The organism is Parendozoicomonas sp. 2304DJ65-17 (assembly GCF_058148445.1).
On the sequence record NZ_JBYVJV010000006.1, the window covers coordinates 286,675 to 340,115 of the forward strand.

Sequence of the window (53,441 nt, forward strand, 5' to 3'; positions counted from 1 at the left end):
AGATTCTTGGGTTACCCCAGTTTTCTCCCCGGCTCATAGTGCCGGTGCGGTCTTCCTTATAAATGCCCTTTTCCAGACACCACTGGTAAAACTCTGGAGTAGGTTTGCAGTTGTAGAGTTCTTTCAGGGTCTGGTCATCGTGGCCGCTGGTATCAAAGTAAGCCAGCATCCGGTCAGCACCGAGGTACACGTCCATGTAATAGTTAGCACCTGCAGCAGTGAGCAGGGAAGTCGCCATCTGCTGGCCTTCCATGGTGATATCCGCATGCAGGGTATAGCAGGGCGCCATGCCCATAGGCAGGCCAATCAGCTTGCCCATAAAGTGATCCTGCAAGCTGGAGTAAATGCACTCATGGTTGGTTGCGTGGGTTTCAGGCCCGATAAAGCCAGTCACGTTGTTGACCATGCAAGGTTCATATCGACGACAGAGGCCGTAAGTTAGTGCCTCGGTTGTCGCCATATCAATGCCGTTGTGTTTGCCGTAGCTGAACTCTGAACCCTGGCCGGTTTCAAAGTACATGGTGTGTTTGGCACCTTCTTTCACCAGAGGACCGCTTTCCATCATGATTCGGCAGGCGTCATCCAGAACATCGACGGTGACATCAAACTCATCAACCAGCGTCGCGTCAGTGCCAGCGAGGGACTGGAAAATAACTTCAACAGGGGCACCGGTTTTCAAGCATTCCAGCTGGGTTTTGATATGGGACAACACACAGATTTGTGTGGGAGCTCCGGTCTCTCTGCGAATCTTGTCAAACTGGTGCAGGCATTTGCTGATGTTATCGATGGTGTCTTCAGCAGGGTTCAGGCCAAGCAGAAGGTCGCCATTACCCATAGAAAGACCCATATAAACCTGGGCAGTAATCGCAGTCAGGTCATCAGTTGGGTGGTTTGGTTGAACCCGGCTGCTCAGGGTGTTGGGCATGCCCAGAGTTGTTCTGACTTTTGTAGGCCTGCGAATTTTACGGGTGGCGAATATCAGATCATGGACGTCCATGATTTTGGTGACTGCCGCCACCATAACACCCGTCATACCAAAACCAATTCTGCAGGCCTGCTCTGGTGTCGCATCCAGAAGGTGATCTTTCAGTTCACCCACTGTCATGGCAGCAATGTCGTTAAATACAGACATATCAATGTCGTAGTTAACGCGCATAACAGAATCGATTTCTCCGTTATCATCGACAAGTGGGTTGTCGTAGATATGTTGCAGCGTCATGTCTGAAAGAATGGCGCGAGCTGCTTCCCGCTCAACTTCATTTTTGGCATGCAAGCCTGCGTTACGATCACCGGATTTTTCCAGGTCTGCAGCACCAAGCAGAGCTTTCAGACCGGTAAATCTGTAATCCCGATCCAGCATGGTGATGGTATAGGTTTCATCAGCCTTTGGCGTTGGAACAGGTATCTGGTTGAGCGGTGTCAGTTTCAGGGCCACGGAGAAATCTCCTTATCAAGATATTTTTGGTTCGTGTTATTGCATGCCGTAAAAAGAGACGGGAATAATTTGAAAGCTGGGTTTGCCGACATTCACAAACGCAGCGGTACGATCTGGAACCTCATCAATAACGGTGAGTGAAAGTGGTAAGGTGCGCCATCGGCTAACGTAGTTGCCAACGGCTTTTCCGTAATCACCGGGTGCCAGCAGAACCAGTGGCAGGTTTTGTGGAAATTCGGTGTCAGACAACACCTCCGACATTCTTGCGCCAAAGGCTTTGATTTCAGTAAGAGAAGGAAGGGTTTCAGCGCCACAGGTGATTTGCAGGCAAGCTCCTCTGGCGCTTTTGTGAGTCATGGCCAGAGCTGCATGAATCTCTTCTTTATCGGAAGCCAGAGTCAAGCGGGCGACGATGGGTAGATCCTGAAGAGGAAAGCTTTGAATGTCTGATATGTAGTGGGTAGTGCCAGATATCTCTGTGCTATGCAGGGTTAAACCGTAAACTGTCGCTCTGCCTCTGTTCTCAGGTGTATGAGTTAACAGGTTTTTTGAGAGCAGCGGGTGCTCTGCAATTCTGCGAGCCAGATCAACACCTAAATCTCCAAAGTGAGTTGTGCCTGGCCATGGTTCACCGTTGGCATATTTATAGAGAAGTTCTCCAACACCACCGGAGTAGGTGATAGCTGCTTGGGCTCCACTGGGCAGAAGAAACGGTACCTGTTCGTGGAGTGTGCCAACAGGTGTTTCAAAAAGACGGCGATCGCCTGTTACCGTGGCAACAAGTCCTGCAATATAAAAGTCGACAATTTGATTAATAACAGATTCAGAAACATCGTCTCCCGGAGTTAATGGAATCCGTAAGGCTTCAAGAATCTCTTGCCCGAAACTGGATACACCTGTAAGAATTCGTGTTCCGGGTTTGAAGCGAAAATGGCGGGCACCAATATAACTGCAACCAGTAGAGGTAACCTGCCCATTAATACCTGATGCCGGATTCGTAGTACCGCCACCAATATCAAGATTGATCATGGGGGTTGAACTATGAAATCGGGAAAGAACAGAAGTCCCTCCCATAAAGGCTAGCCAAGATTCCAGCGAAGGGTCATCTGCAGTTGCAACAATAATATCGCCAAACAAAGAGCGAACATTTCTGGCAATAACATCAGCATTATTATTACGGGCAGCCAGCCCGGTAATCATTACCCCACCAGAAAACAGTTGTTCCGGTTTTAAGCCGCTTTCATTAAGCCACGTTTGCAGAAGTTGATTGATATCACTTTCTTGAATCAGGTCATTACTATAGGGAGTGAAAACAGGTTCAGAGCGGTAGATAACTTCAGGGCTGCTAAACCCCATGCGCCCAGTGGCGCAGCTCAAGCCGATGTGTGCTTTGGCAACCATTGCGCTGGACGTAGTTGTGCCGAAGTCCAGACCGATCATAAGAATCTCTTCTTGATTCTTTCGGCTGAGGTCAGGTTTCAAGCAAGCGTCCATAGGTAGCAAACATCTCCTGATTGAAGAAGCAAGGTGATAAACATCTGTAGACGCAGGCCATGTTATAGAGGTGCAGACAAGGCTTGTTGATGCGCATCAAGTGGGCAGGGTTCGCAGGATGTTGACTCTTGATTTGAATCAGCTGGCAGTTTGTTGTTTTTATCTATGCCTAAAAAAGATCAGCAAATCAGGAAACATGAGATAAGTCAGTTTTTGAAAGTGATTTTATTTGTAATCGATCCTTATTGATTTCAGTCAACGGTTCTCCTGTAAGCCTCTCTGATGCACATCAAAAATGCCCCCATACCTTTCCTTTAGTCTTTGTCACCAGTTTCATCATTAATTCTGCACTGCCATTGCCTAATTGCTGTGCAGATGTCTTCTAACAAGGCAAAGGCTGTCTCATGCTTCTGAAAACCAAGCTGTTTGGAAAGGTATATTCCTTTTCCAGCATCAAGGAAGTGCTCGCCAAGGCCAACGAAAAGCGTTCTGGCGACGTACTGGCGGGTGTAGCCGCTGAATCCATTACCGAAATGGTTGCCGCTAAGGATGTTCTTTCCCGGCTGCTGGTTTCCGATCTGCGTAACAACCCCGTAGTGTCCTACGAGGAAGATGAAGTTACCCGGATCATCCAGGACGACATCAACGAGCGCATCTACGACGAGATCAAGAACTGGACCATCGCCGAACTGCGCGAATGGCTGTTGGATTACAACACCACTGGTGACATGATCCTGCGCAAGAGCCGCGGTCTGACCTCCGAAGTTATCGCTGCGGTTGCCAAACTGATGACCAACGCTGACCTGATCTACGCTGCAAGCAAGATCGAGGTTTTGGCGACCTGTAACACCACTATCGGCCGTAAGGGCACTCTGTCTGCCCGTCTGCAGCCTAACCACACCACTGATGATGTTGACGGTATCCGTATCGCAACTCTGGAAGGCCTGTCCTACGGTATCGGTGACGCGGTTGTTGGTCTGAACCCTGTAGACGACACCACAGACAGCATCTACCGCTGCCTGCACCAGTTTGAAGAAATTAAGCAGCGCTGGGAAATTCCTACTCAGAACTGCGTACTGGCACACGTACTGTCCCAGATGGAAGCTGTTGAGCGTGGCGCTCCAGCTGACATGATTTTCCAGTCTATCGCTGGCTCCCAGAAAGGTAACGAAGCCTTTGGTTTCGAAGCCAAGCACCTGGCTGAAGCTCAGGACATGATGCTGAAGCAGGGCACCTGTACTGGTCCGAACGTAATGTACTTCGAGACTGGCCAGGGTTCCGAACTTTCCTCCGAAGCGCACCACGGCGCTGACCAGGTGACCATGGAAGCTCGTTGCTACGGTTTCGCCCGTCGCTACAACCCATTCCTGGTAAACACCGTTGTTGGTTTCATCGGACCTGAGTACCTGTACGACGGTAAGCAGGTAATCCGTGCAGGTCTGGAAGATCACTTCATGGGTAAGCTGCACGGCCTGCCAATGGGTGTTGACGCTTGCTACACCAACCACATGAAGACTGACCAGAACGACAACGAGTCTCTGATGACTCTGCTGACCGCTGCTGGCTGCACCTACTTCATGGGTATCCCATCTGGTGACGACATCATGCTGATGTACCAGACCTCTGGTTACCACGACGTTGCCACTATGCGTGACATCTTCGACAAGCGTCCTATTCGCGAGTTCGAACAATGGTGTGAGCGTATGGGCATCATGGAAAACGGTCGTCTGACTCCAAAAGCCGGCGACGGCTCCATTTTCCTGAAGTAAGGAGCAGGTTCGAATGATTTCTGAAAATGAACTGAAAAACCTGATTGGCAAAGTCCTTCAGGAAATCAATCTGGACGAAGACAAGCAGGGCGCAGCTGTTGCTGAAGCCGTTGCTGCTCAGGTTGCTACCCAGACTGCTGATGTTGCAGACGCTGATCTGCCAGATATCACTGCAGTAGAAATGTCTGAGTACTTTGCGGTTGAAAACGCAGAGAACAAGGCTGAGTACCTGAAGCTCAAGGCTAAGACTCCAGCTCGTCTGGGTATTGGCCGCGCAGGTTCTCGTTACACCACAGAAAGCATGCTGCGCTTCCGCGCTGACCACGCTGTGGCTATCGACGCGGTATTCAACGAAGTTCCTCAGGAATTTGTTGACGAGTTCGGTCTGGTATCCGTTCAGACTCGTGTTGAAGACAAAGACATGTACGTAACCCGCCCAGACCTGGGTCGTCTGCTGAACGACGAAAGTGCTGAGCTGGTTAAGTCCAAGTGCAAGAAGAACCCAGACGTTCAGATCGTTATCGCTGACGGCCTGTCTTCTTCCGCTATCACCGCCAACCTGCGCAACATCCTGCCTGCTCTGAAGCAGGGTCTGGAAGGTTACGGTTACAGCATCGGTGACACCATCTTCGTTAAGTTCGGCCGCGTAGGTTCTATGGACCACATCACCGAGCTGACTGGTGCCAAGACAACCGTACTGCTGGTTGGTGAGCGTCCAGGGCTGGCGACTGGTGAGTCCATGGGTTGCTACATGACCTACGAAGGTAAGGTTGCGATGGCAGAAGCTGGTCGTACCGTTATCTCCAACATTCACCGCCGCGGTACTCCCGCTGCTGAGGCTGGCGCACACATCTCCAACATCGTTAAGAAGATGTTCGAGAACAAGTGTTCCGGTGTTGATCTGAAACTGTAATCTGAGAGAGAACAATCATGAAAGGTGATCGCCTCGGCGCCGGTGTACTGGCCGTTAAAATGATTCCCAACGTCGATGCCAAAATGGCTGAGAAGCTGGGTATGCCAAAGGGTTGGAAGAGCCTCGGTATCCTGACCGCAGACTGTGACGACGTTACTTACTGCGCACTGGACGAAGCTACCAAGAACGCGGAAGTTTCCGTAACTCTGGGTAAGAGCTTCTACGGTGGTGCTGCTAACGCCAACACTCAGCTGGCCGGTGAAGTTATCGGTATGCTGGCTGGCCCAAGCCCTGCAGAAGTTCGCAGCGGCCTGAACGTTGCTATCGACTGCATCGAAAACGAATTCGCTTTCTACAGCGCCAACGAAGATGACAGCATCGCGTACTACGCACAGTGCATCTCCCGTACTGGCAGCTTCCTGGCCGATATGGCTGGCATCAAAGAAGGCGAGCCTCTGGCTTACCTGATCGCGCCTCCTCTGGAAGCAATGTACGGTCTGGACGCTGCTCTGAAAGCTGCCGACGTAACTCTGTGCGAACTGTTTGAGCCTCCTTCTGAAACCAACTTCGGCGGTGCTCTGCTGACTGGTTCCCAGTCTGCCTGTAAGGCAGCCTGTGACGCATTCGCAGACGCTGTGAAGTTTGTTGCTGAAAACCCCAAGCACTTCTGATTTCGCATTAGGTAGGTGGCAACCATGACTACGTCATCAAAACGGCAGCAGGCTGCCGGTTTCATTGAAACCATTGGCTATCTTGCTGCCGTGGAAGCCGCCGATGTGTGCGTAAAGTCAGCAAACGTTGAGCTGACTGGTATGGAAAAGGTTGGTGGTGGTCTCGTGACCGTGATTGTTCGCGGTGATGTAGGCGCCACCAAGGCTGCCATCGAAGCAGGAACGGTTGCTGCTGACCGGGTAGGCACAGTTGTGTCTACCCACGTCATCGCCCGCCCTGCAGGCGATGTTGCCGACCTGCTTGACCCCACTCCTGTTTCTGCCGCTGTAGAAGAAACCACAGAAGACACTGTACCTGTACAGGAAGAAATTCCTGCACAAGACAGCACTCCTGTTGTTCAGGAAACGCCGGACGTGTCTGAGATCAATACAGACAAGGCACAGGACGAAAAAACGGTTGAGCAAGTGACAGATGTCAAGGACACAAAAGCTCCTGCATCTGAAACTGAAACCTCTGCCATTCAGGAAGCGACTGTACCTGAAGCTGAACAAGCTTCCGAGCAGCCGCTGACCGCAGAACAGTTGCGTACATACCGGACTGTCGAACTCAGAAATATGGCCCGACAGCTTCCAGGACTTGAAATGAGTAAGAACCAGATCAAGTTCGCGAAAAAGGAAGAGCTGGTGAAAGCCATTGTTGCCTATCACAAGGCAGCACGCTAAGGGCAAATTGAAGTAAGTTGGAGCTTTGACATTGGAACTTTTAGATAAAGATCTGCTGTCTGTACAGAACGTACGCACGCTGCTGCGTAAGGCGAAAGCTGCACAGCAGATCCTGGCTGATTACAGCCAGGAACGAGTAGATGCCCTGGTTAAGGCCATGGCCGATGTTGCCAAGCAACACGCTCGTGAACTCGCAGAAATGGCTGTTGAAGAAACCGGCTTCGGCAAGGTTGAAGACAAGGTTACCAAGAACCTGTTAGCCAGCGATATTCTGTGGGATTACATCAAAGACATGAAAACTGTCGGTGTAATTTCCGAAGACAACGAAAACAAGATGATGGAAGTGGCTGTACCTTTCGGTGTAGTTGCTGGTCTGGTGCCTTCTACCAACCCAACGTCCACTGCCATTTACAAGGCCATGATTTCCATCAAGGCCGGTAATGCCATTGTTGTCAGCCCTCACCCCGCTGCACTGAAAGCTATCACCCGCACAGTTGATCTGTTGCGCGGCGCTCTGGCCAGTCAGGGTGCACCAGAAGATCTGGTGAACGTAATGGCTGTTCCAACTCTGGAAGGCACTTCCGAACTGATGAAGAACCGTGACACAGGCATCATCCTGGCCACCGGTGGTTCTGCCATGGTTCGTGCGGCATACAGCTCCGGCACACCAGCTCTGGGTGTTGGTCCTGGTAACGTTCCTGCATTCATCGAACGTTCTGCTGATGTCAAAAAAGCCGTTCACTACGTTATCACTGGTAAGACCTTTGATAACGGCACCATCTGCGCTTCCGAGCAGCACGTTGTGACTGAACACGCAATTGCTGACGAAGTACGTTCAGAAATGATCGCTCAGGGCTGCTACTTCCTGAACGAAGCTGAAATCCCCAAAGTTGAAAAAGTTCTGGTGAATCAGCGCGGTGGTTTGAACGCGAAGATTGTTGGTAAGGCTGCCACTGTCATTGCGGATATGGCTGGAATAGAAGTTCCTGCATCTACCCGCGTTCTGGTTGCTGAACAGGCTCGCAGCAATGTTGGCAAGAAGTTCCCATTCTCTTGGGAAAAGCTGTCTCCGCTGCTGGGCTTCTATCGTGTGAGCGATGCCCACGACGCATGCGAACTGTGTCTGGAGCTGCTCAACTACGAAGGCGCAGGTCACACTCTGGCTATTCACACCAAGAACGATGCTCTGGTTCGTGAATTCGCCCTGAAGAAGCCTGTTTCCCGTCTGGTTATCAACACCCCATCTACTCACGGTGGTGTTGGTGCAACAACTGGTCTGGCGCCTGCGTTCACTCTGGGTTGTGGCAGTGTTGGTGGTTCTTCTACCTCCGACAACGTGACCCCGCTGAACCTGTTTACCAAGCGTTATGTCGCTTACGGGCTGGTTGAGCCCGAAGAACTGTCTGGTTCTGAAACTCAGCCAGCTGCTTCCACTGAAATTGATATCGAAGCGATTACCCGCCTCGTTATCGAACAGCTGAAAGCTCTGTAACTGTTATTTGTTTTTGACCTCGAAAGGGGCTGGTAACACCGGCTCCTCGACTAACGAATGTGATGGAACATTCAGGAGTACATAAAATGGCTATCTCCAACGCTCTGGGCATGATCGAAACCAAAGGTCTGGTTGGCGCTGTCGAAGCTGCTGACGCCATGGTTAAAGCTGCCAACGTAACTCTGGTTGGTAAAGAGCAGGTCGGTGGCGGCCTGGTAACTGTACTGGTTCGTGGTGACGTTGGCGCTGTTAAAGCTGCTACCGACGCTGGCGCTGCTGCTGCTGAGCGTGTTGGCGACCTGATCTCCGTACACGTTATCCCACGTCCTCACGGTGAAGTTGAAACCATCCTGCCAGCTGCCAAGGCTGAGTAATTCGGATGTGATAGCCGGGAACTGTTTTTGCAGTTCCCGGTTGTTGTCGTTTAAGCCGATTCCGGCTGTTTAATTGTTGATTCAGGAACAGGCATGGCGGTTGTTACCGAAGCACGTATTCGCAGTGAATATCGCAAGGCACCTTTCAACAGCTATTGCGTAGAGCAGCGGGACATTATCACTCCTTCTGCCCGGCAGTTTCTTCAGGATAAAAGTATTGAATTGATCGTGGGTGGAACTCCCGGTCCAAAGCAATCTGAACCTCAATCCTCTGCCGAAGAAAATACCACTGCGGCTTTTGCTGTTAAAACTGCTGATGTAAAACCTGCCGCTCCGCGTTTTGTCTGTGAACAGACAGGCGGTTCTTTCGAGAACAAGCCGGTTCATATGACAGTGATTGATAAGAGTCTTACCGGCTCTGCTCAACAGAAAACCATCGTTTCCAAAACAGATTCCCGCGTAGCCTTTGCAGGCCAGATGGATCTTGTGCAAGCCGACCTTCTGGTTGCCCAGGTTGAATGTCAGGATGCGGGAAAGACAGCGTTATACGACACGCTGCAACAAATTCTTGATGGTGTTCGCACATTGCTGCGAGCCCATGTCTTCGGTTCACCGGTTGATATCCAGAGCATTGTGGGTATGAGCAAAGATGAACTGCGCAAACACATTGATTCTGTTTCCGGGAAAGAACTCGCAGATGCTTCCATGGGCCGCATTGTTGTGAGCCTGAACCGGCTCCGTGCCCGCATTCGTGAAACAGAACTGGCTGCAATTCGCTGCTACCGGCAGGAAATGAAGACAAACCGGGACGATGTTGTTGAAGCACTGAACCAGCTTTCCGACAGAGTTTATGCCCTGATGCTGGATGAACAGAATCAGACCGAAGTGGCTCCGAAAACATACAAGTACTGAAAAAGATTTAACTTATGAATATTTCCGAGCAGCAGATTAAGCAGATTATCAACAAGGTGGTTGCTGAAATGAATGGAGCCCATCTGGTTCCTATTGAAGCATCCGCCCGTCATGTACATCTGTCTCAGGCGGATGTGGATCTTCTGTTCGGTGAAGGCTACCAGCTGACTCCAAAGCGTGAACTGTCTCAGCCTGGGCAATACCTGTGTGAAGAGCGTGTGTCCATTATTGGGCCAAAAGGTTCTTTCCAGAATGTTGCGGTGCTTGGCCCTGCTCGCCCTGACTCTCAGGTTGAAATCTCCCGTACAGATGCGCGCACTATTGGTGTTAAAGCACCTATCCGTGAATCCGGTGACATTACCAACACTCCAGGCCTGGTTCTGGTTGGCCCTAAAGGTGTTTCCCGTATTCAGCAGGGTGTAATTGTTGCCCGTAACCATATTCATATGACCACTGCTGATGCTGCCCGCATGGGTGTTGAAGACAAGCAGCAGGTGAGTATCAAGGTAGGCGGCGATCGTCCGGTAACTTTCCACAATGTTGTGGTTCGGGTTAAGGACTCTTTCGCGCTTGCCATGCACATTGATTACGACGAAGCCAACGCTGTAGAACTGGCGCCTGGCACCAACGGCGAACTGGTTCACTAATCGAATAGGTTCGCAGGAAGTAAGTCATGTCAGATCATCACACTGACTCTATTGAAGAGAGTAGCTCTTTAGAAGAGAGCAACTACCAGGCTGAACGGGCAGACGCCATGATTCAGGCTGTGGAAGACAGCCTGACCAAAACCGGTGAGTTCAGCAGTGCTGATGATCTGGTTGTCGGCGTTGACCTTGGTACCGCTTATATCGTGCTTGTGGTTCTGGATAAGGATCGCAAACCAGTTGCTACCGAAATGCAGTTTGCCCAGGTACTCAAGGACGGCGTGGTTGTCGATTATATCGGCGCGCTGCGTATTGTTCGTGAGCTGAAGGAAAAGCTTGAAACCCGTCTGGATGTTGCGCTCACCAAAGCGGCTATCGCTATGCCTTCCAACACTCCGGAATCCGAGTGCAAATCTCATCGTTACATTGTTGAGAGCACAGGTATGGATGTTGTGAACATGCTGGATGAGCCAACCGCTGCCAACTGTGTTCTGAATATTCGCAACGGCGCCGTTGTTGATATCGGTGGTGGCACAACCGGTCTTTCCATCTTTAAAGATGGCGATGTTGTTTACACCATGGACGAAGCGACTGGCGGAACTCACCTGTCTCTGGTTCTGGCTGGTAACTACGGCAAGACCTTTGAAGAAGCGGAAGAGTTCAAGAAAAACCCAAAGAATCATCGCGAAGTGGTGTCTATCGTGCGCCCGGTGATTGAGAAAATGGGCAGCATTGTTCACAACCACATTCAGGGTTACGACGTAAACGACATCTTCCTTGTAGGTGGTACCACTTGTTTGCCGGACTTCGAAGACGTTGTTGAAAAGCAAACTGGCGTGCGCACCCGCAAACCAAAGAATCCATTCCTCGTGACTCCTCTGGGCATTGCTATCAGTGCTATTGAGGCGATTGAAAAGGAAAATACGGCATGAATACGGAAGCTTTGATTGAGCTGATTTCAAAGCGTGTGATGGAGCAGCTGTTGAATGCTGAAGCCCCGCAGCCTAAACCTGTTAACCGTCAAAGTGTGCTGGTTGTTGGCGACAACTTCGACAACACTGTTTTGGATGAGTGCTTTGATGTTTCTTTCCTGAAAGATATTGATCAGGCAAGCGCTGCTGATTTTGATCACGTAGTTGTTTCCAGCCTGCCAAACAAACTGCTGGGTGAAATGGCCATTGGCCTTGAACGCGGCAACGACGGCTGTGTGATTGTTGAATCACTGATGCTGGGCAAAACCGTTTACATTCTTGAAGAGGGTATTGCTTACCGTCGCTTCAAGGAAACAGCCAAGCCTGCGTTCTACCAGCTGTTCCAGGAAAAGGAACAGACGCTGATCAGCTATGGCATGGAAGTTGTTGCTGCTGACTCTCTGGAACAAGCCCTCCAAGGCAACACCGAGGGCGTAGTTGCAGAGCCGGTTGTTGAAGCCACTGTGGCTGCTGAGAAAGTAGAAGCAGCACCTCAAAAGCAGGAATGCACACGGTCTTTAATTATTGAAAAGCGCGTGGTTAGCGAACGCGATCTGCGTAAAGGCAGTGAGCAGGGCTACACCCGTTTTGCCGTTACAGAGAAAGCATTGCTGACTCCCTTGGCAAATGACTTTATCCGTGAAAAAGAACTTCACGTTGATCGAGTCTGATAATTGGAATTTTTGAACGGCCTTCGGGCCGTTCTTTCGTTATTGGGCAATGTAAAAACGCTCAGGAACGAAGTTTAATGCTGTGAGGATATGATCGGACATGTCTCAGAAGAAAAAATTGATTACCAAAAACAACCTTGAGGACTTCTGCGTTAATGGAGTTCTGCAGGTTGCGCCCGGACAAATCCTGACTCCAGGTGCCCAGGACCTGGCCAAGCACAAAGGCATTCTGGTGAATTACGGTGAAACTTCTGCAGAAGTTGCAGCAACTGTTGAAGCTCCTGCTCAAACTGTTGCTCCAGCGGAAGTGGCTCCTGCTGCTATCCCAGCTGCAGTTTCTACTGCGCTGAGCGATATTGAACAGAAGCTTGCAGAAGAAAGTCACATGACCTTCCCAGAAGAGCTGGCGGTCAAGCCTGAAAAGAGCATCATGATGCCAACCATCAACCTGTTGGGTAGTGGTTGTCTTGAACGTGCTGCCAAGCGTGTTGGTGCTATGGGGCATCGCAAAGGTCTGGTGGTTTCCGATGCCATGCTCAACAAAGTGGGCATTGTTGGAACTGTTACCAAAACCCTGGAAAAGTACGGCATTGCTACCGTTGTGTACGACGGTGTTCAGCCAAACCCAACAACTGCTAACGTGAATGAAGGTCTGTTGAAACTGCGTCAGCAGAACTGTGACTTTGTGATCTCTCTTGGTGGCGGTTCTCCTCACGACTGTGCAAAAGCAATTGCTCTGCTCTCCACTAATGGTGGCTCTATTGCCGACTATGAAGGTGTGGAAAAGTCCACAAAACCAGCTCTGCCTTTGGTAGCCATCAACACTACAGCTGGTACCGCTTCTGAAATGACCCGTTTCTGCATTATCACTAATGAAGAAACCAAGGTGAAAATGGCGATTGTTGATCCCCACGTTACGCCATCCATTTCCGTAAACGATCCTCAACTGATGCTGGGCATGCCCGCAAGCCTGACAGCGGCTACCGGTATGGATGCTCTGACTCACGCCATTGAGGCTTATGTCTCCACCAACACCAACCCAATGACTGATGCGGTAGCAACCAAAGCTATCGAAATGATCATGCAGTATCTGCCACGCGCCGTTGAAGATGGCAGTGATCTGGAAGCCCGTGACCAGATGGCCTGTGCCCAGTTTATGGCAGGTGTCGCCTTTAACAATGCTGGCCTTGGTTATGTTCACGCAATGGCTCACCAGCTGGGCGGTATGTATGGCCTGCCTCACGGTGTATGTAATGCTGTGCTGTTGCCACACGTTATGGCGTTCAATATGAAGTGCCGTTCCAAGCGCCTGTCTGACATTGCTTACTACATGGGTTGCCATGTGCGCGGAATGGAACATAACTCTGCCGGTGTGGAAGGCATCAAGCGTATCTGCAAACTGCTGACTGAAGTGGGTATGCCAACCAGTTTGAAAGAGTTGGGTGTACGTGAAGAAGATATTCCTGCCATGGCCGCCAACGCTATGAAGGATGCCTGTGCTCTGACCAACCCTTGTCGTGGAACCAAGGCCGACATCGAGCGTATTTTCCATAACGCTATGTAATTTGCCTGCCTGAAAACTTCTGTTCAGGAAGTGTGGAGACCCACAATAGGCTGGGTCTCCACAGCTGATACCATCTCTTATTCCAAGCCAATACACCCAAGGCGTACAGCTATGTCGACATTCATCCCGAACGTAATGCCAGATGCCACATTCCCCCAGAGTGATGAACCGTTCATTACCTCATGGAGTGGTGGTAAGGATGCCTGTTTTGCTTACTGGATGGCGAAGGAACAGGGTGGTAAAACTTCTGCGATTTACACCATGCTGGATGAGACCGGTGAACACACCAGTTCTCACGGTTTGCACAGAGATATTATTCAGGCTCAGGCAGACGCTTTGGGTGTGCCTGTTATGTTTCGTGCCGTTCCCCGCGGCAGCTATGAAACCCACATGAAAGATGTTGTGCGGGAATCTCAGGAACGGTTCTCGGCGACAAGTGTTGTATTTGGCGACATTGATCTGGATATTCACAAAGTGTGGCTGGATCGGGTAACTGGTGAAGCACAAATCACACCTCGTTTCCCACTCTGGCAATACCCACGCCGACAGCTTCTGGATGATGTTCTGGCAGCAGGGTTTAAAACCATGATTGTCAGTGTGAAATATGAGCAGATGGATGAAAAATATCTCGGTCGTATTATGACTCCAGAACTGGCCGATGAGATTGAAGCCCTTGGTATCTGCCCAACAGCCGAAGATGGTGAATTCCATAGCCTGGTTGTTGATGGGCCTTGCTTCTCGGCACCTATCGCTGTGAAGACCGGAGCTATTCGTCAGGATAATCGCGGCCACTCCATCATCGATATTTCTCTGGATAAATAACCTTATGCTCACCCACGGAGGGAAGCTGCGGGAAGCCTCTCATAAATACAATATCCCACTTGAGCAATGGTTGGATTTATCCACCGGAGTGAATCCCCGGTGTTATCCGGTGCCGGATATTCCGGTGACTGCCTGGAATCGCCTGCCTGAAGATGACGATGGTTTGGTAGAAGCAGCGTGTGAATACTTTCAGTGTTCTTCGTTGCTTCCTGTTGCCGGTTCTCAGGCGGCTATTCAATCTTTGCCCCTGGTTCGCAGGCAGCTTTTCCCTGAAAGTAGAACAGTTGCTATTCCTTCCGTCGGTTACCGTGAGCACCGCCATGCCTGGGAAAAGCATGGTTATGAAGTCCTTCTCTACAATGGCGAGCCTACTGCAGACCAATTGGATAAAGCTGATGTAGTGCTGGTGATCAATCCAAATAATCCGACCGGACATCGGGTTGATGTCTCAGCACTAATGGATTGGCACACCGTTTTAGCTGAACGTAATGCCTGGCTAGTTGTGGACGAAGCGTTTATGGATTGCACGCCAGAATTCAGCATCAGCCACAGAACGCCACTGGAGAATCTTGTGGTGTTGCGCTCAATCGGAAAGTTCTTCGGCCTTGCCGGTATTCGTATGGGATTTGTGCTGGCTCAGCCAAAAGTTCTTTCCTGTATGCAGGAACATCTCGGTCCCTGGACTGTGCCGGGACCAAGCCGGGAAATCGGCAAAGCGGCTTTGAAAGATCTTGCATGGCAAAAGAGTAACCGGCAGTTTCTTGAACAGGCCAGCGAAAGGCTGCACAACTTGTTAAGCCAGAAATTCGAAAAGCTTGATAGCACTTTGCTGTTCACCAGCGTTAAGGTAAGTAATGCTGAAAAGCTGCATCAGGATTTATGCGGCTCTGGAATCTTCACCCGTTTACTGGATGAGCGGGATGGCCTGCGCTTTGGCTTGCCAGAAAAAGAGCGTGATTGGGCACAGCTTGAACAGGCTCTGGACAATCTGAGCTAAATTTTCATAACCGGTTACTGAGACAGTGCGTCAATGAAAAAGCATAAGAATGAAGCCCAGTTACTCAAACTAGCCCTGAGTGTCGGCACACAATTCGCCGTCAACCGGGGCTACAAAGACTTTGGTAAAGGCATTTCACCGAAAGATAAGGTTGAGTGTATTTACCGCCTTCTGGTGAAAGATAAGCTGATTACGCCTCTGCCAGAAGATAAGGAAAATGGCCCGGGAATGAAGCACCGGCTGATTCTCTGGATTGTTAAACAGCTCCCCAAGGATCACGAGCTTCTTCAATAATTGCCTGAAATAGCCTCGGAACCAGCCAGATATTGTGCTGTCTAAACTTGCTGGAACTGCCGTACTGAGCTAAATCTTTAGTGTTCCGGGGGCGATTAGGATTCGACGACGATCACGAACCCCAAGGTGCATGCCGAGAGATGACAGTAGCTCTCGTAAAACAATAACTGTTATTTATTAGTTGCCAAAACAACTAACCACGGAACTTTCGCCACTCTGGACATGAATCATGTCCAGCCTGCGAACGGCAGCTTTGCTGCCGCAGCTGCCTAAACAGCAACTGGTTCCCGGTCTCTTCGCCCCGTCTATCGGGTGATAATAAGACCGTCATTGCAGATAGACTCGCCGTGATCTGCGCCTGGCTTTGATCGGTTAAAACCTTACAGGCTCGTGTTGCCTTACCCCGACCGCTGGGTCATGGCAGGACTAAAATAAAGGCGGATCTAAGCATGTAGAGCCAAGGGCGGAGTATCGGCGGACGGGGGTTCAAATCCCCCCGCCTCCACCATCCTGCTAACATCAAAAGACTACCCTTTGTTTTTCGCAATGTGCCACATAACGGTGGTACAAATGCGAGCTTCCTACTTTTTGACTTCGCTGCTCAAGCTACTGCAGAACTACTCACAAATATCAGTCGCCTACCCAAGTAAAATTAGTAACTTCTAACAACTCAAGCGATAGAGCTTTGCAAAGACAATATAGCTGACTCAGGTTTCATCAGAGCTTGTTTGACAACCTGAACAGATATGTAATTCAGGAGGAGAGGAAAGCAATATGGACTATCAAACGTGGTTAGCTGAAAGTTGACCTGCCATATATTTATGGTCAAGGTGCTTTGGATTAATAATGGCCTGCAAAGCAAGCAATAAGATTTTGAGAATCAAAAGCCATACAAATGAAGGGGGATTCCCCCCTTCATTTACGTACGTCTCAGAATCATCACAACTAATAATACAACAACAGTCGCCATTGGTGACTTGTCTACAGCCTGAATAATCTGAACAACACCTTCCGCTGTCAAAGGGTATCTCCGTAGTGACAGCAATTGAGGGTCAGGCTAAAAAATGATTTCAGCATCGTTTGGTGCTACAGTTGCGCAACGTAAACAAGCAACTCCTCAATCACTGGGTGAGTTTGCTAGGGGTTGGGTTTCTCCACAAAACCTGACCCCTATCCTTCCTTCCAAACACAAACTTGGAAGCAGTCGCCGTATATCAGTAGCGGCTAATTCTTATGCTAACAGACAAAAGTCACCATAGGGCAGTCGCAATTGCCACCAGAACAAAGATACCAGTCCTAGCTATCACCTAGTAGGTGAAACGGCTAAAGATAAACGCATAATTAATTACGACGCCCCGCCTCCACAGTTTCTTTTCTTGAAATCCGATCTTTGAGTTACGACAGTAGTTTTGCGAGTCGTTGAATTCTTTCCATAAACCAATCATGGCTGGCGTCATTATCCCGGCTTTTATGCCACAGCAGGCGTATCTCAACCTTCGGATATTCAAACGGTACAGACAGGCATTGGATTGTGTCTTTGTACCGAGGCTGTTGTGCGAGGCGGCTGGGAACAATTGCGATTAGGTCTGTACTGGCAACAATATCCGGAATCGCTACAAAGCTTGAAACATGCATAGCCAAATTGCGATTTGGTAAATCCTTTCCCATCAGCTGCTCAATGGGCGTTCCTCGTCGATTACTCAAGTTGACGGTAATGTTTGAACGGGGAACCAGTGTCACCTGTGGCAAGGTTTCAAACTGCTCCAGTGTGATATTGCCTTTCAGTACCTTGTGGTTGCGTGCACAAACAACATTCAAATCTTCCTGACCCAGAACAAAAGAGCGGAACTGATCATGTGCGTAGGGCACATAGTCGATGGCATAGTCGAGCGCTCCATCCTTTAATTGTGCAGGAATATCATCCAGATGGTCCGGGTGCAGCTTCACCGTCATCTTCGGTGATTCGTTGCGAATCCAGGCCATCAGCAGTGGAGCAATCAGATATTCGGTAGCAGCATTCATGGTGATGTTCAGTGTCTGATCGCTGGTACCGGGATCAAAACTCTGTTCCATGCAGCCGTGTTGGATCATCTGCAGTGCCGGTTGAATGGCACTGTGAAGTTCTATCGCGCGTAGCGTGGGTTTCAGACCTCGGGATGTGCGAACAAAAAGGTCATCATTAAAAGACTGTCGCAGTCGTTTAAGTGCGTTACTAACAGCAGGCTGACTCATAGCCAGCTGGTCGGAAGCCCGCGAAAGGTGTTGCTCTCGCATCAGAGCATCGAACACCGGTAGTAAGTTCAAGTCCAGAGAACGCAGGTTAAGTTTCACTATCTATTATTTGTCTTAGTGATAATGATCTTTTGTATTATCAATTAGACCTTAAAACAAGTGGCGGATAAGCTGGTTTTACTTTCGAACCAAAATAAAAATAAAAGGTGAGGGTATGGCAGTGATGAATGAAGCTGCGATGGAGGCTTTCCGGGCCAAGTATCGCGCTGAGATCAAACCGGGTTATAGCGGCTGGCTGCACATGTTGTCTGTTGCCGGCGTCGGACTTGCAGTTATTTTGTACTCGCTGGGGCTGGTGGTTGATGCCTCATTTATGGAATGGCTGGCTTTTCCTCTCACTATGCTGGTAGTGAACTTTGCGGAATATTATGCACACCGCTGGTTAGGGCATCGCAAAACAAAACTTGGTGGGTTGTTTTATAAACGTCATACCGGTGATCATCATACCTTCTTTCTTGAGCGGGCAATGAACTATCAGAGCCTTCGGGACTGGCGGGTGGTTCTGTTTCCGGTTTATCTGATCTTTGCTTTTATCTTCGGATTAATCCTTCCTGGCGGTTATCTTCTGCAAATGCTGGTGAGCGACAATGTTGCTTACATCTATGCCGCAGCGGGCATCACTGGTTATCTGTTTTATGAAGTGATGCATTTCAGCTACCACATTCCAAGAGGTGACAAGGCTGAGAAAATCTTCCTTGCTATTCCCGGTTGGAAGCAGATGCGCCATACCCATGTTCTGCATCATAAGCGTGAGCTGATGGCGGCTGCAAACTTCAATATTACTCTGCCAGTGTTTGATATCTTGCTGGGTACTTTGTACTGGGAGCCGATAGACGAGTTTGAGGCTGAGCAAGCGAAAGCCAGTAACTAAGCCTTTCTTCTGTATAACCCTGGTGTTTTTCCTGTCCATCGGGTGAATGCATGAATAAAGCTGGATGCCTCTGCATAACCGAGGCGTTCAGCTACAGCATCAACTGGCAGCCCTGCTGTTCCTAAAAGCTCAATGGCTAAATCCTGTCTGGTTTTATCCAACACCTCTCTGTAACTGGTGCCTTCTTTATCCAGTCTTCTACCGAACGTTCGCTGACTGATATGAAAATGTTCAGAAGCTTCACGCAATGAAGGCGGGCTTGAAATGGTTTGCAGAAATAACTTTTGCAGCTGTGAACTGAAACGCTCTGCCTGAGTTTGTTCTTCTAGAAGGTTCTGGCATTGCTGAAGACAAAAAGTGGACGTTGCTGCGTTAGCTTTTGGAAGAGGTTTCTCAAGCTGGCCTTTATTCAGAGTTATAGAGTTTTGGCTGGCACCTAGCTGAATCAATCCACCCAAATGTTCCAGAAATGGATGATTGGGAAGAGAGTCCAGAGTGAGAGTAATCTGTTTGGGAACGAAAACCTGTTCGTTAAACATCTCTCTGGCGAGTACGTAGAAAATCGCCAAGTGTCGCTCAAGTACAAACTGCTGAAGGTGTTCGGGGATGTGGCTCGCATCCATTGTAATTGTTCCTTCTCGCTCACTTTCAGCGAAGGAGAATTTCACCAGAACAAAAGAGAGGGCGGTGAACCCCAGAGCCGTTTTAATCGCGGAACGAACGCTTGGGCTGCTGATAATTGCAAAAGCCCAGATGCCAAAGGTTGTGAGCTGGTAGCGTAAGCCTGTCTGTATTCCCAAACCTTCTACATGCAGAAGGTGTTCAACAAGGTTACTGATTACCTGAAGTTCCTGAGAGCCGGTAACCATAGCTGTTGATGAGTGAAGCTGTGACTCCGTGATGCCAGAGCCTGCCAGAGAGTCAGAAATGCTAACTCCATATTCCAACCCCAGTTCTACCATTATTTTTACGCTGGAAATCGCGCGTTTATTATCAAGGGTACTCATGACATCAGTATCCGGCTGGTGGCAATAAATATCAATTTTTTGGCTGTGCCCCCCATTCCATAAACAACTCACACCTCTAGACTGTTCTTATCTTGGGGAGGGAGTGATATGAGAAAAGCTCTGATTACAGTACAGGAGCACCAGTTTTCCAAAGAGCAGATAAAGCAGCTCGAAAAGGTAGTACAGGAAAACTTTGCTAGATATGTCGGCGATGAAAAACTGTTAACCCTGTGGTGCGTGGTGCCAAAGGGGCAGTCTTATACAGACTATCAACCTTCACGTTCCTCACTTGTGACTGTTGAGTGTGAGTCCGGCTTTCCTCAGGAAAAGCGCATTCAGATGCTGAAAGTCTGTGAGCAAAGCTGGCTCAAGATAACAGGCCAGCACACTGATGAGCTTATGCTGGCGCTGGTGGAAGAGCCTTTGTTCAAAGAGCTTCTGCAAAGTAACCAGCAACGATTCTCCCCGTTAGGGCGCATAGCAATGGCATTGAATGTGCTCAAAGCCTTTGTGCAGTCGAAGCGGCATAAAACACCACTTCTTTTTAACCCGAATTTGTGAGGAAAGAGTTATGCCTGTTTACACTGTTGCCAGCAGGAAGCCTGTTTCTACCCCTGTTCGTAAAGCGATTGCAGATGCGATAACCAATATTCACTGCTCGGTAACCGGAGCGCCCTCCGAGTTTGTGAATATTGTTTTTATGGAAGGTCACCGCATCAAAGATAAAAAAGATATGGGCGTGATTGGCAATGTTCGCAGTGGCGGGAATCGGAATAAAGAACTCACAGACAGCTTGAGAAATGAGATTCATGCCGGTGTCGCCAACGCTGCCGGATTAAAACCTGCTCAATTATCTACAACTCTGGTGGGCTTTCCGGCCAGCTGGGCGATGGAAGGTGGTGAGATCCTACCCGAGCCAGGGGAAGAAGATGCCTGGCTGGCAAGAACTCACGCTGATGCATAAGAAGTAACAGGTGTTGAGATTATGCTCTGAGCTCCGCTGCTTCTGTGTGATGGTATCCCGGGCAGCGGCCACAAATTGGCAACTCTGAATTAACCAGACGACCATGCTCAAAAGCCACAACGCGAGTAGACAGGCGGGCATGAAAGTCGTCATCGTGGGCAATGCAGATCATGGCTTGCGACAACTCGGAGAGAATGCTGATCAGGCGCTCTCGAGTATGGTTATCCAAAGCATTGGTCGGTTCATCAAGCAGCAGAATTTCAGGTTCCATTGCCAGTACGGACGCCAGAGCAACCAAACGTTTCTGGCCACCAGACAACTGCCAGGTAATTCGATTTTCCAGATCTTCCAAACGCAGTTGCTTTAAGATTCGGCGGGCAAGCGTTTTAGCTTCTTCCTGCGACATGCCTTTGTTTAACGGACCAAAGCAAACCTCTTCAAGAACTGTTGGGCAGAACAGCTGATCATCGGCATCCTGAAACAGCAAACCAATCTTTCCACGCTGTTCACGAAAGTCTTGTTCGCTACTCATGGTTTTGCCGAACAGCTGCACGCTGCCGCTACAGGGCGTCATCAAACCCATAAGCAGACGGAACAGTGAGGTTTTACCAGTGCCGTTCGGGCCAATCAACGCCAGTCTTTCACCCGGCTCAAGAGTCAGTGAAGCTCCACGTAAGATCGGGGCGTGACCACCATAGGAAAAATGCAGATCATCAGCCTGAATGAGTGCTGTGTTACTCATAAAAGTTGCTCATAGAAATTGTACTCCAAGAAACAGACTGCACAGCCCACACACTGTAGTTAGAAAACCATAATCCACAGCAGACATACGATGGTTGGTAAGAACATGCCAGCGACCATCAAAACCACGGCAACGCATGGCCTGAAGCATACGTTCAGCCTGATCAATACTGCGTACCAGTAAAGTGGCATAAACCCAGGCCAGAGTCTTCCAGCTTCGCAGGTTGCAACCTGCATGAAAGGCGCGAGCTTTAAGGGCACTCTGCAGGGTTTTGTATTGTTTTTGCAGAATATCTAAATAGCGAACCGTAAACAGAAGTAGAGCCACCATCTTTTGTGGACAGCGAAGCTGGTGCAGCGCATGGCCAAGCCTTGCTGGTTCCAGGCCGCAAATCAATGCCTGCATAATGAACAGGGCGGCATTCGCTCGCAAAGCAAGCTGAGCAGCACGTTCAAGCCCCGGAACCGAAGCATCAAAACCAAGCATGGAAAAAGCGACTTCTCCGGGTATTTGAAACGGCACCAGAACCAACATGAAAATAATAAAGCTATCGATTGCCAGAATGCGTTTCAGTGCTGTTGCCAGAGACTGGCGAGTCATAAACACGACCGCCAGAGCTGCAATAAGAACCATATAACTGAGCAGCATTGTGCTGTTCACAACCATAGCTGTGCCAGCAAATAGAAATGCGGCAATGAGACACGAGCGAGGATCAAGGCGCTCGATCATCAGCTGTTCACGATTGCTGGCGCATGTCGTATATCCAGCATCCGACATAATATGACTCATAACCCCGATCTCCCCTGCTTAACCCAATTTTTGTATTTCTTCATTACACGTTGCGCTTTCTGGACAGATATAGGGCGACCATACCAGCTATACCGAAGATGTAACCAACCCCTCCAAGAATGTCTTGGTAATACCGCTTTTCCTGAAGTTGGTCGATCTGTTCACGTAGGGGACGAATGTGGCGAACAATGGATTTATCCACAGCTGCCGTCAGTGCTTTCTCATCAACGGTCACTCTAGAAGCAGCATTCGAAGGTATTACTGCTGTTGCAGAGCTATCCGCAGCTGTCTCTTCAGCACCCATTTCTTCGGCGGAAATTGTGTATTCGGCAACATGTCCCTGAGAGGCATCGGCTTTGATGATGTATTCCGCTGGAGTGAGTTCTTCAAAGATAAACTCACCATTGTCGTTAGTTCTGGTAGTGGCTACCACCTCACCATTTCGGGTGAGTAAAACTTCAGCATCTGAGGCTTTTCCTGCCCCGGCAAAATAGGCCTCACCTTCAATGCTGGTTCCTTCAGCAAAGGCAAACAGTTTGAACTTATGTGCCCATGCAGGGCTGGTAGAAAGTATCAGGATAAGGAGCGTGGTCAGTCGTTTCATCATGATTAAACCTGCATGCCCTGAGGGGTTAGGCCAAGCACTGTGGGGCGAACCTTGTAGAGCATGGATACGGCAAATGCGGAAAGAATGCCTTCAATAGCCATAACTGGCAGGTGAGCCATAAACACGGCTTTGGCACCGGCCACAAACTCTTCACCACTGAACGCGAGGGAAGCGGCCACCATAAAAGATGTGAGGCCAAGGGAAAGTGCGCCAGCAATAAAACCTACGACAGGAGCCTGCTTCTGGTTACAGCGATTCAATAGTGGCCGTAAAACCATGCCGGTAATAACAGCGGGCAGGGCAATGTTCATGGTGTTCACACCAAGCACAAACAGCCCGCCAAAACCGAAGAACAGAGCCTGCAGAATCAGCCCGGTAAGCATGGCGGGAAAAGCCAGCCAACCTAAAACCAAACCCAGCAGGCCATTAAAAATCATATGCACACTGGATGGGCCAATGGGCACATGAATCAGTGAGGCAATAAAGAACATCGCAGCAAGAACAGCTGTTTGCGGCAGCCTTTCTTCCGTCAGTTGCCTTAATCCCATCGCACAGCCAGCGACTGTGACAACAGCTCCGGTAGCAAGCACCGGAGCGGAAAGTACACCATCAACAATATGCATAATGACAACCTGTTACTTCATATCTCTGGCATGCAGCCAGAGAACGGCGTCCTCAGAAACACTCTTCTCTTCGCCATCGGGGCCTTTCAGAGTGTGATCGGCTTCCATCAGTGCCGCGAATCCCCACCATCCCGCTTTTGGCATCGCAAAAGTGAACTCGCCATTCTGGTTGGTGATAAGAACCTGGTTGATGTAAGCGTCTGCAGGAATGTTTACGCCATCGGTGTTGCGGTATTCGACTTCAATCTCAACACCAGCTTGTGGCTTACCACCTTTGGTAACAACACCGGTAAAGCTGGAGCCAGTCCAGAGAGCATAAGGGCGGGTCAGTGGAACAATTTCACTGGGCAGGCCAACAGGTTCACTCCAGCCTTCACCAGCACCGAAAGCGTCTACAACAACTTTGGCGTTCTGCTTGATGTAAGCGTCTTCTGTCGTATCAAAGTAAGGGGCTGGCTGGATGTAGAACTGGTAAGTACCAGGACGACGAACCTTGTACTCCATGGTGTAGGCTTTTTTGCCATTACTGGTTGCAGGAACAAGTGAAGCGAGCAGATCAGACTTTTCACCATTCACCAGAACACCAACTTCGGCTGGAACCCCCATATCCATAGTGGGGCCACCTTCCATTGGGTGGGTGAAAATAATGTCGAAGTTCAGTGTGCGGCCGGTTTCTTTCGTCACAATTGGAGTTTGGGGTAGTAGCTCCTGAAAATGTGCAAAACTTGCCTGAGACAATACAGAAAGAGAAAGGCCGACGATGGTTGCGGTCTTGCGAATAGAGAAGGTCATGCGAACCGGAAATCCTTAAATTGATTCCGGCGGGTAAGATTCTATTGCTCAAAACTGAATCAGTTGTAAGCAAAATCTGTAATTAGAAGACACTGTTTAAATTAAACATAGCTTCGGGATTACCCGCCCGTGTTTATGTGGATTTTCAGGCAGGTCTCCTGGCTTCAGGGTCGTAACAAAATCGCCAGCCTTCCCGGAATATCCAGTGGCATTTGGCAATTTGCTCGCCTGATACAGTTGCGGGTACAGCTCCGGTTTTGCACCGGATTCCCTATTAAGTTGGTACACCTGAAATCAAGGCAATCCTACGTTTTTTAGGATTTTATCGCCGTGATTAATATCAATGGTTGATGCGTGCTCATGCGCTTCTTTATTCGAAGTACATGAGCTAAGGATCAGTGAACTTGATTCGCAACAAGCTTTTCAACAACGTCGTTAGCGCTGCATAGTGGCATAGCATTTAGCTGTGCGCGTAACAGGCGAGCGTGTAGTTCGTCATCGGACGTATAAACAGCCGCATTGTTCAAACATTGAGCATCGTTGTTATCACCCAGTGCCCAGAAAGACTGTTCATTGTCGAGAATAGCAATGTCAAAGTCCGGCAGATCAAAACGCAGACGCACGGGAATCCATGTGTAGCTGTTGATCAGCTTGCAACCTTCAGCGATGGCAGGTTTGTCGCTTGAACCACTGAGCACCGCAGCGCCTTGTTCCAAACCGGCAAGATCACTGACAGACAGGCGCTCAACATTGAAGAATCCAATGTTATGCAGAGTATTGAGAGCGGCTTCACTGGTAACTGATAATCTCTGGTTAATGTCACGGAGGTCGCATTTGTTAGCGATCAGCGCTTTCTGCCAGGAGAGAACTGATTGCTCTCCGTTAAATACCAGATGGTTGGATGCTGAAACAACACCCCAATCCTGATCATTAATGCTGTGCAGGAAGCGGGGCGTTGGCAAACGCAGAGCGATGCCACCCAGATTCTCAATGGCTGCGGTCACTGTGTCACCAGCTTCACCACTTTGGGCAACAAGTACACGTTTGCCAGCCAGAGGCAGTGTTTTACGCCAGTGCAAACGATCCCGCAGAGAAATAACTTCGCCAACAATAATCAGCGCCGGAGCTTTAAGGTCTAGAGCTTCAACTTTCTCTGGCAGGGTTGTGAGCGTGCCTTCCAGCTCAAACTGACGGCAGGTTGTAGCAGCGCTAACGTAGATAGCAGGTGTATCCGGAGAACGGCCTTCCTGAATCAGTGTTTCACAGTTCTGACGAATCTTTTTGGCACCCATATACAGTGCCAAAGTGCCATTGCCTTGCCCCATGGAAGACCATGAAGTACGAGCCTGACCACACTGGTGACCACTGGCAAAGGTCACATCAGACGCCATGCCAATGCTGGTTAGCGGGAAACCAGCATAAGCTGCTGCCCCTAACGCGGAAGAAATACCGGGAACAACCTCAAAGGGAATATCTCGTTCCAGCAGGTCATCACATTCCTGTGTGCCACGACCGAAGATGAACGGGTCACCGGCTTTCAGGCGCAGAACACTTTTGCCTTCCATCGCCATTTCGATGACTTCCGGATGCATGCCGTAGCCAATCTTGTTGTGATAGCCACGGTAGCCAATGGAAACCATATCTACATGGGAAGGAACCAGTGCAAGCAGTGCCGGACTGATCAAAGCATCGTAGGCGACAACATCAACCTGACTCATCAGGTTTTTGGCTCTTACTGTGAGCAGGCCTGGGTCGCCCGGCCCTCCACCGACAAGATAAACCTTGCCGGGGTGAACAGTTGCTTTACTCATTCCGGGAACCTCGCGGTGCGGAAGTCGTGGCTGAAGGTTTTGTCGTACAGCTTGGAATCGTTGAAGTCGGTGCAGCCCAACACCTTACCCACAACAATCATGGCAGTTGCGCGGATATCCAGTTCTTTCACTTTCTCGTGAATATCGGAGATCGTGCCGCGAATAATGCGCTGCTCAGGCCAGGACGCTTTTTCTACAACGGCGATTGGGTAGTCGTCTGGATAAACAGTTTTCAGGTCGTTGCACAGCTTCTTCAGCATGCGAATGCTGAGATAGATGCACATGGTCGCTTCATGCTTGGCCAGCTCCAGAATATTTTCTTTCTCGGGAACAGGAGTACGGCCGGGCATGCGAGTGAGAATAATGGTCTGGCACACTTCCGGGATAGTCAGTTCCTGGCCAAGGGCCGCAGCGGAAGCCTGGAAGGAAGAAACGCCGGGAATCACTTTCCAGTCGATACCCAGTTCATCCAGGCGACGAATCTGTTCAGCGATAGCACCGTAAATGCTGGGATCGCCGGTATGAACACGGGCAACATCCTGATCTTTCTCGTGAGCTTCACTCAGCACATCAGTGGTTTGATCAAGATCGAGATCAGCAGAGCTGAGGACCAGTGCGTCTTTATTGGCACGGGCGACAACTTCCTTTGGCACAAGGCTGCCGGTGTAAAGAACAACGGGGCATTGCTCAACCAGTTTGGCACCTTTTACGGTGATGAGATCGGGATCGCCTGGGCCTGCGCCAATAAAATAAACGGTCATGGTCTTTAATCCTGTGTACTTGTATTACTTGGGCTCTTGAAGAGCATCAACGTTCAGTGTGCGGCCGCGCTTCTGGCCTTCGTAAACACTGCCGTCTTTCAGGTCGTATTTTTTTGTGTAGCCGCGAGGCGTAACAATCATGTCTTCGAACAGGTAGCTGGAGCTGTTACCCACCTGAACGGCGGCCAGCATGCCAATGGGATGTTCCAGGAAATGTTCAAGATCGCTGATAACAATCTTCTGATTGTCACGGTAGGCACCCTGAATAATGGCAACAGGAGTGGATGCCGGGCGGTGCTGAAGCAGGATTTCTCTGGCTTCAATAATCTGCGACTGGCGACGCTTGGACTGAGGGTTGTAGAAGGTGATAGCAAAATCAGCTTCAGCCGCCGCGTGAATACGCTTGCGGATAACTTCCCATGGCGTGAGCAGGTCAGACAGGGATATTGTGCAGCTGTCGTGTCCCAGTGGGGTGCCAATCAGGGATGCGCAGGCGTTAGCTGCAGTAATACCGGGAACCAGCTGATAGTGAATGCCATCTTTGCGGGTCCAGTCGCGATCCTGCAGCAGTTCCAGAACCAGGGAACCCATAGCGTACATGCCAGCATCGCCAGAAGAGATCAGTACCACGGAGTGGCCTTCTTCCGCTAGATCAATGGCGCGGTTGGCCCGATCAACTTCCTGAGTCATGGCAGAACCAATCAGTTCTTTGCCTTCGCACAGTTCTTCGATAAGGCTCAGGTAAGTTTTATAACCTACAACAAAAGCTGCATTTTCAATGGCCTCACGGGCCATAGGTGCCATCAGCTCAGGGCTGCCGGGACCAATACCAACGACTGTCAGTCGTCCTTTCTCTGTATTACCCATCATTCTCGGTTTCAGTTAGAATAAAAGACATCAAAACATTTCAATTCCACTGCGAAGCCACTCCCGCCAGAGACTGCTCCGCACCATTCCCAGACAGGAATTCCTGATAAGCACTCTTTGGACTGTTCTGCGTACGTTTGCAGAATGCTTATCACCAACCCCTTTTTCAGGAATCTGTCATGAAACGTTTTCGTCACTACAATAAGGACACGGCTATTGTCCTTTCCTGCTTCGGCTCCGTTGTGGAACAGAATCGCTATAACAAGCTGGCTGACTCTGTTCGTGAAGCCTTTCCGGATTACCCGGTAGAAATTGCGGTTACCTCCCGCATGGTTATCAAACGACTGGCCGCTAAAGAGGAATCCTCCCGCTGGCTGAATCTTCCTCAGGTTCTGGCTAACCTGGACATGGAAGGTTATCGTCGTATTGTCGTTGTCTCCTGCTACCTCTACCCCACCGACGAACACAGTGTTGTGCTCAATACTGTGAAAGGTTTCGAACAGTTCTCACTGTCCCGTTTCGCGGTAACTCCTGCCTTGCTGAATAAAACCGGTACAGCGACCAAACTGCTGCAGGCTATTCACGAACGCCATCCTGTCGTTGATGGCATGGCTAACCTCTATATCAGCCATGGTTCTCCTCAGCTGGATAACGCGGGTTATTCTGCTATCCAGTACAGCCAGAACTTCCTCAACCGCATGGATCACCGTAACTTCAGCTGCTCCCTTGAAGGCGCGTTTCCATTCCACGCTATGCGTGATGGTCTTATTCGGGATATCCGTTCAGTTGTTAACTGCGAACGCCCGAAACTGCGCCTGATTCCTATGCTTCTGGTGAGCGGCAACCACTTCGAAAATGACTTAATGAGCATCAAAGAACAGCTCAGTGATCATTTCGACATTGAAGTCGCCGAACCTGTGAGTGGAGATCGTTTCTGTCTTCTGGATATGCCAGAGCTGGTGGATATCCTGAAAGACCAGATCGAACTCGAGCTCAAAAAGCTGCCTTAAACCTCTATACGACAAGCGGCCAGCGTCATGTTTTTACCCTCTTTCGAGAGGGTAAATTTGGTTTTAGGAATCAGTAGTTTCTTGGCACCGCTGGCGTATAAAGACGCGGCTTCGCCAACAGAGCTGACTCCCACGCAGCGACGAACCACTTCGGAAGGGTTTTCAATTCCTTCCACCTTATCCAGCACTTCTGCGGGATAGGTTTCAAAAGGCACACCAGCCTGATCGGCGTAATCAATAAACGCCTGCTCATCACTTTTGATGGAAATACTGGTCAGCTTGGAAACGCTTAAAGGGCTGACAGCGTTTTCCGTGCAAATCTGAGCAATACCTTTCTGGATCACCTCAAGAGGCGTTCCCCGGTCACACCCCAATCCCAGAACAATAGTTTTGGGGCGCCAAAGCACAGCTCTATTGATCAGGTCAGGACGCTGTTCCAGTAGCTGGCTGCGATCTGAGATCAGCACGTAATGTTCAGCGGCATTATTGGAATCAATATCAGACAGTTGCTTGGTAACTCGAATATTCGCAGGCAAAGGTTTACCCGCTGGCCACCAACCTGTTTCACCACACTCCTGAATCACAACAACTGGATCACCATTCACAACAGCGCTGGCGACCGGGGTAATAGCTTTCTCGCAGGCAGGATCAAGAATCCAGCCAAAAGGCTTACCCATGGTGTCTACAGACAAGGTTTGTGAAGAGTCTGACGCAGTGGTTAAAACCGCCTGTGCATCCAGCAGTTGAGCCAGATGCTGCGCAGTATCGTTCGCGCCGCCCCGGTGACCGGAAAGAATGGGAACACTCCAGTTGGCGTTCTCATCTACACAGATAACAGCAGGGTCCTGCCGTTTATCTTTGATCACAGGAGCAATCATCCGCACAGCAATACCAATGCTGAAAAACATCACATGGTTGCTGTACTGGTTGAACTGCTCCGCTATGACATTACCCAGAGAACTGGTGATTTCCCGCGCGCCTTCCGGCGCTTCAGAAAACAGTTTGGATGAAACAAAAAGCTCAGCATCTTCCAATTGATCTCGAAGAGCCGTGGCTTTCTCAAGTCCCTTGCGGGTAATGGCATAGAGGGCGTATTGCATCAGTCAGCCTTAAACGTTCTGGCTTACGCCGGTGCGCAGCACGCCTTTGCGCTGACGGATAGAAATCTGAACCATGGAGAAGTAACGGTTTTCTTCCGGTACATCTTCGAGGTTTTTGTAAACTTCCTGCTTCTCCAAGCTGGCGTGAGACACGTAAGTGGCTTTATCCAGAATATCCAGGTCCTTAAGCATGGCGATTAGCTCAGGAATCATTCGCCCAGCTTTGATCAGCATAATGGTGTCGAACCCTTTCACCAGAGTCGGCAGCATGTTGATGCCGTAAGTGGCAGGAACCACGCAGAAACGTTCTTCACCTTCAGCCAGTGGTATACCGGTTGCGGCAGGAACGGCAGTTACGGAAGTAATGCCGGGAACAATTTCCAGTTCAACGTCTGGCCAGCGCTCTTCGTGCTCGTCCAGAATGTAGTGCCAGGTGCTGTAAACAGATGGGTCACCTTCGGTGATAAAAGCAACATCTTTACCAGCAGCCAGACATTCACCAATAGCGTCAGAAGCAGCGTTCCAGGCGGGAACAGTAATGGTTGCGTCCTTGGTCATGGGGAACCACAGGAACATACGCTGGCCTTTCATATCATCTTCAGGAACAGCGCCGGTTACGATATCCCAGGCAAAGGAGTCGTGGGCTCCCTGCTTCTTTTCTGGAATGGCAATAACATCAACATCCTTCAGCAGATTGGCTGCACGAAGAGTCATCAGGTCTGGCGCGCCAGTGCCCACACCTACCGCATAGAGTTTTCCGTATTTCTTTGTGCTCATGGGGCAATCGCCTTGGTAATAGTAAATAGATGAATTGGGTTCTCGGCCCGGTAACCGGTGTAGCTGGCAATAGGGCGGTTACGAGAGATATTGATCAGGCTTATGGAAGGTTCGACCGACAGATTCTTAAAGCAGTGGAAAGCCTCGGTAACGGTGTCGAGGGTCACGGCGCTGAGTAGAAGACGACCGCCGGGTTTTAAAACCTCGAAGCAGTGGTTGAGAATCTCAGCCATCTGCCCGCGGGTGCCGCCAATAAAGATTGCGTCTGGTACCGGAAGATCCTGCAAAGCTTCCGGTGCCATGCCGGGCACAACCTGCAGATGATCGACCCGATGTTCCTGAGCATTGGCGCGGCAGAACTCGACACATTCATCAACGCTCTCAACGGCATAAACTTCGCCGCGCCACGCCTGCTTGGCTGCTTCAATTGCGATAGAGCCGGAACCTGTGCCGATATCCCAGACAACGGAATCCGGAGTCAGGTTTAAACCGGCAACAGCCAGTGCCCGCACTTCCTGTTTGGTAATTAAACCTTTGGCTGGCATGCGCTTGCGGTAAGCGTCATCGGAGCAGTGGCGGTCGTAACCATTCCACGGTTTGTGTTGCTCATTCACCAGAATCATTACGTTCAGGGGATCAATGGATTCCGGGTCAGCCTGTGCCAGATCGGAAACATTCCACTGAGTCACAGATTCTTCTGTTCCACCCATGCGGGCACAGATATGAAGTTGCCAATCCAGTTCACCATAAGCTTGCAGGTGTTGAGCGACAGCTACTGGGTGATGAACACGATCCGTCATCAACGCAAACTTCTGGCCTTGCTGAAGTTTACTAACCAGCCCTTTCATCGGACGACCGTGAACCGAAAGAATGGTTGCGTCATCCCAGGGCATATTCAGTGCAGAGAATGCCAGCTGAATACTGGCCGGAGATGGAATAAAGGAAAGATGTTCTTTCTCAACAAGGCGAGAAAGCCTGCGACCAAGCCCGTAAAACAACGGGTCGCCCGATGCTAGAACACAAACATTGTTTTCGTAAGAGGTTTCGATGATGCGGTCGAGATAGTTCTGCAAACCTCTGCCGCCGAAAGGAATACGCTCACCGGTAAACTGAGGAAAGAATGATAACTGTCGTTCACTCCCGGCCAGAACCTGAGCCTGCTGAACAGCGCCAATGGCTTTGCTGTTCAGACTGGAGCAGCCATCATCGCCCATACCGATAACAGTGATGGCAGTCATTAGTTTGCCGCCTGAATCAGCAGGGAATGAATGGAAGAAACGATAAGAGTGCTGCCACCTTTACGACCAAGAGAGGTGATATAAGGCGCAATCTTTGATTCGTGCAGCTCATCTTTAGATTCCACAGCGGACACAAAGCCAACAGGAATACCGATAATCAGCGCTGGCTTGATCTCACCATCTCGAACCATACGCATAGCTTCGAGCAGAGCCGTTGGTGCATTACCAACACCGATAATCGCGCCATCGAGAAGGCCTAGATCCCGTGCCTTGTGCATGGCCTGAATAGAACGGGTGTTACCAATCTCCTTGGCCTGGGCAATAACATCTTCATCAGAAACAAAGCAGTGAGCGGTATTGGCAAAGGCGCTCATGCGAGCTTTGCTGAGGCCGGATACGATCATAGAAACATCGGAAACAATCGGGCAGCCCTTGCGCAGAGCTTCAATGCCAGACTGAATGGCGTCGTCACTGAACTGGAACAGTTTGGCGAACTCAAAGTCACCGGTTGTGTGAATTGCACGACGAACAACATCCCACTCACCAGCATTGTAACTGTGTTCACCGCCAATCTGGCCACACACTTCTCGATCAATAATGTCGAAAGAGCTTTCTTCAATGTGACGCCCCATAGACGTCATCTGTTTCATTATTTCCATTTCAGATTCCCTAAATTTATTGATGCTGGCCCGCGGATTGTTCGCAGGAGCCAAGAAGCTGGCCTTGAAAATCAATCAGGTAACAACTCACTGGGAAACTCTTGCGGCCATAGCTTTCAGCGGCAGCTACAACCCTTTGGCAAAGAGCGTTATAGATCGCAGCGGTGTTGGTTTTGCCGGAATGATCGTTTTGCAGCAGTTCCAGAACATGGCGGGCAGTGTTGGCTTTGCGTATGTCTTCACAGAGTTCAGAAGGTGCGCCATGTTCACTGGCAAGTGTGGAGAGCATATTGAAGTTGACGGCAGGGCCGCTGACATGAGTCATCATGGCTCCGTCTGCCAGTTTGGCAATTTTCCCAATCATGCCGACGATCAGAACTTTTCTAGCCTTGTAGCGGGCAGCTGATCGCAAACCGACACCGACAAAATCTCCGGCCTGAACAAAGCTTTCTCGGGGAAGTTCCGGAAACTGGGTCATGGCAAACTTTTCTGTTCGTCCACCAGTGGTAAGGGCGAAGCCAAAAACATTGTTTACAGTGGCAACCTGAATGGATTGCCGAACGCTGGCAGCGTAAGCCGATGTGGAGAATGGTTTGACTGTGCCCCGAGTGCCGAGAATAGATATCCCGCCAATAAGCCCAAGGCGTTCACTAATCGTTTGTTTCGCTAACTCGCGCCCAGCAGGAACACTGATAATGACTTCTGCTCCCAGGTGTTGAGAGTGATCCAGTTCCTGCTGAACCATTTCGGTAATGTTTTTGCGGGGAACCGGATTAATGGCTGGGCCACCTACTTCAAGCCCAATGCCGGGTTTCGTTACCCGTGCAACACCTTCACCACCTTCAAGCGCAATACCGGGATTATCTTTCAGGCAAACCTGCGCACAGATTTCTGCACCGTGAGTGCAGTCTGGGTCATCTCCGGCATCTTTGGTAATTGCGCAGAGAACGCCTTCCTCTAAAAACTCTGTGCGGGTAATCGGGAATGTGACATCGCTGCCAACAGGCAGAGTTATGGTGATGTCGCTTTGCTCCTGACCAGACAGCAATGTCTTCACTGCAGCGCGGGCTGCGGCTGCGGCACAGGCGCCGGTGGTATAACCACTGCGTAGCTCTTTCTTATCTAGACTGCGACTGATGACAGAGTGTTTGGCCATGATTCAGCGCACCATTTTTTTCACAAAGTAACGTTCATCAAGAACCTCTGTGAGCGGGCGGCGTTCATCTATAGCTTGAAAGGCTTGCAGCCATTGCTCATCCGAAAGTTCATCACCGTGGGCAATCCAGGAACCGTTATTTACCGCGGTTTCACCGGGTTGAAGGTTTTCATAAATCACGGAAACACTGCCGCTGCGGCAGGCTCCGCAGCAGTGGCTACGGGTGATTTTCATTCTGCGTTCGCCTTTGCCTAGACCAAGCTGTTTAGCGATGCCTCTTAATCGGTGAGCAAAGGTTTTGCTTTCCTGTTGTGGAATACAGGGCTCAATACCGCAGAACACCATGTGTGTTCGGTATTCAGCCAGAGGTAAATCTTTTATGCGGGAGAGGGCGAGGGCGACACGGTGGCCTTCAACTTCAATGATGCGTGGTTCAGCCTGAAGTTTTTTGCGGCCACTGTTGAATAGTGCGCAGGTAGATGCCTGAAGCAGAAGGCCTTCCAATTCACCGTGATATTTGTGAACGTATTTGTCCATGGCTGCCTGCCAGCGTTCAGGGCAGGTTTCCAGTTCCAGAGACATACTCTCAGCAATGTCTGAGAGAATTGGTTTTATAAGACTTTCCCGTGCGCAGGATAGAGAGGCTAAAACATTAAAGTCATGCTCGCCGTCTTCCATAAACTGGTTGATTGCAGCGACAAGAATATTTTTAGGACATTCGGACTCTGTGGCTATGCCAAGAAGAAGGGTAGTGCCTGTACCAGAGGAGCAATGGGGCATGTGAGAATCCGGTTTACCTTATTTTCTGTATCCAAAGCGTGCGCAAAAACAGGCGTGGCTCTGTTCAGAAGGGGGTAGAAAAACCGGAAACCAAAAGTATGACTACACGATCAGGTACACCCGCCTGATTCTTAACAGATAACGCGCTGTAGCTAGGGTGTGAACACACCCTCATGTTCTGGCTGGTATCCTGACTTCAGGGTCGTGGCATTTTGGTTAGCCTTCCCAGGAATTTATTCCCAGTGGCAAAATGACCAAACGCTCGCCTGTTACAGTTGCGGGCACAGTTGAGGATTCTCACCTCATTCCCTGTTTTCAGTTCATTCACTGAAAACACCAAAACACTTAAAAGCAATGTTGCTTTTAATAATGCTGTGAAGGGTATAACGGAGCACAAGAGTTCGTTATGAGGGAAAGTCGAAGGTTGTACAAAAAAGCAGGTAAGGTGAGTGGGGGTTTTGTATGGAGTTTAATGTTTTCGTCTGTATCGTGTTTTGATCAGGCCATTTTGAAAAATTTCGGTATTAATATGCTCAAATTCCATGTGTCCGGTAAGAGTGCCGAATAACTGAGTTCCTCCTCCTAATAGAATTGGCATCTGGATAAGTGTCATTTCATCAATCAGGTCTTCATCAAGAAAACTCCGAATAACCCGGCCACCATCAATGTACAGACGGTTTGCTTTCTTCATCTTCATGGCTCTGACGATTTCATGAGGCGTGCCTGCAAATATCTCAACTTTCCCTTTCAATTCTTCAGGAACTTCTTTCAGGGTTTTACTGAGCACAAATGTTGGTTTGGAAAACGGCCACTTGGGTGAGGATTTTCGAATGGCCTCGAAAGTCTTGCGACCTATCACCAGACCATCAATTCTGAGCATGAATTCCACAAACCCATAATCAAAATTATTAGGGTTGGGAGGATCTGTCAGGAAATTCAGTCCGCCATCGCGGTCAGCGATATAGCCATCCAGGCTGATCCCGATAAAGACTTTGGCAGACACGAACACCTCCTTGTGTGCTTTCTGCTGTAATGGATTTCAATCTCCGCTTTTATCAGTAAAGCGGGTAATCCCCTCCTTTGCAGGAAGGGATTATTTCAATATAGAAGGAATTAATAAATTAAGCGGTTATCTGCAGGCGGTGGGCTAGAAACTTATTGAACTCCGTGACCGGCAGAGGTTTGCTGATAAAGTAGCCCTGCACTTCATCACAAGAATGCTCCTGCAGAAAATCGATATGAGACCGGCTCTCTACTCCTTCTGCCACCACCCGTAAATCCAGGCTGTGAGCCATAACGATTATTGCCCGGGTTATGGCTGAGTCATCGTCATTGCTATCAAGGTGGGAAATAAAGGAACGATCGATTTTGAGGGTATCAACAGGTAAACGCTTCAGGTAACTGAGAGATGAATAACCGGTTCCGAAATCATCAATGCTCAGGGTTACGCCCTGATCCCGCACCAGAGTCAGCATTTCTATGGATTGTTCAATATCGTCCATCAGCTGACTTTCTGTGATTTCCAACTCCAGCAGGTAAGCAGGCAGCTCCGTTTTCTCGAGAACTTCCCTGACCTGTTTAGCCAGATTTCCTTTTCGAAGCTGATGCGCTGAAATATTCACCGAGACACGTATTTCCCAGCCGCGGTCCAGCCAGGCACGGGCCTGTCGACAGGACTGTTCCAGTACAAAGTCTCCAATATCATTAATCATGCCGGTTTCTTCAGCCAGAGCGATGAATTTCCCCGGCATCACCAGCCCGTCTTCCGGGTGGTTCCAGCGAACAAGAGCCTCTGCCGTCGTAATAGAGCCTTCTGCCAGTGTCATCTTTGGTTGATAGAAAACTTCCAACTGGTCGCCATCAATGGCCTGCCGCAGGTTACGTTCCAGAATCATCCGCTCGTGGGATGAGGTGCGCATATTCTCATTGAAGAACTGTACGGTATTACCGCCCAGGTACTTGGATTGATTCATTGCCGTATCTGCCTGAGAGATCAGGGTTTGCAGCTCCCGGCCATTTTCGGGGTACCGGGCAATACCAATACTGGCACCGATTAACAGTTCATGGTTGTCGATGGTGTAAGGCGTGCTGAGAGTATTAATAATCTCTTTGGAGAGCTCTTCCAGAGTTTCTTTGTCTGTCCAGTTATCAATAACAATGGCGAACTCATCACTGGCCAGTCGAGATGTTGTATGAACCCGTGCTGTATGGCGAAGCAATCTGCGGGAAACCTGGCGAAGCAGTTCGTCACCAGTGGAATGACCTAAAGAATCATTGATCTGTCGGAACCGATCCAGATCGATCATGATCACAGCCAGTTCCTGATTTTCCTTTTCTGCAATCTTCAGAGCTTCATGGAGACGAGAGTGAAACAGTGCGCGGTTGGCAAGGCCGGTCAGAGAGTCATAGTTGGAAAGGTAACGCAGTCGCTCTTCTGTTTCTTTATGCTGGGTAAGATCCTTGAATAGGCCAACGTAGTGAATCAGGTTGTCCCTGTTATCCTTTACCGCATTAATCTGAATCCAGATAGGGAAGGTTTCACCATCTTTACGGTGTTCGATGATTTCTCCTTGAACGTGGCCTTCAATAGACAGGGTTTCCAACATATTGCGGTAACGATCAGAGCTGCCATATCTGGGATTCAGGTCGAGAGTAGACTTACCAATTAAGTCTTCATCAGAATATCCCGTTAAATCTCTGAACGCCCGGTTCACGGTCATAAACTTGAAGCTGGTATTCAGTACGAAAATCGCATCGCTGGTATTTTCAAACACGGTAAGAGCCAGCCTGGATTCCTGCTCATACTGGCGTTCAAAGCTGATGTCCCGGCGGGTACCCAGCATTCTTGAAGCACGCTTTCTTTCATCCCACTCAACAACCTGACCGCGATCTTCCACCCAGACCCAATGGCCTTCTGAATGACGGATACGGTAGCGGGCAATGTACTGTTCTTTCTTACCCCGAAGATGAGAGATGATGGCTCGGCGAACGGAAAGGCTGTCTTTCGGGTGAATCAGGTGCTCGAGGTGCCCTTTAAAGCCATCCAGTTGATCAATGTCGTAACCAAATAACTCTTTGAACCGACTGTGATAAATCAGTTCGTCTTTCATATTCCAGTCCCAGAACCCAAGACGACTGGCATCAAGAACCTGTGTCAGGCGCTGCTCACTCTCCTGAAGGGCCAGGCTGGCTTCCTCTCTTTGAAGAATCTCATCATTAAGGCGGGAGTTGGTACGAGTCAGTTCACGAGTGCGGTTGGAAACAATATGTTCAAGGTTAGCACGGGTTTCTTCCAGATCCTGGCGGGCTTCATCAGTTTTACGATTTTCTTTGGCCAGTCGTTTACTGAGGGCCTGATTCATAAAGTGTCGGGTAAGGCCATTTATCGAGACTTTATGAACATACAGGGCCGGGTAGGACATAAATGCCAATAGCGCCGGGCCTGCAAGAGCCCAGTTTCGGAAATCGGCCGGAGAATTTAACCACAGCCAGCCTGACACACCCAGAGTCAGTGGGACTGAAAAGAAGAAAAAAGCTGGAAGGTAGCTCGAATAAAGAGCAGCACAAGAGAAAATAATGGCTGCCGCTGCTGTGCATAGAATGATCAAATTTATAATGCTATGCAGAGGAAAAAACGTTACAACAACGGCTGTCAGCAACAGGCTGGCAATAAAGTTGGCAAGATTAAAAAGGAAAAACCAGATTTCCTGTCGCTTTGAAAGGTTCAGCTCACTGGAAAGAAAGGTCTTGGTCATGCGATTGCGTAGCAAGCCGAACCCAACAAAACCAGCTACGAAGATGGCAGCAGGAAGATAGCTCTGGGCAGACCATAGCATTAGAAATGTCAGGGCGGAGCAAAGGCCAACAATAATAAATAATCGCAAAGAGCCTTTGTGCAGGTGTTTCAGTTGTTCGGCACGCACACGGGTCTTCAGCCAACCCTTGTCGGTGTCGACAACGGGAAGGTCGAGAGTGTTACTGAATTGTTGGGCCGTGTGGTTCATAGACTCAGGAAGTTACACCTTTTGGTAATGCTCCGGGCATCCTTACCCTGTTCTTATTTTTTTTGGTGCTTCCGTTCTAATTTTATTAAGCCGAAACAAGCAATTAATGGCAAGTCAAAAATGCGGCCAATACTTACAAAGTATCAGTTTTTGTCAGTTTAACGACATGTGTTGTTTTTTCAATATGGGGAAAGGTGTAGTTGATTGGGTATATGTTGAGCATTGGAGGTCAGCCAACAGAATCTTAACGGATAAACACCGGCGGCCGTTTTCGTTACACTTGGCAGTCTGGAATATTCAAGCCTATCTCACCGGAGCCACTGATTAGAGCTATGGACGTCACCGCAATTCTTGATTCTTTGAACGATGCCCAGCGTGAAGCCGTTACTCTTCCGCTCAGCTCTGGTTTGGTATTGGCCGGTGCCGGCAGTGGTAAAACCCGGGTGCTGGTGCACCGAATTGCCTGGCTGGTACAAACGGAAGGTTTATCTCCGTGGTCAATCATGGCGGTAACTTTTACCAATAAAGCTGCCGCAGAAATGCGTGGCCGTATTGAAGAAATGTTGGATATGCCTGTGCGTGGTATGTGGGTTGGCACTTTCCATGGTCTTGCTCACCGTATTCTGCGTGCTCACTGGCAGGAAGCTGGTTTGCCGGAAAACTTCCAGATTCTCGATAGCGATGACCAGCTGCGAATCGTAAAACGTATTATGAAAGCCATGGGGCTGGATGACAGCAAATGGCCACCCCGCCAGGCTCAGTGGTTTATTAACGGTAAGAAAGACGAAGGCCTGCGCCCTCAGCACTACGATCCCGGCCACGATCTGTATGAGAAAACCATGCATGCCGTGTACACCGCCTATGAAGAGCAGTGCCAGCAGCTGGGTGTGGTGGACTTTGCAGAGCTGCTGATGCGTTCCAATGAACTCTGGCTGACCAATATTCAGCTGCGTGACCATTACCGTGACCGTTTCCGTTACGTGCTGGTGGACGAGTTTCAGGATACCAACTCCGTACAATATGCCTGGCTGCGCAACCTTGTTGGAGAACGCGACAACATGATGGTTGTGGGTGATGATGACCAGTCCATCTACGGCTGGCGCGGCGCGAAGATTGAAAATATCCACAACTTCACCCGTGACTTCAGTAATGCCAAAACCATCAGGCTGGAGCAGAACTACCGTTCAACCGGCACAATTCTGAAAGCCGCAAACACACTGATTGATAACAACCCCGGCCGTTTGGGCAAAGAGTTGTGGACGGACGGTGTTGATGGCGATCCGATCCGGGTGTATTCCGGCTTCAATGAAGTGGATGAAGCCCGCTTTATCAGTGACCGCATTCAAAGTGCAGTTGATGGTGGAATGGCTCGCAGTGATATTGCCATCCTGTATCGCTCCAATGCTCAATCACGGGTTCTGGAAGAATCCATGTTGCGCTGCGGTATTCCTTATCGCATCTATGGCGGGCAGCGATTCTTCGAACGGGCAGAAATCAAAAATGCCATGGCATACCTGCGCCTTTCCAACAACGTGAATGATGATACGTCTCTGGAACGTGTAATTAATGTTCCGCCCCGTGGTATTGGCGATAAAACCGTACAGTCTATTCGTGATGTAGCTCGTGGTGCCGGTATGCCTATGTGGCAGGCTGCCAGGCAGATGATTAACCAGAAACTGCTCACTGCCCGGGCATCTAACTCTGTGAATAACTTTATTGAGTTAATAGAAGGGCTTTCTGCTTCAGGTGATAGCTTGCCACTTCACGAGTTTGCTGATCACTGTATTCAGATCAGCGGCCTGATTGAGCTGTACCAGAAAGAGAAAGGTGAGAAGGGCAGAGCCCGGATTGAGAACCTTGAGGAACTGGTATCTGCCTGCCGGGAGTTTGATCCGGAAGAAGTGTTTGATGATGAGGAACAGGAAACTCTCGCACCGCTGGATGCATTCCTTGCCCATGCGGCATTGGAAGCCGGTGATACACAGGCCGATCAGTTTACTGACAGTGTGCAGATGATGACTCTGCACTCCGCTAAAGGCCTGGAATTCCCATTGGTTTTCCTGGCCGGTATGGAAGAAGGTTTGTTCCCTCACAAAATGTCTATGGAAGACCCTGACGGCTTGGAAGAAGAACGTCGTCTTTGTTACGTGGGCATTACCCGTGCGGAAGAACAGCTCTACATGACCTATGCCGAAAACCGCAGACTTCACGGTCAGGACACCATTAACCGCCCATCACGCTTCCTGCGGGAAATTCCCCGTGAACTGATGGATGAAGTGCGTCTGAATGCCAGTATCAGTCGCCCGGTAACAGCAACATCGCGAGCGATTGCCAGCGCCGATGTTCCCGGTACCGATCTGCGTTTAGGTCAGCGGGTTTTCCATGAAATGTTTGGTGAAGGTGTTGTTCTCAATTTTGAAGGGCAGGGTGCTCAGGCTCGTGTTCAGGTGAACTTTGATTCTGAAGGCAGCAAGTGGCTGATGGTGGCTTACGCCAAATTGGATGTGTGCACCTGATACATTGTTCAGCTTCAAAAAATACCCCGACTTGTACGGGGTATTTTTTGAATGCGACTTTTTGCCACATTTTCACAGAAACAAAAATTAGTAGTATTCGGAGGAGGATTAAATAGCCATAAGGCCTGAGACAAATAAGAAAACTAATGAATAAAAATATTTATCGAGCCATGTGGCGCTGGCATTTCTTTGCTGGTCTTTATGTCATCCCCTTTATGCTGATGTTGTCGATAACCGGTTTGGTTATGCTGGCCTATCCGTGGATAGATGCCTGGCAATACGGTGATGAATTAACAACCGTTGAAGCTCCTGCTGAAAATCAGCCTTTATCGTTGCAACAGCAATTGAACGCTGTGCAGAGTGCATATCCAGATTCGAGAGTTGCGCAATTTGTTCCCCCTATCTCTGATCAAAGTTCCAGTCTGTTTAAGGTCAAAGGTGAGAACGGCACAATACTGACTTTTGTAAATCCCTACACTGCAGAAGTTCTGGGAAGTTTTGAAAACGCAGATCGTCTGTACACTATCAGCGATGATATTCATGGAACATTTCTGTTGGGAGAGACCGGTGATGCTCTGATTGAGCTGGCAGCCGGTCTTGGCTTTTTACTCTTGATATCGGGCCTTTATCTGCACTGGCCAAAAAACAGTGCTGGCCTGAAAAGCATGTTTATTCCTATGTTCTTGAAACCTTCTGAATGGAGTAAGGGGAAAAGAGCCGCCTGGAAAAACATTCATGCTTCGATGGGATTTTATCTAAGCCTGTTTCTGTTGTTCTTTCTGCTGACGGGGATGACATGGACCGGTATCTGGGGCGCAAAAATGGTTCAGCCATGGAACTCCTTTCCGGATGAGCAATCTGCCTCTGCGTGGCAATCCAACCCTGAAAAAATCACTCATGCTGATTTAAATACTGATGGTCTCAAGGAAGTGCCCTGGAATCTTGAGCTAACAGCGGTTCCTACATCCCAGGGCACCAATGCTGATGGACAGATAATGTTGGATCAGGCTTTTGAAAAGGCCGGGGAACTTGGTTTTTACATTAAAGACCAAGGCGCTTTCAGTAACTCGTTCCGTATCGGCTTACCTGATGGCGAGACCGGTGTTTACAGCATTATGTCTGTCACTATGAGTCGTGATGCTACAAATCCTTTTGGTGACAGAACTGTTCATCTGGATCAGTACACCGGTGATGTTCTTGCCGATATTGATTGGGATGACTACAACCTTGTAGCCAAAGCTATGGCAGCCGGCATTGCCTATCACATGGGAGCCGCAGGCTGGTGGAATGTCATTCTGGCGGTACTGGTCTGTGTTGGTTTGATCCTGATTTCTATGACCGGTGGTGTTTTATGGTGGAAGCGACGCACTCCATCCGGGTCCCTTATTAATGCACCCGCTAAGCAGGAACTCGAAGATTTGTCTGGCAGGCAGAAAGGTTTAATTGCCCTGGTTGTGCTGACAGGAGTTTTGTTTCCGGTAACGGGTGCAGTCATGCTGCTCTTTGTTGGAATTGAAAAGCTTGTATCTGGTAGAACTGCAGGTGTTCAACAAACGACATAGCACGTGTTTTGAGGTGCCATGCTCTGCTGGTGTCCGTTGTAGCAGAGCTGGCATCTCCCTTTCTCTCATCAGCGGACTATCGGAATGGACAGAGTGTCTCTCTTCAGGAAAGTATCAATTGGTTTTGCACTGGCTCCGGGTTTTCGTGCAGCGGACGTTGTTGGGTTGCAGGCAGTTTTTGGTTTGCAGCCAAGGCGTCGTTTTTTCTATGCCGCTGAAAATGAAGGGTTGGTTTATGGCAAGTCCGGGTTTCCTATAAAGGCTGATATTACTTTTGAAGTTTGCCCTGATCTTGATGTGCTGGTTATTGGAGAGGTACCGGAAGAATCTTTAAATAATTCCCGATATATCGAATTTGTAAGACGCCAGGCAGAACATGCTGAGTATGTTATTGGTGTGTCGAGTGGCGTTGTTGCACTGGCAAAAGCCGGAGTCTTGAAGGGTGTAAAAGTAACGACCAACAATTCCAATATGGATCAACTGGCCCGGTATGGTGCGATTCCTGTTGAGCAGAACAAAACTGTTGTTGATGGAAAGTTTTATACCTCGGGGCCATCTACCGGTGGTATTGAGTCAGCCTTTATGGTGACGAAGGCTTTGCGTGGAAAGACGCTTGCCAGCATGCTGGAATTAAATCTGGAATATAACCCCAAACGAAGATTCTCTGGTCAGCCTTCTGAACATCAGACACAGTCTCTGGAGAAAGTTGAGCCTTTAAAGGTTGCCGTTCTTACTCCGCCAAATCTCTATCTGCCTGATGTTATGGGCGCTATAGATGTTCTGGGTTCTGTTCCCGAAACTGAGATTTTTTATGTTTGGAAAGAACCCGGCGAAACTCAAAGCATTTTTGGGCCAACCATTGCCGCAGACACAACTTTCGAACAATGCCCTCAGGTTGATGTGCTGGTAATCGGAGCTGTTATGCCATGGGAAAGTAAAGATTCTGAAGTTCTGGATTTTATTCGGAAGCAGGAGCCTCAGGCACGAGGAATTATCAGTGTTTGCGCTGGAACTGTGGTGATTGGTGCTGCCGGATTACTAAAGGGCAAGCGTGCAACAACCAATTTTCATATGACAAGCTTGTTGTCTCCTTTGGGGGCGATAGTGTGCCATGAGGAAGTTGTTGCTGACGGTAAATTCTTTAGTGCCGGGCCTGCTATTGGTTCTTATGAGGCTGGCCTTTTAGCTGTTGAGGCTATTTGCGGAACGCAAATGGCCCGTCATATCGAAGAGGATATTCTGGAATACTCGCCAAATCCGGTTTTGGGAACAGGCTCTCCTACGCTGGCAGGCAAATGGCGCACAAAGATCAGCAGAATTCTCTCTGCTCCATTGTGCTCTGTTTACCAGAGGCATGCGTTGAAAGGGTATCAGCGTTCAGCTGCCACCAGTTCTTAAGCTTTAACTGGATTCTTACTCAGCTTTCTCTGCAATGTCCGCCTGTGCATTCCCAACTGGCGGGCTGTTTCACTGATATTTCCGCTATTTTCCAGCAGAACCCGCTGAATATGTTCATATTCAAGGCGGTCTACAGACAGTGGTCGTTCAGCTACAGGTACAGAATCTGGCTCCGCGGGTTTTTCATTGAGAGCCGTAAGAATCTGGTCAGCATCAGCTGGTTTGCAGAGATAGTTTGTTGCTCCCAGGCGTATGGCCTCAACAGCAGTCGCGATGCTGGCATATCCGGTAAGAATTAGAGTTCGGATGTTTGCATTGCTGGCTAACAGAGATGGGATCAGAACAAGGCCATTGGCTCCTCCCATTTTAAGGTCAACAACGGCTAAGTCGGGCTTATAGCTCTTCAGGGTTTCCTGCCCTTGCTCAGCAGAATGGGCGACGCGCACATCATAATTCCGTCGGCGCATGGCTCTGGCCAGCACCTGACAGAAGGTATCGTCGTCATCAACAAGGAGAACTTTCTGTTGTGGGTCGATGCAGGAAGATAAGTCATCCATTACTGTCAACCTCAGGTAACCTTACTTCAGTGATTGTTCCAATTTCTTTCGCATTATAAAGGCGAACGACACCGTTATGCTTTTCTATAGTGGCAGCACTGAGCTGTAACCCAAGCCCAAGTCCGCCTTTTTTGGTGGACACTGTTGTGTATCCCGGGTGTTCCGAAACATCTGCAGATAAACCTTGTCCTTTGTCTTTGATTTGCAGAATCACCTCTCCAGAATCTTGAGAGAGCTCCACCTTTACAAAATCGGGGCTTGCATCCGCAGCATTATTTAAAAGATTGATAAGGGCCATTTCCAGAGACTGGTCTGTTTCAATATGGCCTTTGAAGTGCTCAGGGTATTCAAAAGATACATCAACCCCTGGTCGTAAGAGTTGCCATTCATCCAGAGTTTGAAGAATAAAGTTTTGTGCTTGCTGAACTGATGGATTTTGGTTCTGGCTGTTAACAACAATTTTCGTAAGGCTCTCTTTGCAGGTGTCTACCTGTGTTCTGAGTAGAGCAATATCCTCCAGAAGCTGCGATGGCTTGTCATACTCCAGCGACATCTCTTTCAGCAAAACACTCATGGTAGAAAGCGGTGTACCCAGCTCATGGGCTGTACCGGCAGCTGTTGTTGCAACCGCGAGGATTCGTTCGTTGCGTAACTGGTATTCACGTCCGGCCGCAACTTTGACTCTGTGGGCGCGAAGGCTGTCTGCCATACGGGCAACCAGACCTGTAATAAGAAAGGCGCTGATCGTAAATGTCATCCACATTCCGGCAAGGTGAAGGGTCGCCATTTTGGACATACCGTGGTGGGAAGCCATCATTCCATTCTCACTGGCCATCAGAGGTTGATACCAACTCTGCAGCAAGGTGTAACCCACAATGCTGAGGGTCGTAATAATCCATCTTTGCTTGAGTGGGAGCAGGGCAGCACTGATAGACACAGTGACAAGGTAAACCGATATCAGGGGATTAGTGTATCCACCACTCCAGTAAAGCAATGCGGTTTGAATCAGCGTATCGGCCAGGAGGTGTAGGAAGAGTTCAGTTGGTGACGCAATAGCCTTTCTCTGGCAGACAAACCACGTATAGGTCATCAAGCCAGCGGACACCCCAAAAACAATGAAAAGGGGAAGCCAGTTCAGAGAAATTTCAAAGAAATAATGAACACCGAATAAGGCCAGCAATTCGGTTGTAAATATAACGAGGCGAATGGCATTCAGGTTGCGCAGGTTTTTGGGCCCAACCTTATTTATTGCACTCACAGCAGGTACCGTCTGTGTATTTCTAGCGAAGTTTACCTGTATTGATATAACCCTTTCACCCTGGTTTTCAGGAAGATGCCATTCTCGAAAACTGAAGGTCTGGTAATAATTGGCAACGATGGTCAGGTTTAAAGTGGTCTGCTGGCACTATTTTTTCCGACCGGATAGTATGTTTTGTTCTCAGAAAATAAGAACAATAAAAATCAATAATAAAAGAGGGGAAAAGAAACAGATGAAACGTCGTCAGTTAATTACAGCTCTAGGCGTTGGTGCTGCAGGTGCTGTTGTTGCCGGTTGCAGTGGTCCCAAAGAAGAGCTGACCTGTGCGCCAGAAACACCAACCAACCCCGTCGCTAAACAAGAAGTTATCAATTGGAAGCTGATTACCTCCTGGCCTAAAAACTTCCCTGGCCTGGGAACAGCTCCAGAGCGCTTTGCAGAAATGGTTAATTCCATGAGCGCTGGTCGTCTGAATATTAAGGTATACGGCGCTGGTGAAATTGTTCCGGCTCTGGAAGTTTTTGATGGTGTTCAGAGTGGTACTGCAGAAATGGGACACAGTGGTGCTTACTACTGGAAAGGCAAGAACCCGGCTACCCAGTTCTTTACTGCTGTTCCTTTCGGCCTGAATGCTCAGGAAATGAGTAGCTGGCTCCACAATGGTGGCGGACAGGAACTCTGGGATGAGCTGTACGCAGACTTCAACCTCAAACCATTTGCTGGTGGCAGTACCGGTGTTCAAATGGCTGGCTGGTTTAATCGCAAGATTGAATCTCTGGATGACCTTAAAGGCCTGAAGATGCGTATTCCAGGTCTGGGTGGTGAAGTCCTCAAGCGTCTGGGTGGTTCTCCGGTTAACGTTCCCGGTGGTGAACTGTTTACTGCACTGCAGACTGGCAGTATCGACGCAACAGAATGGGTTGGTCCATACAACGATATGGCCTTTGGCCTGTATAAAGCTGCCAAGTACTACTACTACCCAGGATGGCATGAGCCAGGTTCAACTCTGGAGTTTACTGTAAATCTGGATGCCTGGAATGCACTGCCGGACGATTTGAAGGCTATTGTTAACGCTGCCACCAAGGCATCTCACCTTTCCATGTTGGATGAGTACACTGCCCGTAACAACATGGCCCTTGAGCAGCTGAAGAACGACCATGGTGTTCAGGTTCTGAAGTTACCAGATGATGTTCTGAAGAACCTGCATACGGTTGCGGAACAGGTTGCCAAAGAGGTTTCTGCCAGCAACCCAATGGCTGCGCGGGTTTATGAGTCCTTCAACAAGTTTGCGGCTCAGGCTACGGAGTATCACAAGATCTCTGAGATGGCGTACTACGACGCACGTCTTCTATAAGTTCTCTGTGACCTGATAAAACAAAGCCTGTCTGAGATGTTCAGACAGGCTTTTTATTTTGAAATTTCAAACGCACTTCCCGTCAGTTAACCAGCCCGTTTCCTGAAATAGTAAAACCACGCTTTTGGAAAGAAGCCTTTAATGGTGGTAGAGAATCACTGTCCCCAGTGAAAAAAACCTGATGTTCAGGAGCTGTAGACTTTTCGGATGCTGGATTTCCCAGAAGACTGAAAACCCGGCGTGCAATCGCTTCTCCTGAATCAACCCATGTTACATCCGGCATGCTTTTGCTGAGTTCTTCTTTCACCAAAGGGAAGTGAGTGCAGCCAAGTACAATATGATCTGGCCTCTGTTTCGCAGATTTGAAAGGTTCGAGAATCTCATCAAACTCGTTCTGCTCAACGGGTTCGCCGTGGAGTTTGTTTTCTGCAAGATGTACAAGACGGGTAGAACCGGCACGAATCACTTCGCAATCACTGGCAAAGGCTTCAATCAGATTATCTGTATAAGAGCGTTTCACTGTGCCGGGTGTTGCCAGCAAACCAATGCATTTGTTTTGGGAGCGAGTCGCTGCGGTCTTAATGGCGGGAACAACGCCAACAATTGGAATCGACAGCTCCTGTCGAATACGGGTAAGAGCCACAGTGCTGGCTGTATTGCAGGCCAGTACCGCTATAGAGGGATTATGTTTCTGGCAGAGAATGCCAAGATAATGGCTGACCCGATGTACGACATCTTCCTCTGAACGTGGCCCATAGGGAAAGCCTGCGTTATCAGCACAGTAAATCACTGGCAGCCAGGGCATCATTCGGTTGATCTCTTCAAACACCGTTAAGCCGCCGGCCCCTGAATCCATAATAACTATTGGACGCACAGAGAAGTCAGTTCCATTTTGTGAAGCGAGCCATTTTAGTATTCATATTAGCTACGCCAATACGTATCTGGTCTACCCTTGCCTCCGCCTTGGTTTTGGCAGTCTAGTTCCTTCTCTTGGCCGGAGGTCAGCTCGCCCATGTTTAACGTCTTATCTTTATCCAAAATGCGTAAGCCGGTTCTTAAATCACTTTTGGCAGTCACCCTATCCGCTGGTGGAGGCTATGTGAGCGCCGGACTTCATGTATACAGCATACCTTTTGATGATCAGGTAACGGTACGGATATTTGATAATGGCAAGCCAGTAACCGGTGGTGAGGTCGCTGTTTACAATTCTGATAACCGCAAGCTGGAAACGCTAAAAATTGAAGATGGTAAGGCCGTTTTCCGGTTTCCTCCTATTGGTTTAAGAGTGAAAATTGTTGCCAGTGCCGATGGTTTAACCGGGGTTGCTTATCAATCCCGAGAGAGCCGAATGAACTGAGTTACGTTGGTGTAGATCAAAAAAGGCGCAGAAATGTGCCTTTTTAAATAACAAGTGTTTGCTTTTTGATCAGTTGTCGGTTAATTCATTACTCCCGACAACTGTGTGGTTTTCTGTCTATGCCTTTGTTTTCATTCGATAGCCGCGTACTGGATGGTTTTGCTCCTGACGCCCGTGCTCTTGTTGAAACCATGCTTTTCTCCCAGGCTGGCATGCTTACAGCCAATCAGGCTGAAGAGTTGGCTTCCTGTTTGTCTATCTCTATTGAGGACCTTCCTGAAAAGCTGCTTCCCGTTGCAGCGGCATGTTCCGTCGCGCCTGTTTCCAAATTCTATGTTGGCGTAGTTATCCGTGGTGGTTCCGGTGCCCTTTATCTTGGCGCCAATATGGAGTTTGAAAACTCTGTTCTGGGAATGTCCCTCCATGGTGAGCAATCTGCCGTGAACAATGCCTGGTTGCACGGTGAAACAAGCATTAAGTCTCTGGTGGTAAATGCCGCTCCGTGTGGTCACTGCCGACAGTTCCTCCATGAGCTCCAGTGTTCCGACACATTGGAAGTGAAGATTATTTCTGCAGACGGAAAGTGCAGTTGTAACACTCTTGATAAATATCTGCCTGAAGCCTTTGGTCCTAATGATCTGGGTATTGAAGGCGGTATTCTTTCCGGTAACGCCATTGATCTGAACTGTGGCGAAAGTGATGAGCTGGCCAAACTGGCATTGGATGCCGCTCGCCATAGTTATGCGCCTTACACTGGTGGTTATGCCGGGGTTGTTCTGGAAGCTACTGATGGCACTAAAGCCTGCGGACGTTATGCTTCCAATGCTGCCCATAACCCAAGCCTGCCACCTTTCACGTCTGCTATGTCTCATCTGCGCTTTATGACTTTAGGGCGTGATGTTGAGCTGAAAAGCATGACACTGGTTGAGAAGGAATCCTGCATCAGCCACGGAACTCATATAGAAGCTTTAAAGCACCTGTATCCAAATATGGAAATACGGGCACTCAAGGCCTCTTGAGAACGGCGCATGGCTCGTGCACAGTAGCGCCAACAGCGGAACTAAGAATAACAGGGGAAAACTGTGGATAACGAAACCGGCAGTCCTGATGTAAGCAAGCAATATGATGTTGTTATTGCTGGTGCAGGAATGGTTGGCGCCGCAATCGGCTGTGCGCTTGGTCAGGCGGGGTTAAGCGTAGCCCTTGTTGACCCTGTTATTCCCAAACCTTTTGAAGCGGGCACTGTGCCTGACATTCGGGTTTCTGCTCTCAGCCCAGCCAGTATTGAGTTTTTGCAAAAGCTGGGAGCATGGAACCATATTAAAAGTATGCGGCTGTGTCCTTACCGTCAGATGGCGGTATGGGAAAAGCTGAAAGAACCTCTGACCAATAAACCGGTCTCTTCCCGTTTTAATCAAACACTGTTTGATTGCAAAGAAGTCGGAACAGAAGAGCTTGGCTTTATTGTTGAAAACCGTATTACCCAGCTCGGCCTCCATAAAGTGATCGATACGCTGGACAGTGTCTGTGTTATATCTCCAGCTAAGCCAGTGTCTATTGATCGAACAGGCCCACTTCCTCAAGTCACACTGGATAATGGTAGTTCTATAAAAGGAAAGCTTGTTATCGGTGCTGACGGAGCGAACTCCTTTGTACGCCAGCAATCTGGTATTGGCCTTTCCAGTGGCGACTATGAACAGAGAGCGCTCGTCGCAACTGTTGAGATTCCCGCTGGCCCACTGGATATAACCTGGCAGGCATTTACTGCAACCGGGCCTCTGGCATTGCTTCCTTTGCCTTCCTCTGGCGGCAAAGGCTATGCGTCTTTGGTTTGGTATAACCATCCGGAGAATGTCTCACGGTTAATGGAATTGTCAGACAGTGAGTTTCTGCAGGAAGTCCGGAATCACTTCCCGGAAGAATTGCCAGAACTTCTGGCTCTGGTAGAACGCAGCTTCTTCCCGCTCACTCGCAGACATGCCTCCTGTTATGCAAAGCCTGGAGTGGTACTGGTTGGAGATGCTGCTCACACCATTAACCCTCTGGCAGGCCAGGGTGTAAATCTTGGTTTTCAGGATGCAGCGTGCCTGGCAGAAGTTCTTTGCAAAGCATTTGAAGAAGACAAAGATCTTGGCTCCTTAGCTGTACTTTCTGAGTATGAGAAAAAGCGTCGTCCGGAAAATTCCCGAATGCAGATGGTGATGGATGTGTTCTATCACCTGTTCAGTAATGACTTTTTGCCACTCAAGTTCGTAAGAAATATCGGACTGGCGATTGGTGGCAAGTTTCCTTACGGGCGGAAAAAGGTCATGCGCTATGCCATGGGGCTGGAAAAGATACTGCCCTGGCCATTGGGGTAGCACTGGCAGTATTGCTGTTATAAATGTTGTTGCTGCAGTTGTTACTGTGGTTGTTGATAAGGGTCATTGTTGATCCTTATCGTATAGTTAGAATCAAATGACACTCTCGGCGGGTGTAGTTCAATGGTAGAACGTCAGCTTCCCAAGCTGAACATGCGGGTTCGATTCCCGTCACCCGCTCCATTTTCCTGATCTTCCCTTTCTCAGTTTTACTGACTCCTTTGTCAGCAATTTCCCTCCTTTATAACTGTCTATTGGCAACTCCCATGCATCAGGTATTGCCACTATGGATTCATTGCGTTTTAAGCCTTCCGAACTTTATAAAGCGACACAAGCTACGGCTGAGTCAGCCCCTGCATTAAGTAACCTTGAAAAGCTGGCGGTAGGAATGAAGAAGAGTGGAGAGTTCTATTGCTGGCATGTATCCCATGAGAGAGATCTGCCTGAACTTTCAGTGAAACTACTCCCCAAGATATTTAATGGGTGTCTGGATCGTAGGGAGGTGCTGGAGAAATGTTTCAGTATTAAAGCAGCAAAGGTCGAGAGAGTTGATGTTGAGACGCCCCTGATGGCTGATCCGGCACGAGGGGCTACGGCAAGTTTTAGCTCAATGGATGTGAATGATCTGCAGGAAGCTGAGGCTGAGTTTTTCAGGGCGTCTGCCGTAGGAGAGGATGTTGCTCCCTCTATAGCTAGACTCGTTCATGTCGCAACCGGGTTGGCTAAGTCGCCAGGAACCAAAAAGAAGGAGCAGTTTTTCCGATTGTTGGATTACAAGCTCCATCTTATTGATCAATGTTTGCAGTGCCCTTATGCAGCAAAAGGGCTGGCGGCAATCGAAGGCGCATTTGAACGAGAGCTACAGGTCTTACAAGAAGGGGCAGGTTTAAAGGACTTCAACTTTGAAGCTGTTGTGGAAGAAGGGAATTATGGCAACTCAGTCGCCTGTTTGGACTTATGCAGAGCACTCGATGATGAGCTTTTGGATGAAGTTCTGCCCCAAAGGTTAAAAATTTATGGAGAGCTTCTTATTAGAAGAAAACACCGTTGGCCTGCAAAAGGGATGGTGGAGTTTCTTCTCAGAGGGAAATATGTCAGTAAGGTAGAAATTGAGGCTGTAACTTCTGGGAAAGCTGAGCTTGGGCGGCTACTCACTGATGGTGCAATAGCTTTTAAGATGAAAGGCGAAGATTATCAACATTTGATAGACGCCCACGGCAAGTTAGGTGATAAGCCAATTCCTCAAGAATCCCATAGAGAGGTCTATCCAAAAAAGCACTTGGAAGATGAAGCTCGCTTGCTCGGAGAAATTCCAGAGTTTGATACAGGGGAACACTTGCTCGAAGAAAAGGTTGTTGTAGTACCTAAAGAAGACGGTGCGGCAGCAGTAGGAGATGAGAGGAAGAAAAAGAAAAAAAAGAAGAAAAAAGGAGGTGGTAATAAGGAAGTCAGTACAACAGATTCAGTTACAGTGCCGGAATTACTTTCTCTTCCACCGGAAAACACGAAAACGACTTCATCCTCTGGTAGCGGTTCTGCAAGTTTGCCAGCTTCCTTAACCATCTCTGACCCATTAAATGCCCGAATCAGACAGCTTGTTGAGGGTGCACAATTAAGTAAAAAACAAAGCAAGATTTTAGAAACCAATCAGCAGGTGATTGAAATTCTAAACGATCTGCACTTTAAGAAAGGTCTTCATCCTCACTTTGGGCAGCAGCTTGAAGTAATGGAACTTCTGCTTGAAAAGGGTAAGTGTGAAATAGCAGACGTAAGCGAGATGATGAAGAAAGGACATTTAAATGAGGGTAACTGCGCACAACTGATTGCTTGCGTGTCTCTGCAAGCTCAGCAGCAGGAGTTGGTTGGAGAAGCTACTGCCTGTACACCAGTTGATGATGGTGGCGTGTTTAATTATTTAGTCGGGGAGATGACAAAACTTTTAGTTAGTCCTCCTAAAGAGGAAGAGAAGAAGGCTCATGTACATCCTCAACATCGTCGTGGTGGTGGACGAGGCCGAGGTAGGGGGCGTGGAAGAGGAGGCAAAGGCGGGCGTAGGTAATAATTAAACGCTGTATAAATGCTTATACAGAATGCCTTGACCAAAATTACTGCGCCCCTATAATGCCGCCTCGTTGTCACCGGCGACTCAGCCGAAACGCTTTCTTCTCTCAATTGAGAATCAAGCATTGACAGCAAAACGGAACGCTGTAGAATGCGCTCCTCGTTGTCACCGGCCAAGGCTAACGACAACACCGTTGAGAGATTCCTAACCGATTGATTCTAAACGAATTATCAAAAACGAATCACTTGACACCGACAGCTTCCACGGTAAAATGGCGGCCTTGCTGGAACGGCTAATTACTAGTCACTCTTTAAGAGTTCAGCAATCCTCATCACGAAATGAGCTGATGAGCGATCTTTAACAAAGAATTCAGGCAATTCGTGTGGGTGCTTGCCTGGTGAGATAAAGCTTTCTGATTAAC

The 53,441-nt window shown here is 49.1% G+C and carries 49 protein-coding genes, 1 tRNA gene, 1 other RNA gene and 2 riboswitches (1 of these 53 running past the window's edge); of the genes, 28 read left to right on the plus strand and 23 right to left on the minus strand.

Annotation, left to right across the window (positions count from 1 at the left end):
- Both eutB and ACY2RR_RS16560 read right to left on the minus strand, forming a co-directional pair.
- A protein-coding gene (gene eutB, locus ACY2RR_RS16555; protein ID WP_490109278.1) for an ethanolamine ammonia-lyase subunit EutB crosses the window boundary here: on the minus strand, positions 1-1,435 show its 5' portion. 1,025 nt of this gene lie to the left of the window's left edge; only the first 1,435 of its 2,460 coding nucleotides appear in the window; it begins with the start codon at positions 1,433-1,435; the stop codon falls past the left edge of the window.
- A 36-nt stretch (positions 1,436-1,471) separates the two neighbouring features.
- Complete coding sequence (locus ACY2RR_RS16560; RefSeq protein WP_490109279.1) at positions 1,472-2,929, minus strand: ethanolamine ammonia-lyase reactivating factor EutA; 1,458 nt, start codon at positions 2,927-2,929, stop codon at positions 1,472-1,474.
- Between the two features lie 404 nt (positions 2,930-3,333).
- On the opposite strand from ACY2RR_RS16560, the gene ACY2RR_RS16565 reads away from it, so the two are divergent.
- The 15 genes from ACY2RR_RS16565 to ssrA all read left to right on the plus strand — a co-directional run bounded on the left by ACY2RR_RS16565 (position 3,334) and on the right by ssrA (position 16,254).
- Positions 3,334-4,698: an ethanolamine ammonia-lyase subunit EutB gene (locus tag ACY2RR_RS16565; protein WP_490109280.1), complete on the plus strand. Its 1,365-nt coding sequence runs from the start codon at positions 3,334-3,336 to the stop codon at positions 4,696-4,698.
- A 13-nt stretch (positions 4,699-4,711) separates the two neighbouring features.
- Complete coding sequence (eutC, locus tag ACY2RR_RS16570; RefSeq protein ID WP_490109281.1) at positions 4,712-5,611, plus strand: ethanolamine ammonia-lyase subunit EutC; 900 nt, start codon at positions 4,712-4,714, stop codon at positions 5,609-5,611.
- Positions 5,612-5,628: 17 nt separating this feature from the next.
- On the plus strand, positions 5,629-6,282 hold the full coding sequence (eutL, locus tag ACY2RR_RS16575; RefSeq protein ID WP_490109282.1) for an ethanolamine utilization microcompartment protein EutL: 654 nt from the start codon (positions 5,629-5,631) through the stop codon (positions 6,280-6,282).
- Positions 6,283-6,306: 24 nt separating this feature from the next.
- Entirely contained in the window at positions 6,307-7,005 is a 699-nt protein-coding gene (locus ACY2RR_RS16580) for a BMC domain-containing protein (RefSeq protein ID WP_490109283.1), read from the plus strand.
- A gap of 31 nt (positions 7,006-7,036) precedes the next feature.
- Positions 7,037-8,497, plus strand: a complete 1,461-nt coding sequence (locus tag ACY2RR_RS16585; RefSeq protein ID WP_490109284.1) for an acetaldehyde dehydrogenase (acetylating) — start codon at positions 7,037-7,039, stop codon at positions 8,495-8,497.
- 86 nt (positions 8,498-8,583) lie between these two features.
- Positions 8,584-8,871, plus strand: coding sequence for an ethanolamine utilization microcompartment protein EutM (gene eutM / locus ACY2RR_RS16590; RefSeq protein WP_490109285.1), 288 nt, complete (start codon positions 8,584-8,586; stop codon positions 8,869-8,871).
- 93 nt (positions 8,872-8,964) lie between these two features.
- A complete protein-coding gene (locus ACY2RR_RS16595; RefSeq protein WP_490109286.1) occupies positions 8,965-9,783 on the plus strand; it encodes a hypothetical protein in 819 nt (272 codons plus the stop codon).
- A 14-nt stretch (positions 9,784-9,797) separates the two neighbouring features.
- Positions 9,798-10,430: a phosphate propanoyltransferase gene (gene pduL / locus ACY2RR_RS16600; RefSeq protein ID WP_490109287.1), complete on the plus strand. Its 633-nt coding sequence runs from the start codon at positions 9,798-9,800 to the stop codon at positions 10,428-10,430.
- A 26-nt stretch (positions 10,431-10,456) separates the two neighbouring features.
- On the plus strand, positions 10,457-11,359 hold the full coding sequence (gene eutJ / locus ACY2RR_RS16605) for an ethanolamine utilization protein EutJ (protein ID WP_490109288.1): 903 nt from the start codon (positions 10,457-10,459) through the stop codon (positions 11,357-11,359).
- On the plus strand, positions 11,356-12,069 hold the full coding sequence (locus tag ACY2RR_RS16610; RefSeq protein WP_490109289.1) for a hypothetical protein: 714 nt from the start codon (positions 11,356-11,358) through the stop codon (positions 12,067-12,069). Before eutJ ends, ACY2RR_RS16610 begins: the two co-directional genes overlap by 4 nt.
- Before the next feature lie 100 nt (positions 12,070-12,169).
- Positions 12,170-13,633 carry an iron-containing alcohol dehydrogenase gene (locus ACY2RR_RS16615; RefSeq protein ID WP_490109290.1) on the plus strand — a complete coding sequence of 488 codons (1,464 nt, stop codon included), beginning with the start codon at positions 12,170-12,172 and terminating at the stop codon, positions 13,631-13,633.
- Between the two features lie 111 nt (positions 13,634-13,744).
- Positions 13,745-14,455: a Dph6-related ATP pyrophosphatase gene (locus ACY2RR_RS16620; protein ID WP_490109291.1), complete on the plus strand. Its 711-nt coding sequence runs from the start codon at positions 13,745-13,747 to the stop codon at positions 14,453-14,455.
- Between the two features lie 4 nt (positions 14,456-14,459).
- Complete coding sequence (gene cobD / locus ACY2RR_RS16625) at positions 14,460-15,452, plus strand: threonine-phosphate decarboxylase CobD (protein WP_490109292.1); 993 nt, start codon at positions 14,460-14,462, stop codon at positions 15,450-15,452.
- Between the two features lie 33 nt (positions 15,453-15,485).
- Positions 15,486-15,746 (plus strand): DUF5062 family protein, encoded by a 261-nt coding sequence (locus tag ACY2RR_RS16630; RefSeq protein ID WP_490109293.1) that lies wholly within the window; start codon positions 15,486-15,488, stop codon positions 15,744-15,746.
- Between the two features lie 87 nt (positions 15,747-15,833).
- Positions 15,834-16,254: a transfer-messenger RNA gene (gene ssrA / locus ACY2RR_RS16635) on the plus strand.
- An 887-nt stretch (positions 16,255-17,141) separates the two neighbouring features.
- Here ssrA and ACY2RR_RS16640 read toward each other — a convergent pair.
- Complete coding sequence (locus tag ACY2RR_RS16640) at positions 17,142-18,077, minus strand: LysR substrate-binding domain-containing protein (protein ID WP_490109294.1); 936 nt, start codon at positions 18,075-18,077, stop codon at positions 17,142-17,144.
- A 115-nt stretch (positions 18,078-18,192) separates the two neighbouring features.
- Between ACY2RR_RS16640 and ACY2RR_RS16645 the strand changes: the two genes are divergently transcribed.
- Positions 18,193-18,909, plus strand: coding sequence for a sterol desaturase family protein (locus tag ACY2RR_RS16645; RefSeq protein WP_490109295.1), 717 nt, complete (start codon positions 18,193-18,195; stop codon positions 18,907-18,909).
- Here the strand turns inward: ACY2RR_RS16645 and ACY2RR_RS16650 are convergent.
- Positions 18,906-19,916: an AraC family transcriptional regulator gene (locus tag ACY2RR_RS16650; RefSeq protein WP_490109296.1), complete on the minus strand. Its 1,011-nt coding sequence runs from the start codon at positions 19,914-19,916 to the stop codon at positions 18,906-18,908. The two genes, ACY2RR_RS16645 and ACY2RR_RS16650, sit on opposite strands and share 4 nt — an antisense overlap.
- 108 nt (positions 19,917-20,024) lie before the next feature.
- On the opposite strand from ACY2RR_RS16650, the gene ACY2RR_RS16655 reads away from it, so the two are divergent.
- Both ACY2RR_RS16655 and ACY2RR_RS16660 read left to right on the plus strand, forming a co-directional pair.
- Positions 20,025-20,477, plus strand: coding sequence for a hypothetical protein (locus ACY2RR_RS16655; RefSeq protein ID WP_490109297.1), 453 nt, complete (start codon positions 20,025-20,027; stop codon positions 20,475-20,477).
- A gap of 10 nt (positions 20,478-20,487) precedes the next feature.
- Positions 20,488-20,880: a hypothetical protein gene (locus tag ACY2RR_RS16660; RefSeq protein WP_490109298.1), complete on the plus strand. Its 393-nt coding sequence runs from the start codon at positions 20,488-20,490 to the stop codon at positions 20,878-20,880.
- A gap of 19 nt (positions 20,881-20,899) precedes the next feature.
- Here the strand turns inward: ACY2RR_RS16660 and ACY2RR_RS16665 are convergent, their stop codons facing one another.
- The 8 genes from ACY2RR_RS16665 to cobJ form a co-directional block, all read right to left on the minus strand.
- Entirely contained in the window at positions 20,900-21,622 is a 723-nt protein-coding gene (locus ACY2RR_RS16665; protein ID WP_490109299.1) for an energy-coupling factor ABC transporter ATP-binding protein, read from the minus strand.
- A gap of 9 nt (positions 21,623-21,631) precedes the next feature.
- Positions 21,632-22,411 carry an energy-coupling factor transporter transmembrane component T family protein gene (locus ACY2RR_RS16670; protein ID WP_490109300.1) on the minus strand — a complete coding sequence of 260 codons (780 nt, stop codon included), beginning with the start codon at positions 22,409-22,411 and terminating at the stop codon, positions 21,632-21,634.
- A 43-nt stretch (positions 22,412-22,454) separates the two neighbouring features.
- Complete coding sequence (locus ACY2RR_RS16675) at positions 22,455-23,018, minus strand: SdrD B-like domain-containing protein (protein ID WP_490109301.1); 564 nt, start codon at positions 23,016-23,018, stop codon at positions 22,455-22,457.
- Positions 23,019-23,020: 2 nt separating this feature from the next.
- Positions 23,021-23,641, minus strand: coding sequence for a cobalt transporter CbiM (gene cbiM / locus ACY2RR_RS16680; protein WP_490109302.1), 621 nt, complete (start codon positions 23,639-23,641; stop codon positions 23,021-23,023).
- A 12-nt stretch (positions 23,642-23,653) separates the two neighbouring features.
- A complete protein-coding gene (locus ACY2RR_RS16685) occupies positions 23,654-24,433 on the minus strand; it encodes a DUF4198 domain-containing protein (RefSeq protein ID WP_490109303.1) in 780 nt (259 codons plus the stop codon).
- A 131-nt stretch (positions 24,434-24,564) separates the two neighbouring features.
- Positions 24,565-24,740: riboswitch (cobalamin riboswitch) on the minus strand.
- A gap of 88 nt (positions 24,741-24,828) precedes the next feature.
- The gene (gene cobA / locus ACY2RR_RS16690) at positions 24,829-26,244 is read right to left on the minus strand and encodes a uroporphyrinogen-III C-methyltransferase (RefSeq protein WP_490109304.1); all 1,416 of its coding nucleotides are present in this window, start codon (positions 26,242-26,244) and stop codon (positions 24,829-24,831) included.
- Positions 26,241-27,005, minus strand: coding sequence for a precorrin-4 C(11)-methyltransferase (cobM, locus tag ACY2RR_RS16695; protein WP_490109305.1), 765 nt, complete (start codon positions 27,003-27,005; stop codon positions 26,241-26,243). The genes cobA and cobM overlap by 4 nt, the downstream gene beginning before the upstream one ends.
- Before the next feature lie 24 nt (positions 27,006-27,029).
- Positions 27,030-27,875, minus strand: coding sequence for a precorrin-3B C(17)-methyltransferase (gene cobJ, locus ACY2RR_RS16700; RefSeq protein ID WP_490109306.1), 846 nt, complete (start codon positions 27,873-27,875; stop codon positions 27,030-27,032).
- 176 nt (positions 27,876-28,051) lie between these two features.
- On the opposite strand from cobJ, the gene ACY2RR_RS16705 reads away from it, so the two are divergent.
- Positions 28,052-28,882: a sirohydrochlorin cobaltochelatase gene (locus ACY2RR_RS16705; RefSeq protein ID WP_490109307.1), complete on the plus strand. Its 831-nt coding sequence runs from the start codon at positions 28,052-28,054 to the stop codon at positions 28,880-28,882.
- On the opposite strand, the gene ACY2RR_RS16710 is transcribed toward ACY2RR_RS16705, so the two are convergent.
- The 8 genes from ACY2RR_RS16710 to ACY2RR_RS16745 all read right to left on the minus strand — a co-directional run bounded on the left by ACY2RR_RS16710 (position 28,879) and on the right by ACY2RR_RS16745 (position 38,596).
- A complete protein-coding gene (locus tag ACY2RR_RS16710) occupies positions 28,879-29,982 on the minus strand; it encodes a cobalt-precorrin 5A hydrolase (protein ID WP_490109308.1) in 1,104 nt (367 codons plus the stop codon). The genes ACY2RR_RS16705 and ACY2RR_RS16710 overlap by 4 nt on opposite strands.
- 9 nt (positions 29,983-29,991) lie before the next feature.
- Positions 29,992-30,759: a precorrin-2 C(20)-methyltransferase gene (gene cobI, locus ACY2RR_RS16715; protein WP_490109309.1), complete on the minus strand. Its 768-nt coding sequence runs from the start codon at positions 30,757-30,759 to the stop codon at positions 29,992-29,994.
- Positions 30,756-31,997: a precorrin-6y C5,15-methyltransferase (decarboxylating) subunit CbiE gene (gene cbiE, locus ACY2RR_RS16720; RefSeq protein WP_490109310.1), complete on the minus strand. Its 1,242-nt coding sequence runs from the start codon at positions 31,995-31,997 to the stop codon at positions 30,756-30,758. The genes cobI and cbiE overlap by 4 nt, the downstream gene beginning before the upstream one ends.
- Positions 31,997-32,656 (minus strand): precorrin-8X methylmutase, encoded by a 660-nt coding sequence (locus tag ACY2RR_RS16725; protein WP_490109311.1) that lies wholly within the window; start codon positions 32,654-32,656, stop codon positions 31,997-31,999. The genes cbiE and ACY2RR_RS16725 overlap by 1 nt, the downstream gene beginning before the upstream one ends.
- Positions 32,657-32,672: 16 nt before the next feature.
- On the minus strand, positions 32,673-33,812 hold the full coding sequence (locus ACY2RR_RS16730; protein ID WP_490109312.1) for a cobalt-precorrin-5B (C(1))-methyltransferase: 1,140 nt from the start codon (positions 33,810-33,812) through the stop codon (positions 32,673-32,675).
- A gap of 3 nt (positions 33,813-33,815) precedes the next feature.
- Positions 33,816-34,592 (minus strand): hypothetical protein, encoded by a 777-nt coding sequence (locus tag ACY2RR_RS16735; RefSeq protein ID WP_490109313.1) that lies wholly within the window; start codon positions 34,590-34,592, stop codon positions 33,816-33,818.
- Positions 34,593-34,755: 163 nt separating this feature from the next.
- Positions 34,756-34,948: riboswitch (cobalamin riboswitch) on the minus strand.
- 113 nt (positions 34,949-35,061) lie between these two features.
- The gene (locus tag ACY2RR_RS16740) at positions 35,062-35,595 is read right to left on the minus strand and encodes a dihydrofolate reductase family protein (protein WP_490109314.1); all 534 of its coding nucleotides are present in this window, start codon (positions 35,593-35,595) and stop codon (positions 35,062-35,064) included.
- 118 nt (positions 35,596-35,713) lie between these two features.
- Positions 35,714-38,596, minus strand: a complete 2,883-nt coding sequence (locus ACY2RR_RS16745) for an EAL domain-containing protein (protein WP_490109315.1) — start codon at positions 38,594-38,596, stop codon at positions 35,714-35,716.
- A gap of 332 nt (positions 38,597-38,928) precedes the next feature.
- Here ACY2RR_RS16745 and uvrD point away from each other — a divergent pair, with 332 nt between their 5' ends.
- The 3 genes from uvrD (at position 38,929) to ACY2RR_RS16760 (ending at position 44,072) form a co-directional block, all read left to right on the plus strand.
- A complete protein-coding gene (gene uvrD / locus ACY2RR_RS16750) occupies positions 38,929-41,112 on the plus strand; it encodes a DNA helicase II (protein ID WP_490109316.1) in 2,184 nt (727 codons plus the stop codon).
- Positions 41,113-41,258: 146 nt separating this feature from the next.
- Positions 41,259-42,674, plus strand: a complete 1,416-nt coding sequence (locus ACY2RR_RS16755; protein ID WP_490109317.1) for a PepSY-associated TM helix domain-containing protein — start codon at positions 41,259-41,261, stop codon at positions 42,672-42,674.
- A gap of 84 nt (positions 42,675-42,758) precedes the next feature.
- Complete coding sequence (locus ACY2RR_RS16760) at positions 42,759-44,072, plus strand: DJ-1/PfpI family protein (RefSeq protein ID WP_490109318.1); 1,314 nt, start codon at positions 42,759-42,761, stop codon at positions 44,070-44,072.
- Here ACY2RR_RS16760 and ACY2RR_RS16765 read toward each other — a convergent pair.
- Both ACY2RR_RS16765 and ACY2RR_RS16770 read right to left on the minus strand, forming a co-directional pair.
- The gene (locus ACY2RR_RS16765) at positions 44,069-44,629 is read right to left on the minus strand and encodes a response regulator transcription factor (RefSeq protein WP_490109319.1); all 561 of its coding nucleotides are present in this window, start codon (positions 44,627-44,629) and stop codon (positions 44,069-44,071) included. The two genes, ACY2RR_RS16760 and ACY2RR_RS16765, sit on opposite strands and share 4 nt — an antisense overlap.
- The gene (locus ACY2RR_RS16770; RefSeq protein WP_490109320.1) at positions 44,622-45,887 is read right to left on the minus strand and encodes an ATP-binding protein; all 1,266 of its coding nucleotides are present in this window, start codon (positions 45,885-45,887) and stop codon (positions 44,622-44,624) included. Before ACY2RR_RS16770 ends, ACY2RR_RS16765 begins: the two co-directional genes overlap by 8 nt.
- Positions 45,888-46,119: 232 nt before the next feature.
- Here ACY2RR_RS16770 and ACY2RR_RS16775 point away from each other — a divergent pair, with 232 nt between their 5' ends.
- Positions 46,120-47,241 (plus strand): TRAP transporter substrate-binding protein, encoded by a 1,122-nt coding sequence (locus ACY2RR_RS16775; RefSeq protein ID WP_490109321.1) that lies wholly within the window; start codon positions 46,120-46,122, stop codon positions 47,239-47,241.
- 82 nt (positions 47,242-47,323) lie between these two features.
- Here ACY2RR_RS16775 and murI read toward each other — a convergent pair whose 3' ends face one another.
- Positions 47,324-48,115, minus strand: coding sequence for a glutamate racemase (murI, locus tag ACY2RR_RS16780; protein ID WP_490109322.1), 792 nt, complete (start codon positions 48,113-48,115; stop codon positions 47,324-47,326).
- 138 nt (positions 48,116-48,253) lie between these two features.
- Here murI and ACY2RR_RS16785 point away from each other — a divergent pair, with 138 nt between their 5' ends.
- From ACY2RR_RS16785 to ACY2RR_RS16805, 5 genes are all read left to right on the plus strand, one after another.
- Positions 48,254-48,598 (plus strand): hypothetical protein, encoded by a 345-nt coding sequence (locus ACY2RR_RS16785; RefSeq protein ID WP_490109323.1) that lies wholly within the window; start codon positions 48,254-48,256, stop codon positions 48,596-48,598.
- Between the two features lie 119 nt (positions 48,599-48,717).
- Entirely contained in the window at positions 48,718-49,617 is a 900-nt protein-coding gene (gene cdd / locus ACY2RR_RS16790; protein ID WP_490109324.1) for a cytidine deaminase, read from the plus strand.
- 63 nt (positions 49,618-49,680) lie between these two features.
- Entirely contained in the window at positions 49,681-50,958 is a 1,278-nt protein-coding gene (locus tag ACY2RR_RS16795) for a UbiH/UbiF/VisC/COQ6 family ubiquinone biosynthesis hydroxylase (protein ID WP_490109325.1), read from the plus strand.
- Between the two features lie 109 nt (positions 50,959-51,067).
- A tRNA-Gly gene (locus ACY2RR_RS16800) sits at positions 51,068-51,141 on the plus strand.
- A gap of 103 nt (positions 51,142-51,244) precedes the next feature.
- Entirely contained in the window at positions 51,245-53,017 is a 1,773-nt protein-coding gene (locus ACY2RR_RS16805; RefSeq protein WP_490109326.1) for a hypothetical protein, read from the plus strand.
- Positions 53,018-53,441: the final 424 nt, after the last annotated feature.

Coding starts and splice junctions, on each gene's coding strand:
- ACY2RR_RS16560 (WP_490109279.1), bottom strand. CDS start 2,929: ATGGACGCTTGCTTGAAACCTGACCTCAGCCGAAAGAATCAAGAAGAG.
- ACY2RR_RS16565 (WP_490109280.1), top strand. CDS start 3,334: ATGCTTCTGAAAACCAAGCTGTTTGGAAAGGTATATTCCTTTTCCAGC.
- eutC (WP_490109281.1), top strand. CDS start 4,712: ATGATTTCTGAAAATGAACTGAAAAACCTGATTGGCAAAGTCCTTCAG.
- eutL (WP_490109282.1), top strand. CDS start 5,629: ATGAAAGGTGATCGCCTCGGCGCCGGTGTACTGGCCGTTAAAATGATT.
- ACY2RR_RS16580 (WP_490109283.1), top strand. CDS start 6,307: ATGACTACGTCATCAAAACGGCAGCAGGCTGCCGGTTTCATTGAAACC.
- eutM (WP_490109285.1), top strand. CDS start 8,584: ATGGCTATCTCCAACGCTCTGGGCATGATCGAAACCAAAGGTCTGGTT.
- ACY2RR_RS16595 (WP_490109286.1), top strand. CDS start 8,965: ATGGCGGTTGTTACCGAAGCACGTATTCGCAGTGAATATCGCAAGGCA.
- pduL (WP_490109287.1), top strand. CDS start 9,798: ATGAATATTTCCGAGCAGCAGATTAAGCAGATTATCAACAAGGTGGTT.
- eutJ (WP_490109288.1), top strand. CDS start 10,457: ATGTCAGATCATCACACTGACTCTATTGAAGAGAGTAGCTCTTTAGAA.
- ACY2RR_RS16610 (WP_490109289.1), top strand. CDS start 11,356: ATGAATACGGAAGCTTTGATTGAGCTGATTTCAAAGCGTGTGATGGAG.
- ACY2RR_RS16615 (WP_490109290.1), top strand. CDS start 12,170: ATGTCTCAGAAGAAAAAATTGATTACCAAAAACAACCTTGAGGACTTC.
- ACY2RR_RS16620 (WP_490109291.1), top strand. CDS start 13,745: ATGTCGACATTCATCCCGAACGTAATGCCAGATGCCACATTCCCCCAG.
- cobD (WP_490109292.1), top strand. CDS start 14,460: ATGCTCACCCACGGAGGGAAGCTGCGGGAAGCCTCTCATAAATACAAT.
- ACY2RR_RS16630 (WP_490109293.1), top strand. CDS start 15,486: ATGAAAAAGCATAAGAATGAAGCCCAGTTACTCAAACTAGCCCTGAGT.
- ACY2RR_RS16645 (WP_490109295.1), top strand. CDS start 18,193: ATGGCAGTGATGAATGAAGCTGCGATGGAGGCTTTCCGGGCCAAGTAT.
- ACY2RR_RS16650 (WP_490109296.1), bottom strand. CDS start 19,916: ATGAGTACCCTTGATAATAAACGCGCGATTTCCAGCGTAAAAATAATG.
- ACY2RR_RS16655 (WP_490109297.1), top strand. CDS start 20,025: ATGAGAAAAGCTCTGATTACAGTACAGGAGCACCAGTTTTCCAAAGAG.
- ACY2RR_RS16660 (WP_490109298.1), top strand. CDS start 20,488: ATGCCTGTTTACACTGTTGCCAGCAGGAAGCCTGTTTCTACCCCTGTT.
- ACY2RR_RS16665 (WP_490109299.1), bottom strand. CDS start 21,622: ATGAGTAACACAGCACTCATTCAGGCTGATGATCTGCATTTTTCCTAT.
- ACY2RR_RS16670 (WP_490109300.1), bottom strand. CDS start 22,411: ATGAGTCATATTATGTCGGATGCTGGATATACGACATGCGCCAGCAAT.
- ACY2RR_RS16675 (WP_490109301.1), bottom strand. CDS start 23,018: ATGATGAAACGACTGACCACGCTCCTTATCCTGATACTTTCTACCAGC.
- cbiM (WP_490109302.1), bottom strand. CDS start 23,641: ATGCATATTGTTGATGGTGTACTTTCCGCTCCGGTGCTTGCTACCGGA.
- ACY2RR_RS16685 (WP_490109303.1), bottom strand. CDS start 24,433: ATGACCTTCTCTATTCGCAAGACCGCAACCATCGTCGGCCTTTCTCTT.
- cobA (WP_490109304.1), bottom strand. CDS start 26,244: ATGAGTAAAGCAACTGTTCACCCCGGCAAGGTTTATCTTGTCGGTGGA.
- cobM (WP_490109305.1), bottom strand. CDS start 27,005: ATGACCGTTTATTTTATTGGCGCAGGCCCAGGCGATCCCGATCTCATC.
- cobJ (WP_490109306.1), bottom strand. CDS start 27,875: ATGATGGGTAATACAGAGAAAGGACGACTGACAGTCGTTGGTATTGGT.
- ACY2RR_RS16705 (WP_490109307.1), top strand. CDS start 28,052: ATGAAACGTTTTCGTCACTACAATAAGGACACGGCTATTGTCCTTTCC.
- ACY2RR_RS16710 (WP_490109308.1), bottom strand. CDS start 29,982: ATGCAATACGCCCTCTATGCCATTACCCGCAAGGGACTTGAGAAAGCC.
- cobI (WP_490109309.1), bottom strand. CDS start 30,759: ATGAGCACAAAGAAATACGGAAAACTCTATGCGGTAGGTGTGGGCACT.
- cbiE (WP_490109310.1), bottom strand. CDS start 31,997: ATGACTGCCATCACTGTTATCGGTATGGGCGATGATGGCTGCTCCAGT.
- ACY2RR_RS16725 (WP_490109311.1), bottom strand. CDS start 32,656: ATGGAAATAATGAAACAGATGACGTCTATGGGGCGTCACATTGAAGAA.
- ACY2RR_RS16730 (WP_490109312.1), bottom strand. CDS start 33,812: ATGGCCAAACACTCTGTCATCAGTCGCAGTCTAGATAAGAAAGAGCTA.
- ACY2RR_RS16735 (WP_490109313.1), bottom strand. CDS start 34,592: ATGCCCCATTGCTCCTCTGGTACAGGCACTACCCTTCTTCTTGGCATA.
- ACY2RR_RS16745 (WP_490109315.1), bottom strand. CDS start 38,596: ATGAACCACACGGCCCAACAATTCAGTAACACTCTCGACCTTCCCGTT.
- uvrD (WP_490109316.1), top strand. CDS start 38,929: ATGGACGTCACCGCAATTCTTGATTCTTTGAACGATGCCCAGCGTGAA.
- ACY2RR_RS16755 (WP_490109317.1), top strand. CDS start 41,259: ATGAATAAAAATATTTATCGAGCCATGTGGCGCTGGCATTTCTTTGCT.
- ACY2RR_RS16760 (WP_490109318.1), top strand. CDS start 42,759: ATGGACAGAGTGTCTCTCTTCAGGAAAGTATCAATTGGTTTTGCACTG.
- ACY2RR_RS16765 (WP_490109319.1), bottom strand. CDS start 44,629: ATGGATGACTTATCTTCCTGCATCGACCCACAACAGAAAGTTCTCCTT.
- ACY2RR_RS16775 (WP_490109321.1), top strand. CDS start 46,120: ATGAAACGTCGTCAGTTAATTACAGCTCTAGGCGTTGGTGCTGCAGGT.
- ACY2RR_RS16785 (WP_490109323.1), top strand. CDS start 48,254: ATGTTTAACGTCTTATCTTTATCCAAAATGCGTAAGCCGGTTCTTAAA.
- cdd (WP_490109324.1), top strand. CDS start 48,718: ATGCCTTTGTTTTCATTCGATAGCCGCGTACTGGATGGTTTTGCTCCT.
- ACY2RR_RS16805 (WP_490109326.1), top strand. CDS start 51,245: ATGGATTCATTGCGTTTTAAGCCTTCCGAACTTTATAAAGCGACACAA.